55 protein-coding genes and 1 tRNA gene are annotated in these 57,671 nt (G+C 35.3%); 37 read left to right on the plus strand and 19 right to left on the minus strand.

Annotated elements, in window-relative coordinates; genetic code table 11:
- Positions 1-89 precede the first annotated feature (89 nt).
- The 6 genes from ACFFU9_RS03355 to rsfS form a co-directional block, all read right to left on the minus strand.
- Positions 90-344: an acyl-CoA-binding protein gene (locus ACFFU9_RS03355; RefSeq protein WP_379859959.1), complete on the minus strand. Its 255-nt coding sequence runs from the start codon at positions 342-344 to the stop codon at positions 90-92.
- The gene (locus ACFFU9_RS03360) at positions 337-993 is read right to left on the minus strand and encodes a phosphatidylserine decarboxylase family protein (RefSeq protein ID WP_379859960.1); all 657 of its coding nucleotides are present in this window, start codon (positions 991-993) and stop codon (positions 337-339) included. The genes ACFFU9_RS03355 and ACFFU9_RS03360 overlap by 8 nt, the downstream gene beginning before the upstream one ends.
- Positions 983-1,804, minus strand: coding sequence for a phosphatidate cytidylyltransferase (locus tag ACFFU9_RS03365; RefSeq protein WP_379859961.1), 822 nt, complete (start codon positions 1,802-1,804; stop codon positions 983-985). The genes ACFFU9_RS03360 and ACFFU9_RS03365 overlap by 11 nt, the downstream gene beginning before the upstream one ends.
- A 69-nt stretch (positions 1,805-1,873) precedes the next feature.
- Positions 1,874-2,482 (minus strand): LUD domain-containing protein, encoded by a 609-nt coding sequence (locus tag ACFFU9_RS03370; RefSeq protein WP_379859962.1) that lies wholly within the window; start codon positions 2,480-2,482, stop codon positions 1,874-1,876.
- A gap of 117 nt (positions 2,483-2,599) precedes the next feature.
- Positions 2,600-4,549: an ATP-dependent zinc metalloprotease FtsH gene (ftsH, locus tag ACFFU9_RS03375; RefSeq protein WP_379859963.1), complete on the minus strand. Its 1,950-nt coding sequence runs from the start codon at positions 4,547-4,549 to the stop codon at positions 2,600-2,602.
- A 9-nt stretch (positions 4,550-4,558) separates the two neighbouring features.
- Positions 4,559-4,930 (minus strand): ribosome silencing factor, encoded by a 372-nt coding sequence (rsfS, locus tag ACFFU9_RS03380; protein WP_379859964.1) that lies wholly within the window; start codon positions 4,928-4,930, stop codon positions 4,559-4,561.
- Positions 4,931-5,024: 94 nt separating this feature from the next.
- Between rsfS and ACFFU9_RS03385 the strand changes: the two genes are divergently transcribed.
- Positions 5,025-5,756: a biotin--[acetyl-CoA-carboxylase] ligase gene (locus ACFFU9_RS03385; RefSeq protein ID WP_379859965.1), complete on the plus strand. Its 732-nt coding sequence runs from the start codon at positions 5,025-5,027 to the stop codon at positions 5,754-5,756.
- Here the strand turns inward: ACFFU9_RS03385 and ACFFU9_RS03390 are convergent.
- Both ACFFU9_RS03390 and pyrE read right to left on the minus strand, forming a co-directional pair.
- Complete coding sequence (locus ACFFU9_RS03390; protein ID WP_379860110.1) at positions 5,753-6,148, minus strand: SRPBCC family protein; 396 nt, start codon at positions 6,146-6,148, stop codon at positions 5,753-5,755. The two genes, ACFFU9_RS03385 and ACFFU9_RS03390, sit on opposite strands and share 4 nt — an antisense overlap.
- A gap of 84 nt (positions 6,149-6,232) precedes the next feature.
- The gene (gene pyrE, locus ACFFU9_RS03395; protein WP_379859966.1) at positions 6,233-6,877 is read right to left on the minus strand and encodes an orotate phosphoribosyltransferase; all 645 of its coding nucleotides are present in this window, start codon (positions 6,875-6,877) and stop codon (positions 6,233-6,235) included.
- A gap of 129 nt (positions 6,878-7,006) precedes the next feature.
- Here pyrE and ACFFU9_RS03400 point away from each other — a divergent pair, with 129 nt between their 5' ends.
- The 3 genes from ACFFU9_RS03400 (at position 7,007) to folD (ending at position 10,099) form a co-directional block, all read left to right on the plus strand.
- Positions 7,007-7,588: an NUDIX hydrolase gene (locus tag ACFFU9_RS03400; protein WP_379859967.1), complete on the plus strand. Its 582-nt coding sequence runs from the start codon at positions 7,007-7,009 to the stop codon at positions 7,586-7,588.
- Positions 7,589-7,780: 192 nt separating this feature from the next.
- Positions 7,781-9,109: a signal recognition particle protein gene (gene ffh / locus ACFFU9_RS03405; RefSeq protein WP_379859968.1), complete on the plus strand. Its 1,329-nt coding sequence runs from the start codon at positions 7,781-7,783 to the stop codon at positions 9,107-9,109.
- Between the two features lie 111 nt (positions 9,110-9,220).
- Entirely contained in the window at positions 9,221-10,099 is an 879-nt protein-coding gene (gene folD, locus ACFFU9_RS03410) for a bifunctional methylenetetrahydrofolate dehydrogenase/methenyltetrahydrofolate cyclohydrolase FolD (RefSeq protein WP_379859969.1), read from the plus strand.
- A 115-nt stretch (positions 10,100-10,214) separates the two neighbouring features.
- Here the strand turns inward: folD and rluF are convergent, their stop codons facing one another.
- The 6 genes from rluF to ACFFU9_RS03440 form a co-directional block, all read right to left on the minus strand.
- A complete protein-coding gene (gene rluF / locus ACFFU9_RS03415; protein ID WP_379859970.1) occupies positions 10,215-10,979 on the minus strand; it encodes a 23S rRNA pseudouridine(2604) synthase RluF in 765 nt (254 codons plus the stop codon).
- An 18-nt stretch (positions 10,980-10,997) separates the two neighbouring features.
- The gene (locus ACFFU9_RS03420; protein ID WP_379859971.1) at positions 10,998-11,816 is read right to left on the minus strand and encodes an alpha/beta fold hydrolase; all 819 of its coding nucleotides are present in this window, start codon (positions 11,814-11,816) and stop codon (positions 10,998-11,000) included.
- Positions 11,817-11,849: 33 nt separating this feature from the next.
- Positions 11,850-12,821, minus strand: coding sequence for a YitT family protein (locus tag ACFFU9_RS03425; RefSeq protein ID WP_379859972.1), 972 nt, complete (start codon positions 12,819-12,821; stop codon positions 11,850-11,852).
- 13 nt (positions 12,822-12,834) lie between these two features.
- A complete protein-coding gene (locus ACFFU9_RS03430) occupies positions 12,835-13,389 on the minus strand; it encodes a hypothetical protein (RefSeq protein ID WP_379859973.1) in 555 nt (184 codons plus the stop codon).
- 43 nt (positions 13,390-13,432) lie between these two features.
- Positions 13,433-14,965 carry a helicase HerA-like domain-containing protein gene (locus tag ACFFU9_RS03435; protein WP_379859974.1) on the minus strand — a complete coding sequence of 511 codons (1,533 nt, stop codon included), beginning with the start codon at positions 14,963-14,965 and terminating at the stop codon, positions 13,433-13,435.
- Positions 14,966-15,079: 114 nt separating this feature from the next.
- Positions 15,080-15,853 carry a phage tail-like protein gene (locus ACFFU9_RS03440; RefSeq protein ID WP_379859975.1) on the minus strand — a complete coding sequence of 258 codons (774 nt, stop codon included), beginning with the start codon at positions 15,851-15,853 and terminating at the stop codon, positions 15,080-15,082.
- A 123-nt stretch (positions 15,854-15,976) separates the two neighbouring features.
- Here ACFFU9_RS03440 and ACFFU9_RS03445 point away from each other — a divergent pair, with 123 nt between their 5' ends.
- The 4 genes from ACFFU9_RS03445 to ACFFU9_RS03460 all read left to right on the plus strand — a co-directional run bounded on the left by ACFFU9_RS03445 (position 15,977) and on the right by ACFFU9_RS03460 (position 20,817).
- Entirely contained in the window at positions 15,977-16,606 is a 630-nt protein-coding gene (locus ACFFU9_RS03445; RefSeq protein ID WP_379859976.1) for a 7-carboxy-7-deazaguanine synthase QueE, read from the plus strand.
- Positions 16,607-16,990: 384 nt separating this feature from the next.
- Positions 16,991-19,585 carry a chondroitinase-B domain-containing protein gene (locus ACFFU9_RS03450; protein ID WP_379859977.1) on the plus strand — a complete coding sequence of 865 codons (2,595 nt, stop codon included), beginning with the start codon at positions 16,991-16,993 and terminating at the stop codon, positions 19,583-19,585.
- Positions 19,586-20,011: 426 nt separating this feature from the next.
- Positions 20,012-20,539: a menaquinone-dependent protoporphyrinogen IX dehydrogenase gene (hemG, locus tag ACFFU9_RS03455; protein WP_379859978.1), complete on the plus strand. Its 528-nt coding sequence runs from the start codon at positions 20,012-20,014 to the stop codon at positions 20,537-20,539.
- Positions 20,540-20,673: 134 nt separating this feature from the next.
- The gene (locus tag ACFFU9_RS03460; protein ID WP_379859979.1) at positions 20,674-20,817 is read left to right on the plus strand and encodes a hypothetical protein; all 144 of its coding nucleotides are present in this window, start codon (positions 20,674-20,676) and stop codon (positions 20,815-20,817) included.
- A gap of 46 nt (positions 20,818-20,863) precedes the next feature.
- Here the strand turns inward: ACFFU9_RS03460 and ACFFU9_RS03465 are convergent, their stop codons facing one another.
- Both ACFFU9_RS03465 and ACFFU9_RS03470 read right to left on the minus strand, forming a co-directional pair.
- On the minus strand, positions 20,864-21,742 hold the full coding sequence (locus ACFFU9_RS03465; RefSeq protein ID WP_379859980.1) for a universal stress protein: 879 nt from the start codon (positions 21,740-21,742) through the stop codon (positions 20,864-20,866).
- 30 nt (positions 21,743-21,772) lie between these two features.
- Positions 21,773-23,446 (minus strand): BCCT family transporter, encoded by a 1,674-nt coding sequence (locus ACFFU9_RS03470; RefSeq protein ID WP_379859981.1) that lies wholly within the window; start codon positions 23,444-23,446, stop codon positions 21,773-21,775.
- Positions 23,447-23,946: 500 nt separating this feature from the next.
- Here ACFFU9_RS03470 and ACFFU9_RS03475 point away from each other — a divergent pair, with 500 nt between their 5' ends.
- From ACFFU9_RS03475 to ACFFU9_RS03510, 8 genes are all read left to right on the plus strand, one after another.
- Positions 23,947-25,194, plus strand: a complete 1,248-nt coding sequence (locus ACFFU9_RS03475) for an alginate lyase family protein (RefSeq protein WP_379859982.1) — start codon at positions 23,947-23,949, stop codon at positions 25,192-25,194.
- 91 nt (positions 25,195-25,285) lie between these two features.
- Positions 25,286-25,996 (plus strand): DUF4488 domain-containing protein, encoded by a 711-nt coding sequence (locus ACFFU9_RS03480; RefSeq protein WP_379859983.1) that lies wholly within the window; start codon positions 25,286-25,288, stop codon positions 25,994-25,996.
- 235 nt (positions 25,997-26,231) lie between these two features.
- On the plus strand, positions 26,232-26,597 hold the full coding sequence (locus ACFFU9_RS03485; RefSeq protein WP_379859984.1) for a hypothetical protein: 366 nt from the start codon (positions 26,232-26,234) through the stop codon (positions 26,595-26,597).
- 315 nt (positions 26,598-26,912) lie between these two features.
- Positions 26,913-27,836 (plus strand): hypothetical protein, encoded by a 924-nt coding sequence (locus tag ACFFU9_RS03490; RefSeq protein ID WP_379859985.1) that lies wholly within the window; start codon positions 26,913-26,915, stop codon positions 27,834-27,836.
- A gap of 5 nt (positions 27,837-27,841) precedes the next feature.
- Entirely contained in the window at positions 27,842-29,824 is a 1,983-nt protein-coding gene (locus ACFFU9_RS03495; RefSeq protein WP_379860111.1) for a TonB-dependent receptor plug domain-containing protein, read from the plus strand.
- Position 29,825: 1 nt separating this feature from the next.
- Positions 29,826-30,203: a hypothetical protein gene (locus ACFFU9_RS03500; RefSeq protein ID WP_379859986.1), complete on the plus strand. Its 378-nt coding sequence runs from the start codon at positions 29,826-29,828 to the stop codon at positions 30,201-30,203.
- 49 nt (positions 30,204-30,252) lie between these two features.
- The gene (locus ACFFU9_RS03505) at positions 30,253-31,113 is read left to right on the plus strand and encodes an MbnP family protein (RefSeq protein WP_379859987.1); all 861 of its coding nucleotides are present in this window, start codon (positions 30,253-30,255) and stop codon (positions 31,111-31,113) included.
- Between the two features lie 79 nt (positions 31,114-31,192).
- The gene (locus tag ACFFU9_RS03510; protein WP_379859988.1) at positions 31,193-32,212 is read left to right on the plus strand and encodes a cytochrome-c peroxidase; all 1,020 of its coding nucleotides are present in this window, start codon (positions 31,193-31,195) and stop codon (positions 32,210-32,212) included.
- A gap of 92 nt (positions 32,213-32,304) precedes the next feature.
- Here the strand turns inward: ACFFU9_RS03510 and ACFFU9_RS03515 are convergent, their stop codons facing one another.
- The gene (locus tag ACFFU9_RS03515) at positions 32,305-34,176 is read right to left on the minus strand and encodes a S9 family peptidase (RefSeq protein WP_379859989.1); all 1,872 of its coding nucleotides are present in this window, start codon (positions 34,174-34,176) and stop codon (positions 32,305-32,307) included.
- Positions 34,177-34,373: 197 nt separating this feature from the next.
- Positions 34,374-34,448, minus strand: a tRNA-Pro gene (locus ACFFU9_RS03520).
- A 188-nt stretch (positions 34,449-34,636) separates the two neighbouring features.
- On the opposite strand from ACFFU9_RS03520, the gene ACFFU9_RS03525 reads away from it, so the two are divergent.
- From ACFFU9_RS03525 to ACFFU9_RS03585, 13 genes are all read left to right on the plus strand, one after another.
- Entirely contained in the window at positions 34,637-36,913 is a 2,277-nt protein-coding gene (locus tag ACFFU9_RS03525; RefSeq protein WP_379859990.1) for a TonB-dependent receptor, read from the plus strand.
- Positions 36,914-36,933: 20 nt separating this feature from the next.
- A complete protein-coding gene (locus ACFFU9_RS03530) occupies positions 36,934-38,052 on the plus strand; it encodes a PQQ-dependent sugar dehydrogenase (RefSeq protein WP_379859991.1) in 1,119 nt (372 codons plus the stop codon).
- 15 nt (positions 38,053-38,067) lie between these two features.
- Entirely contained in the window at positions 38,068-38,469 is a 402-nt protein-coding gene (locus tag ACFFU9_RS03535) for a c-type cytochrome (RefSeq protein ID WP_379859992.1), read from the plus strand.
- A 69-nt stretch (positions 38,470-38,538) separates the two neighbouring features.
- Positions 38,539-39,144: a uridine kinase gene (gene udk / locus ACFFU9_RS03540; RefSeq protein WP_379859993.1), complete on the plus strand. Its 606-nt coding sequence runs from the start codon at positions 38,539-38,541 to the stop codon at positions 39,142-39,144.
- A 60-nt stretch (positions 39,145-39,204) separates the two neighbouring features.
- Complete coding sequence (locus tag ACFFU9_RS03545) at positions 39,205-39,468, plus strand: FtsB family cell division protein (protein ID WP_379859994.1); 264 nt, start codon at positions 39,205-39,207, stop codon at positions 39,466-39,468.
- Positions 39,468-40,865, plus strand: coding sequence for a methylmalonyl-CoA mutase subunit beta (locus tag ACFFU9_RS03550; protein WP_379859995.1), 1,398 nt, complete (start codon positions 39,468-39,470; stop codon positions 40,863-40,865). Before ACFFU9_RS03545 ends, ACFFU9_RS03550 begins: the two co-directional genes overlap by 1 nt.
- Before the next feature lie 13 nt (positions 40,866-40,878).
- Positions 40,879-43,071 carry a methylmalonyl-CoA mutase gene (gene scpA, locus ACFFU9_RS03555; RefSeq protein WP_379859996.1) on the plus strand — a complete coding sequence of 731 codons (2,193 nt, stop codon included), beginning with the start codon at positions 40,879-40,881 and terminating at the stop codon, positions 43,069-43,071.
- Between the two features lie 100 nt (positions 43,072-43,171).
- Positions 43,172-43,606, plus strand: coding sequence for an RrF2 family transcriptional regulator (locus tag ACFFU9_RS03560; protein ID WP_379859997.1), 435 nt, complete (start codon positions 43,172-43,174; stop codon positions 43,604-43,606).
- A gap of 50 nt (positions 43,607-43,656) precedes the next feature.
- Positions 43,657-44,388 (plus strand): iron-sulfur cluster repair di-iron protein, encoded by a 732-nt coding sequence (gene ric, locus ACFFU9_RS03565; RefSeq protein ID WP_379859998.1) that lies wholly within the window; start codon positions 43,657-43,659, stop codon positions 44,386-44,388.
- 130 nt (positions 44,389-44,518) lie between these two features.
- On the plus strand, positions 44,519-45,712 hold the full coding sequence (locus tag ACFFU9_RS03570) for a hypothetical protein (RefSeq protein ID WP_379859999.1): 1,194 nt from the start codon (positions 44,519-44,521) through the stop codon (positions 45,710-45,712).
- Complete coding sequence (locus ACFFU9_RS03575; RefSeq protein ID WP_379860000.1) at positions 45,702-46,166, plus strand: hemerythrin domain-containing protein; 465 nt, start codon at positions 45,702-45,704, stop codon at positions 46,164-46,166. The genes ACFFU9_RS03570 and ACFFU9_RS03575 overlap by 11 nt, the downstream gene beginning before the upstream one ends.
- A 149-nt stretch (positions 46,167-46,315) precedes the next feature.
- A complete protein-coding gene (locus ACFFU9_RS03580; RefSeq protein WP_379860001.1) occupies positions 46,316-47,674 on the plus strand; it encodes a dihydrolipoyl dehydrogenase family protein in 1,359 nt (452 codons plus the stop codon).
- Positions 47,671-48,582 carry a YihY/virulence factor BrkB family protein gene (locus ACFFU9_RS03585; protein ID WP_379860002.1) on the plus strand — a complete coding sequence of 304 codons (912 nt, stop codon included), beginning with the start codon at positions 47,671-47,673 and terminating at the stop codon, positions 48,580-48,582. Before ACFFU9_RS03580 ends, ACFFU9_RS03585 begins: the two co-directional genes overlap by 4 nt.
- Before the next feature lie 120 nt (positions 48,583-48,702).
- On the opposite strand, the gene ACFFU9_RS03590 is transcribed toward ACFFU9_RS03585, so the two are convergent.
- Complete coding sequence (locus ACFFU9_RS03590; RefSeq protein WP_379860003.1) at positions 48,703-48,888, minus strand: CsbD family protein; 186 nt, start codon at positions 48,886-48,888, stop codon at positions 48,703-48,705.
- 281 nt (positions 48,889-49,169) lie between these two features.
- Here ACFFU9_RS03590 and ACFFU9_RS03595 point away from each other — a divergent pair, with 281 nt between their 5' ends.
- The 8 genes from ACFFU9_RS03595 (at position 49,170) to ACFFU9_RS03630 (ending at position 57,601) form a co-directional block, all read left to right on the plus strand.
- The gene (locus tag ACFFU9_RS03595) at positions 49,170-49,409 is read left to right on the plus strand and encodes a DUF7218 family protein (protein ID WP_379860004.1); all 240 of its coding nucleotides are present in this window, start codon (positions 49,170-49,172) and stop codon (positions 49,407-49,409) included.
- A 174-nt stretch (positions 49,410-49,583) separates the two neighbouring features.
- Complete coding sequence (locus ACFFU9_RS03600; protein ID WP_379860005.1) at positions 49,584-50,204, plus strand: nitroreductase family protein; 621 nt, start codon at positions 49,584-49,586, stop codon at positions 50,202-50,204.
- A 10-nt stretch (positions 50,205-50,214) separates the two neighbouring features.
- Entirely contained in the window at positions 50,215-50,862 is a 648-nt protein-coding gene (locus tag ACFFU9_RS03605; protein WP_379860006.1) for an NADPH-dependent F420 reductase, read from the plus strand.
- A gap of 109 nt (positions 50,863-50,971) precedes the next feature.
- The gene (locus tag ACFFU9_RS03610; RefSeq protein WP_379860007.1) at positions 50,972-52,819 is read left to right on the plus strand and encodes an SLC13 family permease; all 1,848 of its coding nucleotides are present in this window, start codon (positions 50,972-50,974) and stop codon (positions 52,817-52,819) included.
- A 9-nt stretch (positions 52,820-52,828) separates the two neighbouring features.
- On the plus strand, positions 52,829-53,737 hold the full coding sequence (locus tag ACFFU9_RS03615) for a mechanosensitive ion channel family protein (RefSeq protein ID WP_379860008.1): 909 nt from the start codon (positions 52,829-52,831) through the stop codon (positions 53,735-53,737).
- Positions 53,738-53,913: 176 nt separating this feature from the next.
- Complete coding sequence (locus ACFFU9_RS03620) at positions 53,914-54,249, plus strand: hypothetical protein (protein WP_379860009.1); 336 nt, start codon at positions 53,914-53,916, stop codon at positions 54,247-54,249.
- Positions 54,250-54,550: 301 nt separating this feature from the next.
- Positions 54,551-54,997 (plus strand): response regulator, encoded by a 447-nt coding sequence (locus tag ACFFU9_RS03625; RefSeq protein WP_379860010.1) that lies wholly within the window; start codon positions 54,551-54,553, stop codon positions 54,995-54,997.
- 6 nt (positions 54,998-55,003) lie between these two features.
- A complete protein-coding gene (locus ACFFU9_RS03630) occupies positions 55,004-57,601 on the plus strand; it encodes an ATP-binding protein (protein ID WP_379860011.1) in 2,598 nt (865 codons plus the stop codon).
- Positions 57,602-57,671 lie beyond the last annotated feature (70 nt).

Raw genomic sequence — 57,671 nt, forward strand, 5'->3', positions numbered from 1 at the left:
GAATTATACTAAACCAATTTTTAGCTATATTTGAAAACAGGATTAAACTATAAATAATTTAACCCTGAAATTTTGAACTTACACAGATTTTAGGATAGTGTCTTAACGAGTTCTATATAGGCTCTTTTAGCGTCTTCTTCACTGATGCTTTTTATCTGAAATAGGGCATTAGTTTTGAAAGCATTTATAATAGGCGTTTTACTACTGGGTCTTCCGTAATTATTGGTTGCTTTTTTATAATACGCATACAGTCTTAATAAAAAGTCTGCTGGGAAAGACTCTTCATATGCGTTGATGCGATCTACAGCATCTTGAAACTCTTTTTCTAAGGCGTCTTTATTCATTGATTTCTGCAATAATACTTTCTCCACCGCGTACCTTCTGGTTAAGCTGTACTTTTATATTTGAATTTAATGGTAAAAATAAATCTACTCGTGATCCAAATTTTATAAATCCAGATTCACCACCTTGTAGAGCAACATCATCAACTTTTGCATAATTAACAATACGCTTGGCTAAAGCCCCAGCAATTTGCCTGTGCAATACTTTTCCATAGCGTTCATTTTCTACCACTACAGTGGTACGCTCATTTTCTTCACTAGCTTTGGGATGCCATGCCACTAAAAATTTTCCTGGATGATATTTACTAAAAACAACCTTCCCTCCAATAGGGTATCGTGTTACATGTACGTTAACAGGCGACATAAATACGCTTACTTGGATACGTTTATCCTTGAAATATTCATTTTCTTCAACCTCTTCTATTACCACAACTTTGCCATCTACAGGAGAAATCACCTGGAGCTCATTTAGGGCTGTACGTCGTTTAGGGTTTCTAAAAAACTGTAGAATTAGAATTAAGAATAGTAATAGAACCACCATAATTGTAGTTCGAACCCATTGTACAGCAACAAAGCTGTCTATTAATAAAAAGGCAGCCACCACAATGCCAAATGTTACCAATATAATTTTATGGCCTTCTTTATGAAACATAATGTATAATTCTTAAAAATAAATATATAAAAGGTGCAGCAAAAATAATGCTGTCCAATCGATCTAATAAACCTCCATGACCTGGCATAATAATACCACTGTCCTTTACATCTGCTTGGCGTTTAAATTTAGACTCTATCAGATCGCCCAAAGTGCCAAATACACTAACAACGATAGCTAAAATAAGCCAACTTGTAAAATTTAAAGTTTCGGTAAAGGTAGCAATAAAATAACTGGCAATACAGGAAAAGAACAAACCGCCCAAGAAACCTTCAACTGTTTTTTTAGGAGATATTTTTTCAAAAAGTTTTTGTTTGCCAAGATTTTTTCCAACTAAAAAAGCAAAGGTATCATTAACCCAGACCAAAATAAACGAGCCCAATAAAATATTAGAATTGTACGGTTGTTGATAATTGGCTATTAAAATTAAAAAGATAAATGCACTCGAAATATAAAAAGTAGTAATGATAAACTGTTTGGAACTAAAAAGAGCAGTTTTTTTTCTTGAAAACAGGTCTTTTATTAAAAAGAGTTCTACAAATATGGTAATTACTAAAAGGATTTGAATGGCTTCTTGTAAACCTTGATGCTCTTCCATCACAAACTTCCAATACCCAAAAGCCAAATATAAAACGATGAAAATAACATAAGGAATATAGCTTTTAAGCTGAATAAGCTTAATAAATTCTCCCATGCAAATGAGGCCAAATACAAAAAACAGAACGATTAAAGCGTGCTCAAACTGAAGTGAAATCAGCAATAGTAGGATATAGACCAATCCAGAACATGAGCGTATCAAGATTTCTTTCATGAGGTAATAAGGCTTTGGTTGTATGAAGTCACAATTATAATGCTGTTATTTTTAAATTTGGATCTGTTTTTAATAATCTTCTAATAACAGCAAATATAAGTTTTTTGAGCTACTACCGTAACTTAAAAAGTCTTTATCGTCTCCCGATTTAAAATGCTTAATTGTTGTAATATTTGTAGGAATGGTTTTCTTGTTTTTTGATTTGATAGCTCTTAATCCTTCACCAATATTTTCTACAATCTGGCTTGTGGTAGCGAAAACAATAAAATGATCGGGAAGTTCTAATAATTTTTTTTCAAGTATTTGATTGGAACAAATTAGCAGAGAGCCATCATTTGCAATTAGGTTTTCACAGGTAGTAAGAATAAATGTAGAGTCTCCTATTTTTTTTGTAATATTTAAATTGGAATCTTTGAATTTGTCTTTTAGGTTGTCATCAAAAACAAGTGTTTGCTTATCGGCCCAGTTGTTCTCATTTATAATATTATGCAAAGACTGAAAGGTTTCGTTCAAATCTTCACAATATAAAAATTTTCCTCCGTTGGCTTTAAAGTTAATAGTGAATCTTTCGTCAATAGGCAACTTGACCTCGGGCATGTATTTACCTCTATCCTCAGATTTTACTTCTTTTTTTCCTGGTTCTGAAATGGACCCAAATAATTTTCTAAAAAGACTCATTTAATTAATTGCTATTAACTCCGTTTATTAGGCAATTATCAAAGATAAAAAATCTTAAATTAACCATGCGATTAATTTAAGATTTTTACTAAAAGCTTAACAAAGTATCAATAGAATCTATTCTTTTGGTACTTTAATGTCTTCTTGTTCTTCTTTGTCGAAAGCACGCTTACCAAATATTTTTTCTAGATTATCCTTAAAGATAACTTCCTTTTCAAGTAGTACTGTAGCTAGCTCTGTAAGTTTGTCTTTATTCTCTTCAAGTAACTTAATAGCTCTTTGGTACTGTGTTTCAATAATATGCGATATTTCGTTATCAATTAACTCTGCGGTTTTTTCGCTATAGGGTTTTGTAAAGCCATATTCGTTTTGTCCTGAAGAATCATAATAGGTAAGATTTCCAACTTTATCACTTAGCCCATATATCGTAACCATTGCTCTTGCCTGTTTCGTGACTTTCTCTAAATCACTAAGGGCCCCTGTAGAAATTTTATTGAAAATTACTTTTTCTGCAGCACGGCCGCCCAATGCAGCACACATTTCATCAAGCATTTGCTCTGGATGCACAATAAGACGTTCTTCTGGTAGATACCAAGCAGCGCCAAGAGAACGACCTCTAGGTACAATAGTGACTTTTACCAAAGGTGCTGCGTGTTCCAATACCCAGCTTATAGTGGCGTGGCCAGCTTCGTGGAAAGCCACTGCTTTTTTCTCGTTAGGAGTAATAATTTTATTTTTCTTTTCTAAACCACCAATAATTCTATCTACTGCATCAAGAAAATCTTGTCTGTCGACCTCTTTTTTACCATTTCTGGCAGCAATTAATGCTGCTTCATTACAAACATTCGCTATATCTGCACCAGAGAAACCTGGTGTTTGTTTAGAAAGAAAATCAAGATCTAAGTCCTTTGCTTTTTTTAGTGGTCTTAAATGAACCTCAAAAATCTCTTTACGCTCCCGAATATCTGGTAAATCTACATAAATCTGTCTATCAAAACGTCCCGCTCGCATTAAAGCTTTATCTAAGATATCGGCTCTATTAGTGGCTGCTAATACGATAACGTTGGCGTTTGTGCCAAATCCATCCATTTCTGTTAACAACTGGTTAAGCGTGTTTTCACGTTCGTCGTTGCTTCCAGACATGGCGTTTTTACCTCTGGCACGGCCAATAGCGTCAATTTCATCTATAAATATGATGGATGGTGATTTTTCTTTAGCTTGTTTAAATAAGTCACGTACTCTTGAAGCTCCAACACCTACAAACATCTCTACGAAATCTGAACCTGATAAAGAGAAGAAAGGCACTTTAGCTTCGCCAGCGACTGCTCTTGCCAATAGTGTTTTTCCTGTTCCAGGAGGGCCAACCAGTAAGGCTCCCTTTGGTATTTTTCCACCTAGAGACGTGTATTTTTCAGGATATTTAAGAAAATCTACAATTTCTTGCACTTCTTCTTTAGCGCCTTCAAGACCAGCAACATCTTTAAAAGATGTTTTAACATCAGTGTTTTGATCAAAAAGTTTTGCTTTAGATTTTCCAATATTAAATATTTGACCACCGGCACCGCCACCAGCACCACCAGACATACGTCTCATGATAAAAATCCAGACCCCTATCAATAATATAAAAGGTAATATACCTAGTAAGAAGTCTCCTAAATGGTTTTCTTCGGTAGTATAAATAGGCTCTAATACAAGGTTTTCTTCTTTGATAGTTTGATCTAATTGATTTTCAAAATTTTGTAAATCTCCAAATTCAAACTTATAATTAGGTAACTTGGTAGAAGAGGGGATAAAAGTAGAAGGCTTCGATTTTTTATGAACCTCCTTTTCCATAGCTTCTCGGGTAAGATATACCTTTGCTACACGCTTATTTACAATTTCAACTTTTTCTACATCACCATCTTTTACAAATTGAAAAAATTGTGTAGGATTGGTAAGATTGTCTTCTTCGTATCCACTATTGCCAAAAACGGACATTGCGATTAAAAGCGCTATTATAATTCCGTAAATCCAATAAGGACTAAATTTTGGTTTGTTCTCTTTTATGTTTTTTTTATCTTTTGCCATGCTTATTTTTTAGTAGCTTGTTTCAATTGTAGTTGTTTTCGCATCGCCCCAAAGGCCTTCAATATCATAATAGTCTCTAATATGCTTTTGAAATACGTGAACCACTACGTTTACATAATCAACCAAAACCCATTCTGCATTGTCTTCGCCTTCAACATGCCAAGGGTGGTCTTTAAGCTCTTTGCTGACTTTTTTTTGTATTGAACTAACAATAGCGTTTACTTGTGTGTTGGAAGATCCTTCACAAATTATGAAGTAATCACAAACCGTGTTTTCAATAGTTCGTAAATCTAGGATGTTTATCTTTTTACCTTTAACATCTTCTATACCACTTAAAATTGATGTTATTAATTGGTCTGCGTTTATATTTTCTTTCGCCATTAATTTGATTTAATTTGTGCAAAGTTATTATTTTTTTAGTTCTTTATAGTTTAAAAAAATCATAAGATTTTACACTAAAAAAAACAACTTGAATATGCGTATAATCAAACTTAGTGCCATCGATTCTACTAATAGCTATTTAAGACGGCTAGGCAGTGAATTTGTTCTGGACGATTATACTATAGTGAGTGCAGAAAAGCAAACGGAAGGTCGTGGTCAAATGGGGGCCGTTTGGGATGCTGAAGGCTCTAAAAACCTTACCTTTAGTGTCTTTAAAGATATGTCGATGTTAGAATTAGACTATCCTTTCTTGATTAGTATAGTGGCTTCCTTATCGGTTTTTAAAGCTTTAGAAGATTTAAATATTCCGAAATTAAGCGTTAAATGGCCTAACGACATTTTGTCAGCTAACAAAAAAATATGTGGAATATTGATAGAAAGTGTCATAAAACGAAATCGTTTAAAGTCTTCGATAGTTGGTATTGGTTTGAATGTTAACCAAACCGTTTTTAATAATTTCACTCATGCATCATCTTTAACGCTTATCACGGGACAAGTTTTTGATTTAGAGATTCTTTTGTTGGCTGTGATTGAAAAATTAAAAGCATATTTTTGTGTTCTAGAAAATGGTGAGCATGCGATTTTGACGGCAGAATATGAGAAATACTTGTTTAGAAAAGACAAGCCCTCAAGTTTTAAGGATGCTAAGGGGCAAATTTTTACAGGTATTATAAAACGCGTATCACCATCGGGCCATCTCCAGGTTTTAGTGGAAAATCGGCGTATCAAGGAATTTGATATTAAGGAAATTACACTGCTTTATTAAACAGCTTTAGGGATATTGGTAGCCAAAGTTTCTATTAATTTTGAGATGGGGCCTTTTATCATCATGGCCATCATGCTATTAATATTGCCGCTAAAGGCTAATTGGACTTCGCTTGATTCTGGTCCTGTTTCTTGAATATGACTTGTGAGAGAAAAATCTATTTTCCCGCCAGCAGCTCCTAATATGATTTTGTTAGGAGGCACAGTTTCTTTTTTTTCAAGAACGATTTCTGGCATACCCTTAAGAGCAAATAGAAACTTATCTTTTTCTAAAAGTTCAAATTTACTAATGTTTTCAGGCATTAGCGATTCAAAGTTTTTTACATCCGATAAAAATTCAAAAACGTCTTGAGGCGATTTTGGTACACTTACCTTAGGGGATTCTAAATTCATCATCACTGTTTTTTTTTGTTAAGCGGCCCTACTTGTTTTTTAAATTTAAAAATGAAACAAGTAGGGCAACATACTATAATTTAATTAAAGCGCAGACCATTCACTAGGATTGGTGTTCCATTCGCTTAATGTCTTTAGTTCTTTTTCAGAAATGTATTTTGTTTCCAAAGCTTGTTCTAGTAAACTGTCATAATTGCCCAAGGTTTGTAAAAACACATTTTCTTTTTCGAAATTTTTAGCAGCAATATCAAAACCATAAGTAAAAATAGCAATCATGCCTTTTACGTTTAGATTAGCTTCTCTTAAGGCACGTACAGCGTTCAGGCTGCTTTTTCCTGTACTAATTAGGTCTTCTACCACAACTACATTTTGTCCGTCTTGAACAAAGCCTTCAATTTGGTTTTGTCTTCCATGCCCTTTTGGCTCAGGTCTTACATATATAAAAGGTAGGCCCATATATTCGGCAACTAAGATGCCAATACCAATAGCTCCTGTGGCCACTCCAGCGATTACATCGGGTTTGCCGTATTCTTTTTCAATTTGTTTGGCCATCGTTTCCCGAATGTAATTTCGTATCATAGGAAAGGATAGGGTAATTCTATTGTCACAATAAATAGGCGACTTCCAGCCAGAGGCCCAAGTAAAAGGTTCTTGAGGACTTAGTTTTATAGCGTTAATTTGCAATAAAACCTCGGCGGTCTTTTTAGCAGTATCTTTATTAAAAATCATAAGGCAAAATTAAACATTAATTTAGTTTTTTTGAGTTCTTTTTATAATATGAATTGAAATAATTTTTTAACAATGCTTGGTTTCTCTCTAAAAATGATATTTTTACCAAACTAAAATGTTGTAATATATATGTATAAAGTTTTTGTAAACGACAAACCTATCGTTTTAACAACTGAAGTTGAGGAAGAAACTTATTTTAAGAATTATGATCTTAAGAAAGTAGATTTAGGCAAAGTCATTAGAAAACTTAATAACACGAAGCTTAAAGAAGCCCGGCTCATTCATCATAAAAAAGAAAAACTAATAAAAAAGTTTTTAAAAAAGCTTCCAAACGTTGTTGCTGGAGGAGGTAAGGTGTATAATGATGAGGGCGATATTTTATTTATCTACAGAAATGATAAATGGGATCTGCCCAAAGGAAAAACGGAGGGTATTGAATCTATAGAAAAAACGGCTATTCGAGAGGTTATGGAAGAGACTGGGGTAGCGGGCTTGGAAATAACCAAACCCTTAAATACTACTTACCATATTTTTAAACGTAACGGTCGCTATAAAATAAAGGTGACCTATTGGTTTGAGATGAAAACTTCTTTTAAAGGGGTGCTTTACCCTCAAGAAGAGGAAGGGATTACCGAGGTGGCGTGGCTTAATAAAAAGAAAGCTAAAAAAGCCCTTAAAAATTCTTATGCCAACATAAAAGAGTTGATGTGAGGATGTTTTTAAAGTACTTGTCTTTGTTTTTTTTACATATAAGAGTTCCGTTTACTGCTTTAAATGCATTTATTTACAAACGGTAAGGCATTAAAGTTCCATCCGTTTTTTATTCTCGTTATTTTATAAAATGCAACTTTAATAATACGCTACAAATGATTAACTTTGTATTCTCAAAATTAAAAACGAATTATGTTTAATAATTTAAGCGATAAATTAGATAAAGCGTTACATGTTCTTAAAGGTCATGGAAGCATCACAGAAGTAAACGTAGCAGAGACTTTAAAGGAAGTGCGCCGTGCTTTATTGGATGCCGATGTTAACTTTAAAATAGCAAAGGAGTTTACCAATAAGGTCAAGGAAAAAGCACTAGGTCAAAATGTTTTGACAACACTGCAGCCCGGACAATTAATGGTTAAGATTGTTAAGGACGAGCTAACAGAATTGATGGGGGGCGATGCCGAAGGTATCAATTTGTCTGGAACCCCTAGTGTTATTTTAATGTCTGGTTTACAAGGGTCTGGTAAAACGACTTTTTCTGGAAAACTCGCTAATTTTCTAAAAAATAAAAAATCCAAGAAACCACTTTTGGTAGCTTGTGATGTGTATCGTCCTGCAGCAATTGATCAACTACATGTGGTTGGGGATCAAATAGGTGTTGAAGTTTTTAGTGATAAGGGGAATAATGACCCGGTAGCTATTTCTAAAGCAGCAATAGCCCATGCGAAAGCGAATGGGTTTAATGTGGTTATTATTGATACCGCGGGGCGTTTAGCTGTGGATCAAGCGATGATGACAGAGATATCAAACATCCATACAGCAATCCAACCGCAGGAAACTTTATTTGTGGTAGATGCTATGACCGGACAAGATGCCGTGAATACAGCAAAAGCCTTTAATGATATTTTAAATTTTGACGGGGTTATCCTTACTAAATTAGATGGGGATACTCGTGGTGGTGCAGCCATTTCTATTAAATCTGTGGTTAATAAGCCTATTAAATTTATAGGTACAGGTGAGAAAATGGAGGCGATTGATGTGTTTTACCCATCACGTATGGCAGACCGTATTCTTGGAATGGGCGACGTGGTGTCTTTGGTTGAACGAGCACAAGAGCAGTTTGATGAGGAAGAGGCGCGTAACCTTCAAAAGAAAATCGCCAAAAATCAATTTGGTTTTGACGATTTCTTGAAACAAATCCAGCAAATTAAAAAAATGGGAAACATGAAAGACCTTATGGGTATGATTCCTGGTGCTGGAAAAATGATGAAAGATATTGATATTGATGATGATGCTTTTAAAGGCATAGAAGCAATTATCCATTCTATGACGCCACAAGAAAGAGCTAATCCAGCGGTGATAAACGGTAGTAGAAAAAAACGTATAGGAAAGGGTTCGGGTACTTCAGTGCAAGAAGTAAATCAATTGCTTAAACAATTCAACCAGATGAGTAAGATGATGAAGATGATGCAAGGTGGTGGCGGTAAAAAAATGATGCAGATGATGCAAAATATGCGTTAGCATTTTAGACTTTTAAAGTTTGAAATAAACAATAAAAAAAGACTGATAAAAAAAGAAACTTAGCGATTTTACGAGAAACAATCGTGCATTCGTGGCGAGAATTTAATTAATATGATAATTTTAGACGGTAAAAAAGTAAGCAACGATATCAAGAATGAAATCGCTGAACATGTAAAATCAATGGTTTCTAAAGGTGAGAAAGTGCCACATTTAGCTGCTATTCTTGTAGGGACTGATGGCGCAAGTATGACCTATGTTAACGCTAAGGTAAAAGCATGCGAGCGTATTGGGTTTCATTCTACACTTATAGATTTACCTGCCGATACTTCAGAAAAAGAATTGCTTGAGAATATCAAGAATTTGAATGCAGACGATAACATAGATGGCTTTATCGTACAACTGCCATTGCCCAATCATATTGATGAGCAAAACGTTTTAATGGCCGTGCATCCAGATAAAGATGTAGATGGTTTTCATCCTACAAACGTTGGTAAAATGGCTTTGGATTTGCCTACTTTTTTACCGGCAACTCCTTACGGAATTCTAGAATTATTAGAACGATATCAGGTAGAAACCTCTGGAAAACATGTTGTGGTTATGGGAAGAAGCCATATTGTTGGCCGCCCTATGAGTATATTGATGAGTCAAAAAAGAAAAGCCGGAGACGCTACTGTTACGGTGGTGCACAGCAGGACCAAGAACTTACAGGAGATTACTAAAACGGCAGATATTATTGTGGCAGCTATTGGTATTTCTGAGTTTTTAAAGGGAGACATGGTTAAAGATGGGGTGGTTATTATTGATGTAGGTATTACACGTGTGCCAGATCCAAGCAAAGCTAATGGCTATAGATTGGCCGGCGATGTTGATTTTGAAAGTGTTAGTAAAAAAGCAAGTTATATCACACCTGTGCCTGGAGGTGTGGGACCTATGACTATTGCGATGTTGCTTAAAAACACCTTATTGGCACGCGAACGTCGGTTGTTATAACCGTAAATTGTTATAGAGCATTTGTTTTAAAATCAATAGGCTTTACGTTTTTTAAGCACAAACGGTAAGCGCTTTAAACGAACAATCTAAATAGGAGGAAGGCAGCAGACTATACTTAAGGCTTTCTGCGAGATGTTTCTGCCTTCTTGTTATGGGTTTTTGCAGAATCCTCTAAAAGGATGTTCAATTGAGTAAATTCTTGCTCGGTCAATTCGCGATACTCGCCTAAAGGCATGTCCATTTTGATATTCATAATCCGGATACGCTGTAAAGCTTCAACTTCATAATTTAAATATTCGCACATCCGGCGTATCTGTCTGTTTAATCCTTGCGTTAGAATGATACGGAACTCATACGTGCTTAGTTTTTCGACAACACATTTTTTAGTAGTTTTATTTAAGTCGGCAAGAGGAATACCGCCTCCCATGCGTTCTATAAACGTTTGCGAGATAGGTTTGTCTACCTTTACGATATATTCTTTTTCATGATCATTATTTCCTCTCAGGATTTTATTTACGATATCGCCATCGTCGGTTAAGAGTATTAAGCCTTCACTGGGTTTATCAAGTCTGCCAATTGGAAAAATACGCTTGGGATAATTGATGTAATCTATAATATTATCTTTTTCTACAGAAGTATCTGTGGTGCAAACAATGCCAACAGGTTTATTAAAAGCTAAGTAAACAAAAGCTTCTTTTGTGTTTTTAATTTCATTCCCATCTACATGTACCACGTCATTTGGAGCTATTTTAGTTCCCATTTCAGGTACTGTACCATTAATGGTAACACGTCCTGCTTCAATGAGCTTGTCTGCTTCCCGACGCGAACAGTACCCTACTTCACTTAAAAATTTATTAATGCGCTTAAGATTGTTTTCCATGCTGCAAAGATATAAAGTTTAATGGTTAATAAACTCTTGAATTTGTAAAGAAACCGATTCATCCTGTAAAGAATGTCCTAAACCTCTGGTGACGATAAGGGTGCTGTTTTTTAAGCTTTTTTTAATAAGTAATGCATCGGGAAAGGGAATGCTATCATCGTTTTTATCGTGAATGACCAATCCTTGTGTCCTATTGTTTTTTAGGTTTTTTGATGTAGAAAATGCTTCTGGTGGAAAGCCTAGGCATTTGGTAATTGTCTTGTCCAGTTCGGTAGCAATTCGTTTGTTGTAGCCCATCATTTTAATATAACGTGCCACAACATCTGTATAGTGGCAAGGTGCCCCTAATAGTACTAGTTTTTTAATGTTTTTAATATGGTGTTGCCAAATTGAAAAAACGCTTGCCATTCCTCCCATAGAATGGGCTATTATAATGTGAGGATTAAAGTGCTGGGACACCACTTTAATATACGTTGCATACAAAGCCACATTAAAAATTTTGCTACCCGACTTTCCGTGCGCTGGAGCGTCTAACGCAATAATATTAAAGCCTTTTTTTTGTAATCCTAAAATAATATCCATCCATCTTCCGGCATTACTTTCCCAGCCATGCACTAAGAGAACAGTGCTTTTGTGCCCTGCCCACCTATAAGTCATAATGGAATTGTTTTTGTAAAACAAAACTTCAGTAGATCCGGATTTTAAAAACAGAGACTGCTCTGGTGTAATCTGTCCTTTTCTAGGAACAGAGAATAATTTTAAAGCAATTTTAGCAGCTTTTTCAGAAGAAAAAACACTTAGAATATTTAAAAAGAATCCAATAATTTTGGGGAGCATATTTTAATAAAAAAACTTAGAGTTTACTAATCATTATTTCATAGGCTTCTTCTTTATCATTCCGCCTTTTAAATCTTTTACAGTGCCCATAATGATAAAGGCTTTTGCATCAATTTTATCAATTTCGGTTTGTAACTTCGTGAGTTCTAAACGGGTTACAACGGTATAGACGATATCTTTATCATAACTTTCTCCATTTGCACCATAACCACCTTTACCTGAGTAAATGGTACAGGCACGTCTCAAGTTTTTGGTAATCATAAGCCTTATTTCTTCATGTTTTTCTGAAATAACCGTTACCCCAACATATTCTTCAACGCCATCTACAACAAAGTCAACAGTTTTAGCTGCGGCTAAATATGTTAAAATTGCATATAGAGCCGTTTCAACAGAAAGAATATAAGCACCAACAGAAAAAATTATGATGTTAATGAGGAAAAGTACATCTCCAATGGTTAAAGCTAGTTTCCGACTTAAATAGATGGCTAATACTTCGGTGCCATCCAAAACACTTCCACCACGCATGGCCATGCCAATACCCAAACCTAAAAAGAAGCCTCCAAAAACAGCAATAAGTAATTTGTCGTCTGTAATAAGGGGGTAATCTATAAAATGCACTACCAGTGCTAAAATTGCAATAGATATAAAACTACGAATTGCGAATTTCAGGTTGAATGTACGGGAGGCTAAGATTAAAAATGGCAAATTCACTAATACCAATAAATAACTTAAATCGAATTTAGTAACATATTCCAATAAAAGCGATATGCCCGTTGCACCACCATCAATAAAATTATTGGGCAATAAAAAACCTCTTAAACCGAATCCTGCAGAGAAGACACCAATAATAATAAATACATACTCTTTTAGGGCATGTCTTAATTCGACATGCAGTTTTCTTACTAAAGGCACTATTTGTTTTTTGCTTACAGGCGTTTTAGAGTCTTTCGACTTGAGCCTGTTCTGTGCAATGTCAACTAATATTTTTAATAAGAGAGGATTCATTTAGTGTGTTGGATTAATTCCAGTTTATAAAAAAGTATTTGATTTTGGCGTGTTCTGGTATATGTATGGCTTCAATTTTTAAATCCATATCAAAACGTAGGTTTGAAGGCAACTCTTTTTTATCGATGGTAAATGCCGCATTGATTTCATTTACAGAAACAACCACCGAGTTAATTAAATTATCGATTCCAGAGATTTTATAGTTATTCGAAATGTCCTTAAAGGTACTTAGCGACGAAACGTTTTTTTTCGTTACAAAGCGGGGATCCAAAATACGAACGCTATTAATTACTGCGATAGAATCGGGAGCATGGCTTGATGTTAAACTTAATAAAGGCTTGCCTCCTTTTTCGAAAATTTCAATATGGTTGGTATTGCCCATAAACCGGTTGTCGTTACCTGTCCTTACAATAGAATCTTTGCTGTAAATAGTTTTAAGGTTTTGGACTAAGGTGGAATCGGTAAGTAATCCTACATGGTGTTTGCCTACTTCAAAAGGATTTTGTTCTTTCTGACAGCTAGATAAAAAAAGACATAAAAGAATGAAGCTTAAAAATGATTTTTGCATTATTTACGATTGATTTTAAGTTTAAAAATGATATGTTTTTGTCTTATTTTTTTAAGACTTTGCTAAGTATCCCGAAAACACTGCGAACAAAAGTAGCGCTGGTAAGTACTTTTACAATTGGGTTCATCCTAGTGCTGCTACGAGTACTTCGCTTTTTGGTTTCTGCTTTTTTTAGTTTTTCTTGTTCCTGCCGAACTTTCTCTTGGGCTTCTTCGGCTTCAGCTTCTGCTATTTTTTTATTTAGCATCTCGTAAGCGCTTTCCCTATCCACGGTGGTATTGTATTTTTTTACCAGTCTGGAATTTAAGAACAATGCCTTTAATTCGCTATCTGTTAATATGTCCATCCTGCTCATAGGGGCCCGCATCATTGTAGCGGCAAGTGGTGTAGGGCGGCCTTTTTCATCTAAAGCAGACACTAAAGCTTCTCCAGTGCCCAAGGATGTTAATATTTCTGTAGTATTATAGTATTCAGAATCTGGGTAGTTCTGCGCAGTTAGTTTTATGGCCTTTCGGTCTTTTGCTGTAAAAGCTCTTAAAGCATGTTGGATTTTTAAGCCTAACTGACCTAATACCGCTTCGGGAACATCGGTAGGATTTTGGGTAACAAAATATAGGCCAACCCCTTTACTGCGTATTAATTTTACAATGCTTTCTATTTGGTTTAAAAGTGCTTTAGAGGCTTCATTAAAAATTAAATGGGCCTCGTCTATAAATATAACAAGCTCCGGACGGTCGCTATCACCTTGTTCTGGAAACGTGGAATAGATTTCTGCCAGTAAACTAAGCATAAAAGTAGAAAAGAGCTTTGGTCTATCTTGAATATCTGTTAGTCTAAGGATATTGATATAACCTCTACCATCTTCATCAATTCTTAACAAATCTTGTGTATCAAAGGACGTTTCGCCAAAAAACAAATCGGCTCCTTGTTGTTCCAGTGCTACCACTTTACGTAAAATGGCACCAGTAGAGGCTGTGGATATTCTACCATAAGCCTCATCAAACTCTTTTTTACCTTCTTGAGTAGCGTATTGTAATATTTTTTTAAAATCCTTTAAATCGAGAATAGGGTAATGGTTATGGTCGCAATATTGAAAAATAACAGCCACAACACCAGATTGCGTTTCAGATAAATCTAAAATTCTGGATAGTAAAACGGGGCCGAATTCGCTAACGGTTGCTCTTAACCGTACGCCATCTTGCTCAGAAAGCGTTAATATTTCAACGGGAAACGCTTTGGCTTCAAAAGGAATTCCTATTTTATCATGTCGTTCTTCAATTTTTAAATGGCCCTCACTAGGCTGTGCCAACCCACTTAAGTCGCCCTTAATATCCATAAGCAACACAGGGACTCCTTTGTCGCTTAAGTTTTCTGCCAAAACCTGTAACGTTTTTGTTTTCCCCGTTCCGGTAGCACCGGCAATCAGACCATGACGATTCATGGTTTTTAAAGGAATTTTTACATGCGCTCCCGGAATGGTTTCACCGTTTAACATAGCAGCACCCATAGAGATAAAATCTCCTTTCATGGTATTGCCTTCGTTAATGTGTTTTAAAAAAGTATCCTTTTTACCCATAGGTTATATTTGGCATAAAAATACAGGAAAAATAATAAACGAATAAGGTTTTATAAAAGAAACAAATTTTATTAAAAAGTATCTGCAGCTCACTTTAAAAACAAGACATGGTTCTTACCTGTGGGCTTCGTATATAACAACAATGTTTTCGATATATTCTTTAACCTCTAAAGTAAACCCATCACTATTAAAACTTGTAAGAGCTGCTGCCGTGACGCCTAAACGTTCGCCATTTTGATTAGCGTATCTAATCCCTATGCATTGCTTGTCGTTGGCGTATCGTGATATGTCGTTAATGGAGTTACCACTTCCACCGTTAAAGATAACTTGCTGGGATATATTGTTATCGTATTGTGTCGCGTAACCATTCATAGAGCCAAAAGTATTGTGGTATGTATTGTTATTGTTGTTTTTTCCATTATCTGCATCTATGACATAATCTTCAACATTGGCATAGGCCACAAATTTAATTTGCGAAGGCTTAAACGGCAGGCCAGATATAGTGATAGTCTCAAAATCTGTCACTAAAAACTTCCCCATGTGAACGGTTGATTGTAAGTAGGCTCCTTGATCTGTTCCTGTGGATAGTAAGTTGTTTGGGTTTGCGCTTATTAAAGGGTCGGGATTTAAATAAGACCATATGGGGCTTTCTGAAGTTCCCGAATTGTATTCAAAACGCTTGTTTGTAGTATTAAATAAGAGCAAACTCGTAGCAGGGTTGCTTATGTTATCTCTATCTTCTGTAGTTAAACGTGGAACTAAAATACCTTTATCATTGGCTGTAATATCTAAAATAGAAGTGGGATCGGGACTTGTTGTACCAATGCCAACCTGCGAAAAACTATTAAAAGCATTGAAAAGTAAAATAATAAGATAGATTTTTTTCATTTTTAAAATGGGGTTATAAATAATTTAGGCGTAACTATTTGTACGACAAGCAAACATAAAGATTTACAATTGAATATGAAAACATCAATAAATAAAATAAGGAATATGTATCTTTGCAGGCTTATGAAGAAATCAATACAGGATTTGGTGGATAAAGGCGTTATGTTGCCTTTAATGGAAGAGTTTTATACCATTCAAGGTGAAGGCTTCCATAAAGGTACCGCTGCTTATTTTATCCGAATAGGAGGCTGTGATGTGGGCTGCCATTGGTGTGATGTAAAGGAAAGCTGGAATGCAAATTTACACCCGCCTACAGACATTTCTAAAATAGTTGAAAATGCCAAAACATACAGTAATACGATTGTAATAACGGGAGGAGAACCATTAACTTGGGATATGGGCCCCTTAACAACACAGCTTAAAGCAGAAGGATTACAGATTCATATCGAGACCTCGGGCGCTTATAAGCTAACAGGCATTTGGGATTGGATATGTTTATCACCTAAAAAAATGAAATTGCCAACTCCAGAAGTTTATGAAAAAGCCCATGAGCTTAAAGTGATAATTTTTAATAGAGACGATTTTCGCTTCGCGGAAGCACAAGCGGAACAAGTTAACGGAGATTGTATTTTATATATGCAACCCGAATGGAGCAAACGGGATAAGATGATTCCGGAAATTGTGGATTATGTTATGAAAAATCCAAAATGGAAAGTTTCTCTACAAACACATAAATATTTAAACATTCCTTAAAGGGATACAGCCAAAGCTTTTTTAAGGGCTTAAGTTTTATAAAAATCAATGGTTTTAATCATTGATTTTTTTTTTGCGCTCTTAAAATGTTTTCAATTTATAGCGACTATATCAAGTGTTATCTTTTTAGTCAAATCGATTAGTAATTATTAAAAATTTTGTCAACCCCATCAAAATAATCGATGATATGCGTTTTTTATATGTATATTATTTCTTCTTTTCGCCTGTTTTTCAGGGTGTTATAGCAAAATATTATCACTTCATCTAAAGCGGTATTGTATTTTCATATAGTATGTTAATTCATTTTTTTTTTTTTTGTAATTGAGAGTTATTAGCTTATATTTGGAAAACCAATTTGGTTTACCAATTTAAAACAATATTAAAATGACTAAAAAAACTACTCTTTTCTCAACGTCCTGTTCAAGGATTTTTAAAATCCCCCTTTATGCTATATGCTTTTTTTTAAGCTTAGCGTCCTTAAGTGCCCAAACCACCTACACTTCTTGGTCTAGTTTAAAAGACGCTGTTAATGCCACAACTACAGGAGGTACATTTATACTTAAAAATGGAACTTATAATGATATTTCTGGAACTTTTGAAAACATGGCAACAGAAGCTAACCCAATCATCATCAAAGCAGAAACCATTGGCGGGGTTATATTTACTGGAAAGTCAAATGTTCCTTTTAAAAAATCATCTTATATTACTTTAGAAGGCTTTGTTTTTAATTGCTCAGGGTCTGTAAGTACTCTCGTGAAATTAGAAGGGTGTAATAACATGCGTATTACACGAAATGTGTTTGAACTCGCTCAAACTTCATCTTCAAAATGGGTATATATTGGAGGTGTTTGGGATGATAGAACGGTTCCTTATCAATTTTTAAGCCATCATAACCGTATTGATCATAATGTTTTTCAAAATAAAACAATGCCTGGGCATTACATTACTGTAGATGGTACCGATCAAAAGGTGCAATCTCAGTTCGATAGAATAGATCATAATTATTTTAAAAATAACAGTCCTAGAGCCACCAACGAGCAAGAATCTATACGAATTGGCTGGAGTGATATGTCTTTATCTAGTGGGTATACCACTGTGGAGTTCAATTTGTTTGAAGATTGTGATGGCGATCCAGAAATTGTATCTGTTAAATCTTGTGATAATACTATTAGGCACAATACGTTCTTAAAAAGCTATGGCACATTATCATTACGTCATGGGAATAGAAACCGCGTAGAGGGTAATTACTTTTTTGGTGGGAATAAGCCCGTTGGGATATCTCCAGATGGCGCTTCTCTTTACACAGGTGGTATTCGCATTTATGGTAAAGATCATGTGATTATTAACAACTATATGGAAGGTTTGAATGGTACGCGTTGGGATGCCCCTATAACGTTAACATTAGGGGATGCGATAGATGGAGAAAGTTCTTCTTTAACCAAGCATTTTAGAGCAGAAAATGTGCTTATTGCCTATAATACCTTGGTAAACAACAGCCATGGTATCGAAATTGGCTATGATAATAATAATAGCTATTCTAAAAATTTAGCCAACATCACCATCGCTAATAATTTGATTACAGGTTCTGAAAATGGCTTAGTAGAAATTGTAGATGCCGATAATGATCAAGGTAATAAAATTACTTGGATTAATAATTTAATGCACGCCACGGGTACAGCACAAGTATTATTGGGGGCTACCACAACCTCTTTTGATGCTACGAAAGTAATAAATGAGAATCCTAATTTAGTTTTTGATGCTACTGAAGGAATTTGGAAAACTTCAATAACCACACCGCTTTATCCTAATGCAGTTACACTTGAACCGATTGATTATGATATTGAGGGCCAATTAAGACCGCTTATTAGTAACCCAGGAGCAGATCATTTTAGCACCGAAAGTGTACGGTTTAAACCTTTAACATCTACCGATGTTGGTCCTAATGCTTATGAAGTTGATGAGGAGTTTGAATCGTTATACCTGTCGACACTAACCGAATTTAGTGCTATTGGTGAATCACAAACGGTAACAGTAACCTCAAATGTTGCGTGGACTGTGACTAATGATAGTGATTGGATATCCATTGCCCCCATTGATGGAGCTGATAATGGGACGTTTAATGTGATTACCACTGCAAATACAGCTTTTACTTCGCGTACAGGGGTGGTGACTGTAGTAGGAGGTGCTTTAACGAGAACTCTTACTATAACACAGGCGGCAGCCGATCCAAAAGCTGGTTTAAGCCTGATTAACGATGGTGGTGTAAATGATAAGGTTTCTATAAGCTATGTCTTTGATGAAGAAATAGATGCAACTAAAGGCAAAAATAATATAGCGCCTAATACTTTAGATAAGGATCATGGTACGCAATGGTCGGGCATGAGTCCTGCGGTTGGTTTGCCTGGAGAAATTATATTCGATTTAGGTGGCGCTTTCGATTTACAACTTGTAGATTATGCTACCACAAATGGTAAAACATATTATTTGCAAATCTGGACCTCATCTACAGGAACAGATGTTGCCGACTTTACAAATGCTTTTCCTGGTAGTGGCAATTTAGTTAGTAATGCTGATGCATCCTTTAAGAGTTTTATGTTGCCTTCGGTGGCATCAGGTACTAAGTATGTGAAAATTATAGGTTTTGGGCAAGCGTCTAGTGCGTGGAACACGATTACAGAAATTGAATTTTATGGTACACCAAGCTTATCTGTACCGGATATGGATATTAGGGGTAAAAACGATGTTGTAATACATCCTAACCCAGCACAACAGGTATTATATGTGAGTTCGAAAACCGCAGCTGTTAAAACAGTTATAGTGTATAGTTTTGATGGAAGAAAGGTTTTAGAGCAGTCATTAGCCAATCCATTAAAAGCGGTTGATTTAGATATTTCGTTTTTAGCACAAGGCACATATCTTATAAAGATTATAGATGAATCGCAAGTAAGTCAATCCAAAGTATTTATAGTGGAAAACTAAAATCATTTATCAGTATAAAGAAAGTCGTCTAGAATGTGAATTTTAGACGATTTTTTTTTATTCTAGTGTATGGGGTAGATTTTTTTTGAAATTTGAAAACCATAATAATTGAAGATAGGTGGCGTGACGCCGATACAGAAGCACGAGAAGATGGATTTGGTAGAAATAAATTTTAACCAGACAGATAACATGGTATGCGAGGGAATGGGGTCCATGAAGCATTCAAGATTATGTCGGACTTTACAGAACATATTGATAACACAAAACTTTAAAATCGATTGATAAAAGCACGAACAGACGAAAGCCTTTTCGGAATTTTACAAGGGAAATCGATAACTCGGGTAATTATCGTTAGGAATGGTTTAACTTTAAAAAATTGTGTTATCTTGAGTATGTGAAGCGACAAATGGAACTAATAGATTGAAAATGACCAAGAGAGTAGCTATACTATATTCTACAGTAGACGGACATACCTTTAAGATATGCCAACGAATTGCTCAGCATTTAGAAAACTCGGGATTTAAGGTAGACCTTATGGAAATTTCGTCTTTTACAGATGCTATATCTAAATATTCAAGGGTAATTATTGGGGCTAGTGTTAGATACGGAAAACATAGAAAAGAAGTTACAACGTTTATTGAAAAACACCAGATGGAATTAAATCAAATTAAAACAGGGTTTTTTTCCGTTAATTTAGTGGCAAGAAAACAAGATAAAAATACTTTTTACAGCAATCCTTATGTTGTAAAGTACTTTAAACGGCTAGCCTGGAAACCTAAAGTAATAGATGTTTTTGCGGGACGGTTGGATTATGATGCTTATTCCTTTATAGATAGGTTAATGATTAAGCTGATTATGAAAATGACCAACGGCCCCACAAAATCTAAAAAACCGATTGACTATACAGACTGGCAAAGAGTGAAAGATTTCTCTGATAAAATGAATTTCCATTAAGAAGACACTCAACATAATAAACTGAAGGTAAAGTGTTATTAATCCTGCAAAAATGATATATGTGGCTGTTTGGAAGAATTTCGAGTAATCCATTGAATAAAACTGTACCTGAGACTAAAACTTATATATGATTTATGAGAAACGGTTTCAAAACTATAAATTGGAATGAGAATTTAACGGAAAAAGAAAGCGCTACCATATTAACCAGTGGTTTTGTAGTATTTTTAAAAGTATTAAATAAAGAGGCATTGGTTTACAAAAGAGAAAAGCCTCTCTAAAAACATATTTTAGAGGGCTTTTAAATATAAAAATGAATGATATCGTTTATTTTATAACGAGTAAGGGCATTTTTCTATTTCTTATTAATAAATCGTTAGTAATACCTCCCACAAATAGAGAGGTTATAGTACTTCCGCCTCGAGCCGAAACTACAATAATATCAAAATCGCCCTTTTCAGCATGAAGTTCAATGGCTTCTACCACAGACAGGTCTCTTCTGTCGGTATACTTAAAAGGAACCTGTTCAGATAGTTTGAATTTTTTTCGAAATAGCTTTACTTTTTCCTTTAAATGCAGCTTGGTTTTGTCAATTGCTTTTTCTGTATTAATGTAAGGAAAGAAAAAAGAAGGGATGTTATAGACGTGTAAGGCTTCGGTTTTACCGCCCGACCGCTCTACCAAACTGTTGGCTACTTTAAAGCATTTGGCTGAAGCAGAGCTAAAGTCGGTTGGAACCAAAACGTTTTCCATAATGTGTTTAGCTTCTTCAGGAACTAATAGCACATGGGCATCAAGCATACGAACCAATTTTTGACTTAATGCTCCTGTGCCTTGTAATTCATCCTTATTTCCTGTAATCATTATATCGATCTTGTAGTTTTCAGCAAGATGTGTTAAAATACTTTCGGTATAATCATCGGAAGTAATAAGTACCGTATGTGGAACAGAGGCTGTGTAGTGCTTAGCAACTGTTTTCTCTAAGCTTCGATCCACGATGTCTTCCAAGGTGATACCTTCTTCTAAAAAATCATCATATAAATCATATAATTTATATTTTTTAATATTATGGGTAAAGTATAGGTGCTCAATATTCCACACCTTACAAAGAAAGCTCACATATCCTAAAAGAATGGGATCCATTTCTGTAAGATCCAAAGCAACCATCAGTTTTAAATCATTTTCTAAATTTATTTTCTTTGTCATTTTTTTAACTTAAATATTTTTAAGAATAGGTTATAGGTCGGTTGTATTTCGTTTGTTTTTAGTCTGTTCTTCGGGTTCAATTTTCTTTAGATTTTTCTTTTCCCGTTCTTCATTTACTAGATGGAGAATGTTTTTTCGATAGCTTTCTCTCTCTAAAAGTTTTTCTTTACGCTCCGATTTTTGATAGTCTTCCTTAACGCCCCTAAGCAAAGAAAAACACATCATAATCAATAAAACAGCAAAAGGTAGGCCAGAGATGGTAACGACGGTCTGTAAAGCGTTTAGCCCGCCACCATACATCAAAACAGCTGCAATAAGACCTGTGGCAACGGCCCATATGACTCTTTGGAAGCGTGGGGTTTTTAGTTTTCCGCCAGAAGTAATACTATCAATAACCAAAGCTCCCGAATCGGCAGATGTAATAATAAAACTGCATATAAGAATAACTCCTAATGATTTTAATACTATCGCCAGTGGGAATTTATCAAAAAACACATAAAGCGCTGTTGAAATATTATCATTTACGGCGGCAATCATAGCGGTATCACCTAAAAGAATATCGCGCATGGTGGTGCCTCCAAACGCACTAAACCACAAGAAAGTAACCAACGCGGGTAATATTAACACACAAAGAATAAATTCTTTAATAGTCCTTCCTTTTGAAATACGGGCTATAAAGGTGCCAACAAATGGCGACCAAGAGATCCACCATCCCCAGTACATGATGGTTCGCGTTTTTTGCCAATTGGTACCACGTAAAGATTCCGTCCAGGTAGACATATCTATAAAGTTAACCAGATAGCTCCCGAGATTCTGTATATAAGATTTAAAAATAAAAGTTGTTGGCCCCAAGATTAATACCAGTAAAAATATAGCTGCTGCCACCCTTACGTTAAGCTTGCTTAACATTTGGACCCCTTTATTTACTCCACTAAACGCTGATATTGTGGCTGCTAGTGTTACGCATATTATAATGATAACTTGATAGAACAAAGCGCTGGGAACCCCGAAAACATGAGTAAGTCCCGAGTTAATCTGTCCAACACCAAATCCAATCGTCGTTGCCAAACCGAAAAGTGTGGTTATTACTGCCATGATATCGATTATATCGCCCATCCATCCATAAATTCTATTTCCTAATAAAGGGTAGAATGCTGAACGTAGGGTAAGCGGCATTTTTCTATTAAATGTAAAATAGGCTAAAGAAAGCCCTACTACAGAATAGATTGCCCAGCCATGAATGCCGTGGTGTAAAAATGAAAAGTTAATAGCTTCCTGTGCAATAAGTGCGGGATCTTCTCCTGCAAGGCGTGGCGGATTTAAAAAATCGCGCACAGGATCGGCAATACTAAAAAGCACGAGTCCATTGCCTATTCCAGCACTAAAGAGCATCGCAAACCAAGCCCACAAGCTAAACTCTGGTTTTGCTTTTTCGCCTCCAATACGAATGCCTCCAAACTTTCCAAATGCCATGTATAGGCAAAATATGATAAACAGATTAGCGGCTAAAGTGTAAATCCAACCACCATGTGCAGATACAAAATCTTGAGCAATTGCAAAATAGCGCTCAGCCTCTTTTTCAAATATGAGTGTAAACCCAATGCTAAAAATAACTACCGCAATAGCGGAAAAAAAAACCGTTTTGTTAATTACTAGGCCTAGAAATGTAGAGGTGCTTTCTTTCCGAGTGACTTTAATCGACATATAAAAATTGATTTTTAATAAATGAAAATGACCTTATTTTTCTGTTTAGGAAGATCAAGACAGCTTTAAAAGGTGCTTATAGATATTCGTTTGAAACAGGTTAAATAGAGTAATGGTAATAAAATTTAGAATAAAAAAAAGAACGTTACGAAATATGAATACTGCTACAGGTATGCCAGTTTGGAATTGTAATAAAACGGAACTTTAGAATTTTCATAGTGATATTTAAAAATGTTATAGAGGGATATAATACGATAATTTAATGTGATTTACAAATGTTTTTATTGCCACTAGACGCCAGAACGGGCTCATTGATAAGATCGCCGATGCTAAAGAGTGCGCTCCTAGTATAATATACCTTACTATGGTGAAAAATTATAAACAACATTACTGGCTAAGTAAGCGAGGTAATGCTTTGTATTTTTTATGGGATGAAAACTGTAGGGTTATAAAAACAGAAATTTATTAAAATAGTAATATATTAGATAAAAATTATCAAAATGGCATCCTTTAAAATACATAGATATGTTTTAATCTTGTTTTTTCTATTAAGCAACACATGTTTTGCTGTATCGCCTATTGCGATAGATACTACAGGTTTAGCAAGAGTTAAACAAAAAATCCATGATGGCACAGCTTCAGAACGAACACATGCTGCATATAGGGCACTGCTTTTAAAAGCAGATACGTTTCTTGATATAAAAAATCCAACGGTAATGGCTAAAACCATTGAGCCACCTACCGGGAACAAACACGATTATTTAAGTATTAGTCGGTATTGGTGGCCAAATCCAGAAACGCCTAATGGATTGCCTTGGGTTCGTAAAGACGGTGAGACTAACCCTGAAACACAAACAGACGCAGTAGATAGGAAGCGGTTGGGAACCATGGCTAAAGGAGTTGAAAATTTAAGTCTGGCTTACTATTTTTCAAATGATGAGCGTTATGCAAAAAAGGCATCCAGCATGTTAAAAACATGGTTTCTCGATGAGGATACCCATATGAAACCGCATTTAGAATTTGCACAAAGTGTACCAGGCTATTCAAAAGGAAGGCCTTCTGGTATATTAGATGGAAAATCTATAGCAGAAATAGTACCGAATGCTTTAGTTTTACTTTCAAAATCACCACATTGGACCAAAAACGATACCCTAAAACTAAACAAATGGCTTTCTGATTATATAACTTGGTTAACGGAAAGTACATTAGGTAAAAAAGAAAACAATCAACAAAACAACCATGGTTCTTGGTATAAATTCCAAGTCGCTACTTTAGGGTTTTATTTAGGAAACGAACCCTTGGTTAAAGAGATGGTTACTTTGGCGCAGCAAAGCCTTGAAGAACAGCTGGATTTTGAAGGAAAGCAAACTCATGAACTACAGCGTACCAGGTCTTTTTTTTATAGTTGCTATAACTTAGATGCGTTAACCGGTATTGCTGTGATAGGAGGTCAGGTGGGGATGGATATGTGGCACTACAAAACGGAAGAAGGTAAGAGCTTGGCACTTGCTGTAAAATATCTAACACCTTTTATTAATGGCCAAGCGTGGCCGTACACCGATATTCATGGTGTTGATTTCTCTGGTTTAATCCCTACACTTGTTAGGTTGTCTAAGCATTCAGAATCCAATGAGTTTTTTGGCCTATTGTCTCAAACGATTGCCATACTTGTTGAAGAAGAGAAAAAAACCGGAAATAAAAATGATGTGCTTGAAACCTTAATTTTAAAAGGTGCTATAAATATCTGATTACAAAACAGTGGCATTAAGTACTTGGTGTAAACTATAAAATGTGTTATGGATTTATAAAAAATATGCTATCTAACATAAACGATATATCATGAAAAAAACAATTGTATGGCTTGCTTGTATTTTATTATCATTTGGAATTAAAGCACAAACCGTTATTGGTGCTTGGGAAACATATCACACCTCTAAAGATGGTGAGAAACACAAAAGTGTCATTATTTTTTCTGATGGATATCAAGTTCTCACCACCTATAATGCAATCACGGGTCAGTTCATTCATTCAAAAGGAGGAACATGGATGTTAAAAGGAGGCTCTATAACCGAAACGATAGAGTTTGATACCGATAATTCAGGTCTTGTTGGAAAAGAACTTAGTTTTAAAGTGGCAGTTTCAGATTCAATTTTTGAAAAGGTTGATGAAAAAAAACAGTTTAAAAAGATTGATAATGGCGCCCCTGGGCTATTGCAAGGCGCATGGTTAATGTCTGGCCGAGTTAAGGATGGTGAAACACAATTAAGAGATACCGGTGGGCCAAGAAAAACTATGAAAATTCTGTCTGGAACACGCTTTCAATGGATAGCATATCATACGGGTACCAAACAATTTATGGGTACAGGCGGAGGGACTTATACAACTGTTAATGGCGTATATACCGAAAATATTGAGTTCTTTTCTAAGGACGACTCTAGGGTAGGGGCTCGTTTAAAGTTTAAGTTTGATCTAATTGATGGGCATTGGCACCATTCAGGATTGTCTAGTAAAGGAGATCCTATCCATGAAATATGGCGCATAAGAGAATAGTGTTTTATTTGAAAACAGTATTGAGTAAGCACATTTGCCATTAGGATAATATCTTTTAACACGTGTTTGGTGCGACTCTTTCTTGTTTAACGCTTTTTGGGAGGCGCCTATGCTTTACGAGCTTTAGCCAGTACGCTTCCCTTTGTGTTTTATGCTGAGATAGGTTAATGATATCCTACATAATTCTGGCGGTTACATGTTTGGTTGTTTACAAAAAAGCCATTACTTTTATCCTGTGAAAACCGCAACACTATTTTTGTCTTTATTCATGCTTTTAAAGCCCATAATTCCATTAGTGGAATATGCTGCTTTTTATGATTATATCAAAAATGAACTTTGTATAAATAAAGATGCTCCTAAGTTAGCGTGTAATGGAAAATGCTATTTAAAAAAAGAATTGGCTAAAGCTTCCCATTCTGAAAATGGTAATGAAAAAAAACAGGCATCTTCAGCAGAACATGATATTGTTTTTTTTCAAGACCTCTGTTTTGATACTTTGGTTGCATTTTCACCAGATCGAAACCTGAGCATAAACACATCTTATAATAAAATTTATAAATTCGATTTTATGGATTTTATTTTTCACCCTCCTTTATCTTAAATTTCTTACTAGAATAGTAGCTTCACAGATTGTAGAATTTGGGTTTAATTAAATCGTGTATGATTTGGTTATACTGTGTTGTATGTTTTTTTTAATTGATAAATTTTTTAAAAAAAACAAGAACAGCGCCAGCTAACCTTGTATTGGTCAACTAAAATAAAGGCTTATACTTAATCTTAAAGTTTTCTATTTGTTTTCTTTTAGCAATTGTACCGTTGCTTAATTTGACGCCTTCTTTTGGTTAAAAAAAGAATCGGTCAATTTATACCGTATTGCTAAAGTGTCTATCTTTTTTAACATAATATACCATTAATAATGAACCAAAATATTTTTTTTATAATTGCAATTCTTTTTGCAGTGACGTCTTGTACCGTGGACAAAACCGACTATGAAGCTGAAATAAGTACAGAAGTAACCGAACATTTTGAATTTACCGAAGTACTCTCTATTGATAAAGGGGAGTTTGAGATACGTATCGAAGCCTTGAACGGAACTTTTTATAAAGGTTATAACGACATCCGTTTGAAGATTATAAATACCCAAACAAATGCCATTATAAATGCTTCAGAAGTTACTTTCCTTCCCATAATGACTACTACGACAGGCAATACGGTCTCGTGCCCGCATTCATATAATTTAGAGTATCGTTCAGAAAACTCATATTATTCGGGATATGCTGTATTTGTTAGCGAAAGCAATTCCTCAAGCCATTGGGAACTGTACCTTTCTTTTACTGTAAATAACCAAAAGCATACGGTTACCCAACATGTATCTGTTGCAGAACAGGCTAACAAAAACTTGGGTATGACTATGTTTACAGGACATGATAATGAACAGTATATTATCGCCTTAATAGCACCTCAAAAACCTAAAATTGCAGAAAACGAATTGGTCGCAGGTATTTATAAGTACAACCAAGCTCAAAATGAAAGCGAAACCTTTCCGGATCCTTCACAGTTTTCATATTCCGAAGCAGATGGGTATACCTTACTTTTGGATCCAAGAATGCCGGAACCTTCTATGGGTAATCATTCTTCACTCCATAATCAAGATCTAACACAGCAGAGCGATGGTTTATATTATGGTGTTGTTAATTACACCATGACAGGGAATTGGACCTTGAATTTTATGTTGCAGGACCAAAACGCACAACTTGTTAAAGGGACAGCGGTTTCTACAGATTTCACCCCAGGAATTGAAGGAGAAAAAAGTGAACTTTATATTGATATATTATTTTAATTATGATGAGACCTGTAATATGCATATTTCTTTTTTTAGGACTATTGCTTCAAGCACAAAACATCCCCATTGAAAAAGATAGCATCGAGATTTTAGACGAAGTAAAGCTTACCTTTTATGTGAAAAAGAAAATTGAAACAGACATGAAAATGGCTGTTACCGTAGATGAATTTTTAGCATCTTCAGATAATATAAGTTTTATTAAGAGGGGGGCTTATGCATGGGAACCTCTACTTAACAATATGAGTACAGAGCGCTCTACAGTTACTATTGACGGGATGCATGTTTTTGGGGCATGTACCGATAAAATGGATCCTATTACGTCTTATGTAGAGAGCAATACACTTTCTTCTATTGAAATAAAATCTGGACAGGAGGGCAGTTTACATGGCGCTACAGTAGCAGGAAGCATTGATTTAAAAAGAAAGAGCACGGCATTTGGTTTTTATAAGAAATGGAGTGGCGCGTATCAAACAGGTTTTGAATTTAATAATAATCAATTTTTTAATCTGGGAAACATCTCCTATTCTAGCGATAAATTTGTTGCAGATGCAAGTATGTCTTACCGAAAAGCAACAGATTATAAAGATGGCAATAATGATGAAATAAACCATTCGCAATTTAATAAGTTTAATACCTCTTTAGGTTTGGCTTACAAAACAAGCGACTTGTCTTCTGTAAAAGTAGAAGCCATCTTCGATGAAGCTAGAGATGTGGGATATCCTGCGTTACCTATGGACCTATGGCTTTCACGAGCACTTATTACTTCAGTTTCCTATAAACAATTGTTTGAAAAAGGATTGGTAAGGGCTTGGGATACAAAATTATATTTTAATGCTATAGAACATTATATGGATGATACTACGCGGCCTGAAAATCTGGTTCATATGGATATGCCGGGGTGGAGCACTACCTATGGTTTGGTATCTAAATTAAATTTAAAGAATGAGCGGTTTTCTTCAGAAATACAATGGAATGCTTACAATAATCTATCTCTAGCAGAAATGCGAATGTATCCACAAGACCGCAGCCAAAGAACCATGTTTGCATATAGTTGGCCTTCTGTTACCACAGCTTTTGCTGGACTTTCTGTAAATAATGCTTGGGATGTTTCAAAGCGAAGTCGACTAAATTTTGGTGGCGCTTTAGGAGTGAACTATAACCATTCCAAATATGTGGAATTCAACTGGATTTTTCATCCAGGAGCCACTCAAGAAAAAACCAGGATTTTGCCAAGTTTGCATATGGGATATGAACTGAATAGTAATACTTTTAATTTTTCCTTAGGAACTGGCTACGGCCACAGAGCGCCTTCAGTTTCCGAAGGTTATGGCTATTATATCTATAATAGTTTTGATCGCTACGATTATATAGGCAATCCAAATTTAAAGAATGAAGTGTCTTATGAAGGCAATGCTAGTGCAGGATTTAAAAACAAAAAAGCAAGCATTCAGGCCAAAGTAAATTACTTTTATATTGAACATTATAGTATTGGGAGAATATTAAGTATGGGAAGTCCGATGAATTATCAATCGGTTGGGGTGAAGGGCTATACCTCATTAGATTATGCGACGTTATTTAATTTTTCACTAAACAGCAGTTATACCCTTATGAAGGATCTGCACTGGAAAGGAACGTTAACGTATGCACGAGGAAAAGATGATAATGGAAAAAATTTACCGTTTATTCGTCCGTTTAGCTATCAGACATCTTTGCATTTTGGACTTCAGAAATTTGGTTTTCAAACGTCCTTGCATGGCGATTTAGAACAGCTAGATTATAGTCCAGAGTACGGAGAAAATCAAACGCCTTCTTATACCATTTGGAATCTTTCTGCAGATTATAGATTTCACATAAAAAACAAAAAAACGGTTTTACAAATTGGTACAGAAAACGTGCTAAACGAATATTACAGCACCTATGCCGATTGGGGAAATATCCCGAGAATGGGGCGTAATATATTTACGTCTTTAAAAGTTAATTTCTAACATGGTAAAAAAAGTTTTTAGTGTATGGATGGCGCTTTTGTTCTTATTGACGACGTCTCAACAAGCATTGGTTATGGTGCACTTTAAACTCAATCAGCAATCTATAACGCAAAAATTTTGTGTTAATAAAGAGAATCCAGAACTGCAATGCCACGGAAATTGCCATTTAAAAAAGGAACTTGAAAGCACGAGCCAAAACAATTCCCAAAAAAATATTACCTATAAAATATGCGATTTGGATTTGGTTTCTAGTTTTGAATTTGTACTAGAAATCCCAAAATTTGTAAGGTTCCGAAATGGGATAGCTTATCAAGATCATCAACATTCGGAACCGTATTTGGAGATTTTTGTGCCACCTCCTCTAATACGCCTTATTTAGAAGCCTATTTAATATTAAACATATGTACAATCCGTTTAAAAAAATAAAAATGAAAAATATCAAAAAATATCTTGTATTATCTACTGTTTTATTCGCCGTTATGGCTTGTAGTAGTGATGACGATAACCCTGTTGCTAATAATGTGACTCTAAAATTTAATAATACTTTTAAAAATACAACCATTGTTCTTGGTGATGTCACGTCTAGCTTGGCAACTGTAAATACTTCGGAAGCTGGACAAATACATCATTTTTCTGAACTTAAATATGTAATAAGCCATATTCGTCTTGTAAAAACAGATGGAGTTGAGGTTCCATATAATGTGAACGACCTAGATAAGGGCGCAACGGTAATTGATCAATCAAAACCAGAAACACTCAGTTATCTTATGAGCAATATTCCTGTTGGAGACTATACTCAGATAAAATTTGGTTTGGGGGTTAGGCAAGAGCTAAACACTTTAGATGAGGTTCGTTTTCCGAATTTCTATAGTACAGCGGGTGCAAACGACACAGCAATGCATTGGGAGTGGGGTTCTGGTTATCGTTTTACGAAAATAGAAGGATTTTACGGGGCTGATAATAAAGTGCTCTCTATCCATACAGGTAGTACTGTAGAAGGTGATATAGATGACGAAAGCAGTTACACACAAGGGGTTGATGCCTATAGAAATGTAGTTTTAGACCTTACTACGGCTGCAATGGTTAGTGATAAAGCGCCAATAATTAATATTAAAGCCGATTTTAACAAGCTATTAAGCGGCCAAAGCACCACCATTGAGTTGGGGGAGGGGAATGCTGTTCCTAGTGTTCACACCGCTGCGAATATGGTGATATTTGTGGATAATATAGGTGGAAATGGTTCAACAGATACTTCTGGGATGTTCTCGATTAGCAGTGTAGAAAATTAAATGCGGTATAGAGCCGTTTTAAATTTAAAATTAGGACGGCTCTTTATTAAGGTTTTCTTATAAACAAACACATTTAAATATGGCAAAAACAGCAAGTGTTTTAGCGATTATCTTAGTATTGATGTCTTGTAATAACGACGATTACGAGCCGATGTATCATGATAATCCAGAAGTAATATTAAGCGTTCCTTTGGGGTTTCCAGAACTAAATCCTGCGGTAAATCAAAATAAACCTACTAAGTACGGTATTGAATTGGGTGAAAAGCTGTTTTCCGAAACAAGGTTGAGTGCTAACAATACCATTTCGTGTGCAAGTTGCCATATGCAATCTAGTGCTTTTGCAGATCATAATAAACAAGCTATAGGTATTGAGGGGAGGGTTGGATTGCGAAACGTACCCCCCATACAAAACCTAGCATTCATGTTTTTTTATAATTGGGAAGGCAGTAAACTTCAGTTAGAACAGCAAACATTAGTGCCTATTATTACACATGAAGAAATGGATTCTTCTATTTTAGATGTTATTGGGAAAATTCAAAAGGATCCTTCGTATAAAGAATTATTTATAAAAACCTTCGGAGATGATAAAATGACGCCTGAAAGAATTTTTAAAAGTATTTCACAATATGAATACAGCTTAATTTCTGCTAACAGTAAATACGACAGAGTCATTCGAGGTGAGGGCGAAACTTTTACAGAAAGTGAAGCGCAAGGATATCAAATTTTTAAACAAAAGTGTGCAAGTTGTCACAGTACAGAATTGTTTACCGATCAAAGTTTTAGATCGATTGGTTTTCCTTTAAATCTAGACTCGAATGAAGCTGGACGCGCTAGAGTAACAGGTAATATGACCGATTTTATGAGTTTTCGAGTGCCGTCTTTAAGAAACGTTGAGTACACAGCGCCTTATGGAAGTTTCGGGCAGTTCGCTACTTTAAGGGATCTTTTAGACTATTTAGACAATGGTGTTTTAGAATCTGATAATCTAGACCCGATTTTTAAAGATAATGATAATAGGATAGCGCTTGATATACAGGAGAAAATAGCCCTTATATCTTTTATGAAAACATTGAGTGATAGTGAGTTTATTAAAAAGTAGAACAGACGTTTATGGCAGCTTTATAATGTGTGTTTCGTAAAGACCTTAGGTTTTAAGTGCTCTCTAATTTATAAATCAGTATCCTATAAAAACTAAAGCGTTTCCTTTAACCATTTAAAGAATTCATTTTGCCATACCAAAGCATTTTGGGGCTTAAGTATCCAGTGATTTTCATCAGGAAAATATAATAATTTACTTTTTATGCCTAGCAATTGCGCTGCTTGAAAAGCGCTTAAACCTTGTTCTATAGGAACACGATAATCTTTTCCGCCTTGAATGATTAAAATGGGAGTATCCCAATCTGAAACTTTAGTAATAGGGTTAAACGTGTTATATGTTTTTTGGGCTATTTTATTATTTTTATCCCAATATGGGCCACCAAAATCGTGATTTACAAAGAATAATTCTTCTGTGGTACCATACATACTACGCGTATCGAAAACGCCATCATGGGCGATAAAGGATTTAAAACGCTTATTATGGATGCCCGCTAAATAAAACACAGAATAACCTCCGTAACTAGCGCCAATAGCACCCATGCGATTTTTGTCTACATAGGGTTCTTTGGAAATATCATCAATGGCAGCCAGGTAGTCGTCCATTACTTGTCCGCCCCAATCCTTACTAATAGCTTGGTTCCATGCCGCCCCATGGCCAGGCATCCCCCGGCGGTTAGGCGCCACGACAATATAGCCTTGAGAAGCCATCAATTGGAAATTCCAACGATACGAATAAAACTGGGTTAATGCCGATTGCGGACCGCCTTGAGCATACAATAAAGTTGGGTATGTTTTGGAAGCATCAAAATTAGGAGGTAAAATAACCCAAACCAGCATATCCTTTCCATCTGTAGTCGTTACATAACGTTTTTCAACTTTTGGTAAATCGACACTTTTATATAAATCCTGATTAATATGGGTTAGGGCTTTAAAACGCTTGTTTTTTAAGTTATAACTAAAAATTTCCGCAGCATGGTTTATATCTGTTCGGGTAATGAATAAGGTGTTTTCTTTTTCTGCAATAAGACTAGTGATATCAAATTCACCCTTAGAAAGTTGTTCGACTACGGGAGCGATACGCGTTTTATCTGGATAATTCACTTTAAAAATCTGAATAGTACCATCAACAGGCGCAGTAAAATAAATCTCATGTCCATTTTCGGCCCATAAAAAAGTGTTTACTGTACCATCCCAATTTTCGGTTAGATTCTGCTTAACCCCCTGGTTTAAAACAACAATATCATTTTTGTCGCTTTCATAGCCATCGGTTTTCATTTGTAACCATGCCATGGCGCCTTTAGATGAAAACGCTGGATGGGTATCGTAACCAGCATTGTTCGCCGTTATGTTTTCTGTGGTTTTGGTCTCCAGGCTATATTTGTAAATATCAGTATTGGTACTGGTTGCGTATGCTTTGCCTTTCCGTTTTTTGCTTACGTAGTAAATGCTTTTACTATCTGGCGACCAAACATAATCTTCATCGCCACCAAAGGGACGCTGAGGTGTATGGTAAGGAGCATTTGGCATAACATCTATACCTAACTCATCCTTTGTTCCCACTTCTTTATAGCATAAGTGATTGTAGCTTCCATCATGCCAAGTATCCCAATGGCGATAGTCTAAATCTGAAAAAATATACACCTCACTTTTTTCTAAGTCTTTATATACATCTTTCCCTTTAATATCTTCAATATGAACCGTTTTGTGAAACAATTTATATTTCCCATCGGGGGAAATGTTCTTATCGGGAATGATAACCGCATCTTTTTCAACTTCTACGAGTGTACCACCTTCAATAGGTGTTTTGTAATATTTGGAGTCGAAATTATTGGCTACCATATTAGGTGTTTTTACTTCAAAAAACAGATAAGAACCATCTTTGTCTAGCCCCATTACGCTTAAACGTTGTACTTTCCAAAGGAGTTCGGGGGTTATTAATTGTTGTGCGAACATGAGATTACTCATTAATATTACATTTATAATTAGGAGTGCCTTTTTCATAAGAGGTGTATTTGATGTTTGGAATCATGTATTGTGAAGTCTTTTTTGATGTATGGGTTGCTGTTTTATATGAAAATCCATGTTTTTTAAAAGAGATTTTAAATGGCGGATAGTTTATAAAAAAAAAGCCTAAAAATCATAGATTTTTAGGCTTTTAATAGTCGGGGTGGCAGGATTCGAACCTGCGACCTCCGCGTCCCAAACGCGGCGCGATAACCGGGCTACGCTACACCCCGAAGTGGTTATCTGTTTTGGGAAATAAAAGACCTCCAAAACTGTGTGCAAATATAATTTTTTTTATACGATACCCCAACTTATATTTTGATTAATTTTTAAAAAATCTATATTTAAGCTTTATTAGATTTTAAAACGATTAAAAAGAGTGCGATTTTATTAATTAACAGCATAACATAACTACTTCATTTTGAAAACCATATTTTTTATCATCTATTTTTTTATAGGTCTATTGTATTCTCAGGCTCAACCATTTGTCTCCGGGAAAGTTATAGATAGCGAGAACGGTGCGTCAATTGCTAACGTGTCCATTAAAAAGATACAGGACAGTACGTTTCTAATTTCAGATAGCAATGGGAAGTTTAAAGCATATGGATTCGGGATTTATCGATTTTCAAAAATGGGATATAAAGAAAAGGAAGTCCGAATTTCAGATTCTAGCTTTATAAGGGTTCAGCTTCATTTAAATCCTTCGCAGTTAAATGAAGTTATTGTGAGTACAAACCATCTGCCGCAACAGCTAAAATATGCAAATACGACTATTGATATTGTTTCTTCAAAAGACATAGAACGTGGTAACAGTATTAATGTCGTTGATATTATAAATAGAGTGCCCAGTGTTTTTATGCAATCTGGGGCGTTAAACACCAATAAAATAGCCATTAGAGGGATTGGTTCCCGAAACTTATATGGAACGTCAAAAATTAGAGCGTATTTTCAAGATATTCCACTAACCTCGGGTAATGGGGAAACCACTATTGAAGATTTTGAGTTGGCTTCTATCTCGCGGTTCGAAATAATTAAAGGCGCCGGGTCTAGTATTTACGGTGCGGGTTTAGGAGGCACCATACATATAAGGCCTCAACGTGCATATGTAAATCAAACGGCCATACAAAGTGATTTGTCTATGGGGTCTTTCGGGTTAATGAAGGGGGTTTTAAATGTAAATCACGGCTCTGTAAAGCATAGTTTTAGAGCCGTTTATAGTAATACACATAGCGATGGCTACAGAGATAATAATACATACGACCGACAAAGTTTTACGATAAATACCAATCATTTTCTGAATGATAAAAATGAGATTACCGTGTTGGCCAGTTATGTAGGTTTAAAGGGGTTTATACCCAGTTCTATTAATGAAAACGCTTATCTAAACACGCCTAAGTCGGCTGCATTTACCTGGGCGCAGTCTAAAGGCTATGAGGACGCACAACGTGGTGTTTTAGGTTTTTCCTGGAACCATGAATTCAATAACAGTCTTAAGCAAGCAACCAGTGTTTTCACATCGTTTAAAGATGCTTATGAACCCAGACCTTTTGATATCCTTACCGAAAACACAGTAGCAGCTGGGATTAGAAGCCGTCTGTTAGGCGTTAAGGATAAGCTACATTGGACACTTGGTGGCGAGTTTTTTAAAGATGTTTACAAATCGAGGAATTTTGAGAACCTGTACCAAAACTATCCTTTAGGTACGGGTAGTGTTGAAGGGGATAAATTTTCAGACTTAAAAGAAAACCGAAGCTATTACAACTTGTTTTTTGAAGTAAATTATCAGTCTTCAGAAAAAACCACATGGTCTTTGGGGTTGAATTTTAATAAAACGTCTTATGATTTGTATGACAGGGTTTTAATAGATGCTAAGCCAGACCAGTCTGGGGCTTATGATTTTAAAGCCATGCTATCACCAAAATTCGGAATATCTCACGTGTTTACCAAAAACATAAGTATTTACTCTAATATAAGCCATGGGTTTTCACCTCCAACAACTGCCGAAACCTTGTTGCCCGATGGTTTAATTAATACGGATATAAAACCAGAAACAGGTTGGAACTTTGAAGTGGGTACCCGAGCAACCTTTATTGATAATCGCCTACAACTTAACGTAGCTTTGTATAAGTTGGCCATTCGAAATCTTTTGGTGGCACGAAGAGTGGGCAACGATCAATTTATTGGAGTTAATGCAGGAAAAACTGCGCATAACGGTTTAGAACTTGTTTTAAAGCACCAATGGTTACAAAAAGAGGCGGTGGTATTAAACCATTATATGGCTTACACACTCAACGATTTTAAGTTTAAAGACTTTATCGACGATGGAACTAATTTTTCTGGTAATAAACTAACGGGGGTTCCTGCAAGTGTATTGCATACAGGGCTGGATTTGGATACAGCTCTAGGGGTTTATGCAACCATTAACTATCAATATGTTGGGCGTATGCCTATAACAGACAGCAATTCGCTTTTTACTAGTGCCTATAATTTAACAAATTTAAAGTTAGGATATAAACAGAGCATTAACAAAAATCTAAAATTAAATGCTTATTTTGGTTTGGATAATTTGTTTAACGAGCAGTATGCGTCTCAAATTCTTATTAATGCAACAGGTTTTGGAGGAACTGCTCCTAGGTATTATTATCCTGGAAACCCAACAAATTATTACACAGGAATTAATATAAGTTATATGTTTTAACTAATTTTATAAAAAAAACCATGAAACATCTTCATTTTGTATTGATTTTAATATCGTGTTATGCCTGCGCACAACAGGCAGAATCTGAAATAAAAGCAGAAACGCCACAAGTGGAAACGTATACCACGGAACTTGTTATTTCAGAATTAAATATTCCATGGGGTATGGCATTTCTTCCAGACGGGAGCATGTTGGTTACCGAAAAAGCAGGCGAGCTGATTCATTTTAAGAATGGAGAAAAAAAACGAATTGAAGGGCTTCCTGAAATTTATGTACGGGGTCAAGGAGGTTTAATGGACATTCATTTGCATCCAGACTACGAAACAAATGGATGGATCTATATGTCTTACGCTGCTGCGGAAGGGGAAGGTGATGGGGGCAATACGACCCTCATGCGAGCCAAGCTAAAAGATAATAAATTGGTAGAAAAGCAACAGTTGTATAAAGCCAGCCCAAATTCTAAAAAGGGACAGCATTTCGGTTCGCGTATAGCGTTTGATAATGATGGTTACCTATATTTTTCTATTGGCGATCGCGGCGATCGAGACTTAAACCCCCAAGATATTACCCGAGATTGTGGTAAGATTTACAGGTTGCATGACGACGGAACAATCCCAGTGGATAATCCTTTTGTACATTCAGAGCATGCTAAAAAGGCTATTTATAGTTACGGACACCGAAATCCGCAAGGTTTAGTGAAAAATCCCGAAACAGGAGCGATTTGGTCTCACGAACACGGCCCACAAGGGGGAGACGAAATTAATATCATCCAGAAAGGAAAAAACTACGGATGGCCTGTTATATCTTACGGTATAAATTATAGCGGAACCTCTTTTACAGATATTACAGAAAAAAAAGGCATGGAGCAACCTGTTTTCTATTGGGTACCTTCTATAGCTCCAAGTGGCATGGCATTTGTAAGTTCCGATAAATACCCCGAATGGAGTGGTAGCTTATTAGTGGGGGCACTTAAATTTCAATATTTAGAACGTCTTGTTTTAGAAAAAGGAAAAGTTGTTAAACGGGAAAAACTAATGGAAAAAGCAGGTCGTATAAGGAATGTGGTTCAGGCTCCAGATGGTTATATTTATGTAGCGGTTGAGGGTAAGGGCATCGTTAAAATTATACCTAAAAATTAAAAAAAAACAGTAAACATGAAATTACTTTTGCTAACACTTGTTGTTTCCTTTTCATTTATAAATGCAAGCTATTCTCAAGAAAATGCTTTAGCATCAAGTCTTGCAAGGGGAGAGGAGATTTATGTCGATTTTTGTGTAACATGCCACTTGCCAAATGGAAAAGGGGTCGCAGAAATATACCCGCCATTAGCACAATCAGATTATCTTATCAAAAACAGAAAGGCTAGTATTAAGGCTATTAAGTATGGTTTAAGTGGAGACATTATTGTTAACGGCAAACCATACAATGGCACTATGGCACCTTTGGGGTTAAGCGATGATGAAGTGGCAGATGTTATGAATTATATCACTAACAGTTGGGGCAATAAAAATACAAAAATGATTACAGAAAACGAGGTTTCGGAAATTGAAAAATAAGAAGTATCGCAAGCTTAAAGCCTGACATTTTGATTAACTTTGCAAGCTGTTGATCAATAAACAATAATCATGCTTATTATAGGGATTGCTGGAGGCACGGGGTGTGGTAAAACCACCGTTGTAAATCACATTATGGACGAATTGCCCAATGGAGAAGTAGGACTTATTTCTCAAGATTCTTATTATAATGATTTGTCTTATTTAAGTTTAGACGCACGATCTGAAATGAATTTCGATCATCCCGATGCCATTGATTTTAAATTACTGGTCAAGCATTTAAAAGATTTAAAGAAAGGCAAATCGATAGGGCAACCGATGTATGATTTTGTTGCACACAATAGAACAGATAAAACCCTTTTAACGCATCCTAAAAAAGTAATGCTTGTTGAAGGAATTTTAATATTGACCCATCCCGAATTAAGGGATATGTTTGATATCAAATTATTTGTAGATACTGATAGCGACGAGCGTTTAATCCGCCGCTTAAAACGCGATATATCCGATCGGGGTAGAAACTTAGACGATGTGTTAACCCGTTATCAAAGCACTTTAAAGCCTATGCACGATCAATTTATTGCGCCTACTAAAGTATTTGCAGATATGATTGTCCCTAATAATAAATATAATATGGTGGCGATAGACATTATTCGGAATATTATAACTCAAAAACTATAAATGGCTCCAGTTTTTAATAAAAAAAAGATTTTTAAACCCTTTAAAAATGTGTTTGTCCTTATGCTGACATTGTTTGTGATTTGGATGTTGTTTTTCGATGCTAATTCCTGGCTTATCCATCACGAGCTGAACAACAATATAGAGGCCCTGAACAATGAGAAGACTTATTATGAAAAAGAAATAGAAAAGGATAAGAAAGCACTTAAAAAATTAACGACAGAAGAAGGCTTGGAAAAATTTGCCCGAGAGTATTATTATATGAAACGGGAAAATGAAGAAATTTTTATTATTGAATACGAAGACAGTATTAATCTAAACAAATAATGGATAATTCCCTTTTTGATGCTTTTGATGCGGTTTCTGGAAAACAATGGAAACAAAAAATACAGTTCGACTTAAAGGGGGCCGACTATAACAGCACGCTCATTTGGGAAAGTCATGAGGGAATTGCTGTAAAACCATTTTATACTGCGGAGGACCTTAATGCGCAATCAAGTACGTGCTACTCTAAAAGAACGGGATGGAACGTTTGTCAACCCATATATGTGGCCGATGCTGCTAGATCTAATAAAAAAGCCTTAATTAGCATAGAAAAAGGGGCCGATAGCATTTTATTTATACTGCCTTCCGAAAGTATTTCAATAGAAGACCTTTTGATAGGGATAGATTTAAACACGAGTTCTGTATATTTCGAACTGCAATTTTTATCTTATGAATATGTTCAAAAGATAATGACTTATCAACACGGGCACGGGGTGAAAACGGGCTCTCATAACATCCATATTTCAACAGATATTATTGGGCATCTTTCAAAAAATGGTAATTGGTTCAATACTTTAAATGATGACTTTCAGGTGTTTGTAGCTATTGTTCAAGCTACCAAGAGTTTTAATGTTAATATGGCGCTTTATCAAAATGCGGGAGCTAATATGGTGCAACAATTGGCCTATGCTCTGGCGCATGCCAATGAGTATTTGAATGTTCTTGATAAAAAGCTTAGTGCACAAGATTCAAAACACCAGATATCTTGCACATTTCATGTGGCCGTAGGAACAAACTATTTTTTTGAAATTGCTAAATTAAGAGCATTGCGTTTGCTTTGGAATACCTTAGCCTCAGAATACCATATAGATACGGTTTGTCATATGATAGCGACTCCAACCAAACGAAACAAAACACTGTATGACTATAATACCAATTTGCTTCGCACGACAACCGAGTGTATGAGCGCTGTGGTTGGAGGGGCAGATACGATTATTAACTTAGCTTTTGATAGTGTGTATCATAAAACCAATGAGTTTTCAGAGCGTATTGCACGAAACCAATTGCTTATTTTAAAACATGAAAGCCATTTTGATAAAGTGGATAATCCTGCAGATGGGGCTTATTATATAGAAACCTTAACCCAGCAATTGGCAGAGAAAGCACTTTTGTTATTTAAAGAAATAGAATTAAGTGGAGGGTTTCTAAAGCAATTGAAAGTAGGGACCATTCAAAGAAAGATAAAAGAAAGTGCAGCTAAAGAGCAAAAACAGTTTGATGAAGGAGAAGAGGTTTTAGTGGGAAGCAATAAATACATAAACCCAACAGATGTTATGAAAGCTAAAATAGAACTGTATCCATTTGTGAAAATAAAATCAAGGAAAACCTTAATAGAGCCTATTATAGAAAACCGGTTGTCGGAAACTTTAGAGCAAAAACGATTAAAAAAGGAAGCTTAAAATAAGTAGGGTAATGGCAAGAAAAAATCTTCAACATATAAAATTGAAATCAGAAATTGAAATCCAGGACAAAAATGATTCTGGTTTTCAGGTTGTTGATAATATGATGCTGAAGAAAAGCTATTCAAAGCATGATATTGAAAATTTAAATCATCTTAATTTTGTTGCAGGTATCGCGCCTTATTTACGTGGGCCTTACAGCACCATGTATGTGCAGAGGCCTTGGACAATTCGTCAGTATGCCGGGTTTTCTACAGCAGAAGAGAGTAATGCCTTTTATAAACGCAATTTAAAAGCAGGCCAAAAAGGCCTTTCTGTTGCTTTTGATTTGGCAACCCACCGCGGCTACGATAGCGATCATGAGCGTGTGGTTGGCGATGTAGGGAAAGCTGGTGTCGCTATAGATTCTGTTGAAGATATGAAACTGCTTTTTGATCAGATTCCACTGGATCAAATAAGTGTGTCCATGACCATGAATGGGGCAGTACTTCCTATTATGGCATTTTATATTGTGGCAGCAGAAGAGCAAGGCATAAAGCCAGAACACTTGGAAGGCACGATTCAAAATGATATTTTAAAGGAGTTTATGGTGCGTAACACTTATATTTACCCACCTTCGCCTTCAATGAAAATCGTTTCGGATATTTTCGTTTATACCAGTAAGCTTATGCCTAAATTTAATAGTATAAGTGTTTCTGGATACCATATGCAAGAAGCAGGTGCCACAGCGGATATTGAATTAGCTTACACGCTGGCAGATGGTTTAGAATATATACGGAAAGGACTGGAGTCTGGATTAGATATCGATGTCTTTGCGCCTAGACTATCGTTTTTCTGGGGCATTGGCATGAATCATTTTACGGAAATAGCCAAATTGCGTGCGGCAAGGATGTTGTGGGCAAAAATGATAAAACCCTTCAAACCCAAAAACGAAAAAACGTTAATGTTGCGAACCCATTCCCAAACTTCTGGTTGGAGTTTAACGGAACAAGACCCTTTTAATAACATTGCAAGAACTTGTATTGAGGCATCCGCAGCAGTATTTGGCGGGACACAATCTTTGCATACCAATGCGCTGGATGAAGCTATTGCTTTGCCTACAAATTTCTCTGCACGTATAGCACGAAACACACAGCTTGTTCTTATAGAAGAAACTAAAATCTCCAAAACGATAGACCCTTGGGCAGGAAGTTTTTATGTGGAGCGCCTAACCCATGATTTAGCACAAAAAGCATGGAAGCTAATTAAAGAAATTGAAGAATTGGGAGGAATGACCAAAGCTATTGAAGCGGGTATACCGAAAATGAGAATTGAAGAAGCTTCAGCTAAAAAACAAGCACGGATCGATTCTAATGTGGATGGTATCGTGGGGCTTAATAAGTATGTGTTGGACGAAGAGCGGCACATGGCAACACTAGAGGTTGATCATGAAAGGGTTTTAAAAACACAGCTAGAAAGATTAACGAGGTTAAAAGCAACCCGTAACCATGAAAAAGTAGAAAAAGCACTTTTTAATTTAACGGAAGCTGCAAAAATGGCATTAAACACTAATTCTTCTAATTCTAAAACACCCCCAAAAACAGATTTAAAAGACTTATGTTTGACGCGTAATAGAAATTTATTAGCTTTAGCAGTAGAGGCCGCTCGTGAACGGGCTACCTTAGGTGAAATAAGTAGGGCATTAGAAATGGTTTTCGGGCGTTATAAAGCAGATATAAAATCATGCTCGGGTGTGTATAGTAAAGAAATTAAAAACGACCGCACATTTATAAAAGCTCAAGAGCTAGCAGATGTTATCGCTGAACAAGAAGGAAGACGCCCTCGTATTATGATTGCCAAACTAGGACAAGATGGGCATGATAGGGGAGCCAAAGTAGTGGCAACTGGTTTTGCAGATGTAGGCTTTGATGTGGACATTGCACCACTGTTTCAAACCCCAAAAGAGGTTGCAAAACAAGCGGTGGAAAATGATGTGCATGTTTTGGGAATATCATCTTTAGCAGCGGGGCATAAAACGTTAGTGCCAGATGTTATAAAGGAACTAAAAAAATATAATCGTGAGGACATCTTGGTAATTGTGGGAGGTGTAATCCCTAAACAAGATTATCTGTTTTTATTCAATGCTGGAGTAACGGCTGTGTTTGGTCCAGGAACAAAAGTAAGTCAAACCGCTATTACTGTTTTAGAGATATTGAGAGCTAATTAATTTCTTAATATTTGAATGTTTAATTAACTAATATTTAATTCGGATAAATTTGTCTGTTTTAAAATATTGTGATATTTTTGTATTAAATTAAAAATAAGATATGTTTTCAAAAGCTTGCGAATACGGAATTAAGGCAACGATATTTATCGCAACCAAATCTTATGAAGGGATACGGGTTAGCCCGAAAGAAATTGCCCAAGAAATAAATTCGCCACAAGCGTTTACAGCTAAAATATTACAAGCCTTGGTAAAGCACAACGTTGTTAATTCTGTAAAAGGGGCGTATGGTGGTTTCGAAATCGATGTTAAAGATATTAGCCATATTAAATTATCACAAATCGTGAATGCTATTGATGGCGACAGTATTTATAAAGGCTGTGGCCTTGGATTGGAAAAATGTGATGAAAACCATCCATGCCCCGTACATTATAAATTTAAAGGTGTTCGAGATGAACTTAAATATATGCTTGAAAATACAAATCTAGAAGAATTGGCAAAAAACATTACATCTGGCACATCTTTTTTGAAAATTTAAAAAAAAATTTGACTATAAATAGGATAAAAACATCCGAAATAAACAACACTATGGAAACATTAAATAAAGGCGCTCAAAAACAAATAGGGCATTTCGTAGCAGACGATTTTAGAACTGCAGCAGTATTTAGTAACTACGGTATCGATTTTTGCTGTAAAGGACACAGAACTATCGAAGAAGTTTGTGATAAAAAGGGAATAGATACAAATGAATTGCTGAATAAATTAGAGGCAGCCGTAAATTCGAATGCAAACCAGTCGATAGACTATAAATCATGGCCTTTAGATTTATTGGCAGATTATGTCGAGAAAAAACATCACCGCTATGTAGAGGAAAAAACGCCGGTATTACGCCAGTTTTTAGATAAGTTGTGCAAAGTACATGGCGAAAGACATCCAGAGTTATTTGAAATCAATGAGTTGTTTACCGGTTGTGCCGGAGAACTGGCGGCTCACATGAAAAAGGAAGAGCTTATTTTATTTCCGTTTGTTAAAAAAATGGTTGCTGCCAACTTAAATAGAAGCGCTATAGAAGCTCCTCATTTTGGAACTGTTGGAAACCCTATAGCGATGATGATGGAAGAACATGAAAATGAAGGCGAACGTTTTAGAAAAATTGCAGAGTTAACAAATAACTATAATCCGCCTGCAGATGCTTGTAATACTTACAGAGTTACATTTGCTATGTTAGAGGAGTTTGAAAAAGATTTACACTTGCACATTCATCTGGAAAATAATATTTTATTCCCAGAAGCTATTAAGCTAGAACAACAGTTCAGTTAAACTTATTTAGAAAATAAGAAATGCTTAGCATCTATTTTTGTATTTTTAAATTCCAGAAGACGTAGCGCTTCTGGAATTTTTTATTCAGGAAATAAGCTTTAACATCTCTATCTTTTGAAAAGACCTATACATGCAGAAAAAACTTGTTTTAACGTGCTTATTTAATTTTTTAATTGCAGCCTTAATGGGTTTGGTGTTGCGTTATTCGTTTATTGGTACCATTCAGTTCAATTATCGGTTTTTAATACATGCACATTCGCATATTGCCATGTTGGGGTGGTTATACTTAATGCTTTATGCGCTTATTGTACACCATTTTGTTCCAGAAAAAAAACCTGTTTATAATCGCTTATTTTGGGTTACAGAATTTGCAGTAATCGGGATGATGCTTAGCTTTCCTTTTCAAGGTTATGCAGCAATTTCTATATCATTTTCAACCTTGCATATTTTATGTAGCTACTACTTTGTGTACCTTATATGGAACGACTGTAAAACAGAATCGGTAGTTACCGAATATTTATTAAAAACGGCACTGTTGTTTATGGTGCTGTCTACTTTTGGGGTTTGGTGTTTGGGGCCTGCGGTATCGATGCTGGGGCAAGCATCGGCATTTTATCAAACAGCGATTCAGTTTTTTTTACATTTTCAATTTAATGGTTGGTTTTTAATCGCAGTAATCGCTATTTTTTTCCATGTTTTAAGACTTAAAGATTCAAAACAGTTTAGGCTTTTCTTTAAACTTTTAATTGTTTCTACCGTATTGACTATGGCATTGCCTGTGTATTGGTTCTCTCCGCACATATTGTTACTATGGATCAATGGTATTGGAACCTTGATTCAATTATATGCCTTGTTGCTTTTTTTAAAGCTTATAAAACCTTATCCCCTTCAACTCTATAAAAAAAACTCAAAGCTCACTATTTACATATATAGTTTTGCTGTTTTTTGTTTTATTTTAAAAACGGTGTTACAGTCTTTTTCTTTAATACCAGAGATAGCAGCTATTGCTTATCAGCACCGAAACTTAGTAATCGGTTTTATCCATTTAATCATGTTGGGGGTTATTACAGGTTTTCTATTTGGTTTTCTGTTGCAAAGCAGATTGGTTACCTTTAACCTCTTATTGTCCCTCGGGATTTTTATTTTTATTCTAGGTTTTATAGCAACAGAGTTGCTCTTAATCGTTCAAGGCGCTATGTTTTACTTTGGAATGGGGATTGTGCCGAGCTATTATTTGTTGTTATTCCTATTTAGCATATTATTACCTTTAGGAATAGCGTTCATTATTATTAATATTTTAAAAACAAAAACACATGTCCGATAAAAAACCTCAAAAACGTCATAAAGCATTACAGCCTTTAAGTCGAGAACATCACCATGGTTTGCTCTTGTCCTGGAAAATTCGTTCTGGATTTAGCAAAAACATAGCGCCCGAGCGTATAAAGCGTTATGCAGATTGGTTTTATGAAAATCATTTAATACCACATTTTAAAATTGAAGAAGCACATATTTTTACTATTTTAAACGATGACCATGAGCTGGTTAAACGGGCTTTGGCAGACCATAGGCGCTTAAAACGTTTGTTTACAGAAGAAAGTGACGATATTAAAAGATTAAGTAAAATAGAAGAAGAACTAGATAAACATATTCGTTTTGAAGAGCGCGTGCTATTTCCAGAAATACAAAAAATAGCTACAGAAAATCAGTTGGCTCTAATTGAAGAGGTACATCAAGAGCATGATTTCGTAGATAATATTGAGGATGAATTTTGGAAATAAAGGTATTTTAGTATAGGCAGCCCTACCATGAACGTTTTGCAATTATAATTAACATCGATTTGTTTTTTATATGAGTTTTTTGTTTTTTACAGTTAAAATTAACATGATTCAGAACATGCTTCTACTCTTTAAAATTCTAATTTTAGAGCATGGAAGGAATAAAGAATTTTGATGTATTTGTTATAGGCACGGGTACTGCCGGACAATTAGTGGCTAAGGCCTGTGTAGAAGCAGGGTTAACAGTAGCAATAGCCGATAACCGTGAGTATGGTGGTACTTGCGCCAATAGGGGCTGCGACCCTAAGAAGTTGCTTTTAGGACCTACGGAAGTTTTTCAGATGAGCCATAATCTTGGAGGTAAAGGCATAGCTAAAAACCCAAAGTTAGATTGGAAAAAACTTCAAAAATTTAAAAAAACTTTTACTAAAAAAATACCAGCATCAACAGAGGCTAAATTAAAGGGTTTGGGTATTGAAATGTATCATCAATCGCCTAAATTTTTAGGTTCCAATACACTTTCTGTAGAAGGCAAAACCATTCAGGCCAAAAAAATTGTAATAGCAACTGGTCAGGTTTCTAGAACTTTAAATATAAAAGGTGAAGAGTTTTTAAAAACGAGTGATGATTTTCTTGAATTAAAAAAACGGCCTAAAAGTATCTTGTTTTTAGGTGCGGGATATATTGGTTTGGAGTTTGCTCATATAGCGGCGCGATTTGGATGTAAAGTCACGATTCTAGAACAAGGTGCCCATGCCCTTAATGCATTCGATCAAGATTTGGTTTCAGAATTGGTAAAAGCATCTAAAGCTTTAGGTATTGAATTTATTTATAATGCTGAGGTTTTGGAATTGGAAAAATTGAATAAAAATTATAAAGTACACTACAAAAGTGGAGCGCGAAATAAAACAATTAAAGCCCGTATGGTTTTTAATACCACAGGAAGGGTTCCTGCTATAGAGGATTTAGCTTTGGAAAAAGGGCTAGTTGCTTTTACAGAAGCGGGTGTAAAAGTGAATGCCTATATGCAAAATACGGAAAATCCAGATGTTTATGCTTGTGGCGACGTTGCAGACCATAGTTTGCCGCTTACACCGTTGTCCGTTTCAGAGTCTATTATTGTTGCAGACAATATTATTTATGGAAATAAAACAAAAATAGAAACACCAGAGGTGCCTTCTGTAGTATTTACGCTTCCCAACCTTGCTACGGTGGGGCTTTCAGAATTTGAAGCCAAAAAACGCTATAAAAATGTAATCGTAAATTATCAATCAGTACCGCATTGGTATAATGCAAAGCGTATAGGAGAGCGTCATTATGCTTATAAAGTGTTGTTAAACGAACGTACAAATCAAATAGTAGGTGCGCATCTTTTAGGGCCGCATGCTGGAGAAACAATTAATTTATTTGCTATGGCAATACACATGAAATTAACCGCAAATGATCTTAAAAAAATGATTTTCACATACCCTTCGTGGACTAATGATATAAAAAGCATGCTTGCAGTATGACGGATCACGACTCTTCAGAAAAATTTAAAATACGGCATTTGCCTGCTCTTATAAAAGATACGTATGTCGCTTGGGATGCCAATCAACCTTTTAGGCTTAGTGCAGTAATAGCGTACTATGCTGTGCTTTCTTTACCGGGTTTACTGGTTATTATCATTAATGTTGTAGGATCGGTATGGGGGGTGGATATCGTTCAAGGTAAATTAACCAATGAAATTTCGGGTGCTTTAGGAAGTGATGCTGCAGAATCCATCAAAACCATGATGATTGAAACCCAAAATAATGATAAAAGTACACTGGCTACCATATTGGGTATCGGCACCTTAATTTTTGGCGCAACAGGGGTGTTTTATCATTTACAACTTTCTCTTAATGAGATTTGGGAAATCTCACCAGACACATCCAAAGGTTTTTTAAAGATGATGTTAGATCGGGCCAGAAGTTTTGCCTTTATTTTAGCCATTGGTTTTCTTTTACTTGTAAGTTTTATTATCACAACCGTTATATCCACATTGAACGATTATATAAGAACCTTCCTACCTGAGGTTATCATTTATATTGCTTTTATTATCGATATAGTTGTCTCTATAAGTATTATAACGGTATTATTTGCCCTATTGTTTAAATATTTACCTGATGTAAAAATTAGATGGAAAACGGTTTGGATCGGTGCCTTTATTACTTCTATCTTATTTGTGCTAGGTAAGTTTTTACTTGGTATTTATTTTGGTAAGGCGAGTCCAGGAACAACATATGGCGCAGCAGGTACCATTGTGCTTATATTATTATGGGTGTCTTATTCATGTTTAATTTTGTTTTTTGGAGCAGAATTCACTTGGGTCTATTCAAAAAGATATGGCTTGGGTATAAAATCCAGTTACAAAACGGATAAGAAAGAAGAAGCCTAATCTTTAATTTTCCCCTTTTAAGTCTTGTGCAACAAACTCTTTTTATTATAAAAAAAAACACCTCAATTTTAAAAATTGAGGTGCGAATATAAATTGAATTATAAAATAATAAAATGGATTCTACCATTCTTTAATTTCTCTTTCCAAGTCTTCTTTTGTCTTTCCTGTTTTTTCTTGGAGTCTTCCTAACATTTCATCAAATTTACCTTCTGCAAAAGTGGTGTCGTCATCAGTAAGACTTCCATATTTTTGTTTAAACTTTCCTTTTACTTGGTTCCATTTGCCTTCTAACTGTTCTTTGTTCATAATTTTTAGATTTATACCTATCATAAAAAGATAGATGATTAAACGTCTTTTTTTTCTTTGTACTATTTCAAAACTAAGATATATCCGCTCTTGTTCTTAGTCTTATTAAATCAGATATTAACCCATTTAGGGAGGTCTTGTTTTTGTGTAAATTAATTGTAAAGGAGTTTTTTAAGCAGTAAAGGACGGTTCTTTAATGGTACCAATACCATTAATTTTATCATGGAATGGATTAAGAACTCATATGATCGTATTGTATTTTTATTTCAAAATAAAACCTTATGCCTGATAATAGAATAAAAAACGAAGCACAATACGAGGCCTTGCGTAATCAGGGCTATAGTAAAGAAAAATCTGCTCGAATAGCAAATACGCCAGATGCAGGAAAAAAAGGAGGAAAAGCAAAGCCTTATGAAGATTGGACAAAAAAAGAGCTTTACGCACAAGCTAAAAATGTGGGTATAGAAGGCCGCTCTAAAATGGATAAAGCGACACTTATTAAAGCTTTAAGAAGCAACTAAAGGTTTTGTAATCATAAAAACGACTATAATAGCAGGGTATTATTGCATCTGAACTAATAATTTATTTGTTAGCATTAATAACATGGCTATAGATGAAGTAGTTTTATATAAAATTTTCTTAAGGGTTAGAAGCTGTATTTATTCTAATCTAGACAATAAAAATAGGTGTAAAAAATGACAGAAGGAGAGCAACTTAGATTAGATAATATAGCGAATACAGAACATGATATTTTTGCGCTTTTAAGACAGCGCTATAGTCCTAGGGTGTTTAAAAGTGAAACTATAGATAAAAACCATTTAAATCAGCTTTTTGAGGCTATAAGATGGTCTGCTAGTTCAAATAATTTACAACCTTGGCGCTTTATTTACGCAGAAAAAGGAACAGATGCTTACCAAGCTATTTTTGATTGTTTAAGCGATTTCAATAAAACATGGGCTAAAAATGCACCACTTTTAATGTTAACGGCTTATAAGGAGAAAACAGATGATGGAAAAGAAAACTTTCACGCCCTTCACGATTTAGGACTTGCTTTGGGTAGTATGGCTGTGCAGGCGCAATATATGGAAATTGCTTTGCACCATATGGCAGGGGTAGATTGGAAAAAAGCACAAGCTGTTTTTAGTGTTCCAGAAGGCTACCATATTGCCACTGCTGTGGCGATGGGGTATTATGGAGGAGAGCTTAAAGACTTACCAGAAGCCTTAAGGGATCAAGAAACTGAACAACGTAAAAGGATGCCTTTAAAGGAATTTGCTTTTAAAGAAAGCTGGAATGGTAGAAGTGCATCATATTAATAAAAAGATTATGAAAATTGGAATTATAGGAAGTGGAAATATAGGGGGAAATCTTGGAAAGCATTGGGCAAAAGCAGGACATCAAGTGCTTTTTTCGTCACGACATCCAAAAAGTCTAAATAGTTTGGTGAAAGAAGCAGGAGAGAATGCCACAGCCGTAAGTGTTACAGATGCTTTCGAATCGGAAGCAGATGTGTATGTGCTGGCGGTACCCTTTAAGGCTCTAGATGAGATTGCCGAACAATTTGCGGGCGAATACGGTAATAAAGTTATAATTGATGCCACAAACCCTTACCCCGAACGAGACGGGGAAGTAGCTGAAAAGGTAAGAAAAGCAAACTATAATGCTTCTGAATATACAGCTATGAAATTTTCTACAGCAAGTACGGCTAAGGCCTTTAATACCATTTATGCAGAGCATTTGCGGGATGGTGCCTTTCGGGAGTCCAATAAGATAAGCATCCCTTTTGCTGCTCAGGATCAAGCAAGCAAGGCCTTAACGAAGCGGCTTATAGAAGATATTGGTTTTGATGCACTGTATGTAGGAAACCTGTCAGACTCAAATATTATGGATCCTAATCAAGCTATTTATGGCAAATCTCTCAAACAAAAAGAACTGAAAGCTTTGGTAGATGCCACAAAACCATACGGATTATAAACTGTTTTTTTAGATTGAAAGTGTATAACGTGAGTCATTAGCCTAGATGGCGTCTTGTTTTTATTTTTCATTACCATAGGTGCACTGTATATCTATAACAATACGTTTTATGAGTTGGGAAATTATTTTGATGTTTATAATCCTACTAAGCACAGTAGTGTGTTTTATTTTTGAAATTTTTCCTGTCGATAAAGTCGCTTTCCTTATTGTCGTCTCCCTTATCTTATTAGGTTTGGTTTCACCAGAAGAAGGCATTAGTGGTTTTTCAAATAATGCGACTATTACGGTGTTGGCGCTCATGATATTAGCTGTAGCTATGGAGGAGAATGGCGTAATACATTGGCTTACCTCTGGTATGGGCAAGATTAAGGCTTTGCCGCTATTAGTTATGGCTCCTATTTTTATGTTTGTTACTGCAAGTATTTCTGCTTTTATTAGCACTACAGCAGTGGTGATTGTTTTTATCAAAATGATAAATCAGCTTTCGGAGAAATACAACATACCACAGTCTAAACTACTACTGCCTATTTCTTTTGCTGGTATTTTAGGAGGATCTTGTACCTTAATGGGGACTTCCACAAATTTGATAGTCAATTCCGTGTCTACAAATTTAGGGGCAGAAAAATTGGGGTTTTTCGAGTTTTCAATTTTAGGGTTAATCTTTCTTGGAATTTCTATAGTCTATCTTACCATTGCTTTGCATTGGTTGCCTTGGGGAACAGATAAGACCTTGAACCAAGACTATAAAATAGAAAACTATATTACTAAAGTTCGCGTAAGTGAAGATTCCGATTTAATAGGGAAAAAAATTGAAGATAGTTTTTTATATAACAATCCAGAAGTATCTATTTTGAAATTAACCCGGAGTGGGCATACTCATAACTCACCGGGAAAATACATTGCTTTAAAAGTGGACGATGAGTTGCTGCTTATGTGTAATTTGGAAGCTTTAGCCCGTATCAATAAATCCGAAAGCTTAACCATTCAGGATAGTGGCGCTACCTCAGATGAGATAGAAAATGATGAAAATAGTGATACTGAAAATGAAAACAAAGCAGATAACGATAAGCCCCAAGGCTTTGATCAACGTGTTTTTGTAGAGCTGCTTATGCTCCCGGGCGCTTCTTTATTAGGAAAAACCCTAGGGAACTTAAGAGGGTTTATGTTACAGGATGTTATCCCTATTGCTATTAAAAAAAGAAAAACGCTGGTTAACAATCATGAAAGAATGGTGCGCAGTAGTAAAAACCGTTTAAAGTTAAAAGCTGGCGACCGTTTGTTGGTAGAAATTTCAAAAGAAAAATTATATGCATTAGATTCTATGGAGAACGTCGTGGTGCTTCAGGAGTTTAACGAACTTAATCACAATTCTAAATTAAAACGATATTTTTCTTTGTTCATATTATTGCTTGTAATTGCTCTAGCGGCTTCAGGTTTATTATCTATTATGGTAAGTGCCTTAACGGGAATATGTCTATTGTTAGTTACCAAAAACCTAGATTTAAATACCGTTTATAAAAAAGTTAACTGGCAGATTTTTTTCTTATTGGCGGGTATGATTCCTTTAGGTGTGGCCATGCATAATACGGGTGCAGATGTTTGGATATCCGAAAAACTACTAGGTTTTTTAAACGGGCAGCCACATTATGTGATTATTGGAACTCTTTTTTTAGTCACCATGCTTATGAGTGGTGTGGTTAGTAACAACGCAACAGCTATAATTATGACGCCTATAGCTATTTCTGTAGCACAGGGTATGGGTTTGGATTTTAAGCCTTTTATCCTGGCCATTATGTTTGCTTCAAATTTCAGTTTCTTTACACCTGTAGGGTATCAAACCAATACTCTAGTGTATGCTATAGGCAATTACCGCTTTAAGCATTTCTTATGGATAGGAGGTTTCCTGAGTCTCATATTATGGTTAACGGCCACTTTTTTGCTAACCAGAATGTTATAAATCTTAAATATGGATACTAAGTTTTCGATAGAAGATGCTATAGATAAATTATGGTATAAATTGGACGGCTGGATGGATGCTATCATCTTAAGACTGCCTAATATTGCCCTGGCTATATTAATTATGGTCCTGTTTTACTTTATTGCTCGTGGCATTAGAAGTGTTTTGCGAAAGGTCTTACTGTTGCATATCACTCAGAAATCCATACAGGACATCCTTTCAAAAATAATATTTGTGATGGTTATTTTGATAGGTTTTTTTGTGTCACTTGGGGTGTTAGATCTTAATAAAGTGTTAACAAGTGTACTGGCTGGAGCAGGAGTAATTGGTCTAGCGGTAGGTTTGGCGCTTCAAGGCACCTTAAGTAATACGGTTGGAGGCGTAGTATTGTCTTTTATGCCCAAAATTCGTATTGATGATTATATCGAAATTAATGATATAAAAGGATTTGTATCAGAAATAAGCTTGCGTAACATAACGTTACTAAGAACCGATAATAACTATGTGATCATTCCCAATTCAAAATTTGTAGAAAGTTCGTTTATAAATTATTCTTTAAGTAAGCGGAGTAGGATTGTGGTAAGTTGTCGTGTAAGTTATAAGCATAATCTACAAGAAATAGAAGCTCTGGTAACACGAATCATTTCTGAACATTTTAAACAAGAAGAAGGGGAAATCGTAGAGTTTTTTTTTACTGAGTTTGGGGAAAGCTCTATTCATTTTATAACCCGTTTTTGGATTGATATGATAAAAAGTAGAGAAGAAAAGATAGCCAAACACAAGGCGATAAAACTTATTAAAAACCATTTTGATGCTGAAGGGATTCACATCCCTTTTCCAATACGCACTTTAGATTTCGAAAATGATAGTTTTAAAAAAAACAGTAATAAAGAGGATGATGCAGATGTTAAATACTAGAAAACATCATCTCATTACTCATCCTTTTAAAGTTATAGCGTTAAAAGGTGTTCGAATTGTGTTAACCTCATCGCTCGTTTTTTTGCACATTTGATATATTAAAAACACAGTACCTTACGAAGCGTTGTTTTATTTAATTTTCGTCTATGTGCTGTATAACCTTAAACATTAAAGCGATGGAAGATGAATTTGCAAAACACGAAAAAGATTATATAGAACGATATAAGGAGAAAGGCTATATCTCCAATTTTTATATTAAAAATGAATTGCTTATCAATAGTGTTACAAAAATAGAGTACACTCCAAAAGATATTTATATTGTAGCAGAACATCGGTATGAAGGGATGAGCAACCCTGATGATATGTCCATATTATATATTTTGGAAACCAATCAAGATGAAAAAGGAACTTTTTTAATGGCATATGGGCCTACTGCCGATTCAGAAACCTCGGCCTTTTTCAACAGCATACCCGAAGCTAATATTTCTGATGAAAAGAATATAAACAAATAAAAGATTTGTTTAAAAAGCACCATTTAAAATGGTAAGGGATTTAATGTCGTGATTGTTTTTAAAGAGGGTTTTCTTTTATAATATTATGAAAACTTATTCTATAATCTATGTAAAATAATAGGTTATAAAACGTTTCATTCTATAAAATAAATTTCATGTTTTTGAAATTAAACGTATATCTTTAGCCTTTATAAGAGCTAAGGAAATCCACTCTTAAACAAGGGTTTAAAAAACGCTGCTTATTTCAAGTTACTTAAGTTGAAATACCTCCGTTTAGCGACCAGTTTAATAAAGAAAGAACATGAACAAACCCTTATTGAATATTATTTTAACAGACGACGATGAAGATGATAGAATGTTTTTCTGTGAAGCTTTGGAAGAGGTTGAAATTCAAACAGCAGTTAAACTTTTTAACAACGGCGAAGAATTAATGGATTATCTTCTGTCGCCAGAAATAGAGTTTCCTAATTTGATTTTTCTTGACCTTAATATGCCTAAAAAGAGCGGTATGCAATGTTTATGCGAAATACGAAGCAATCCTAAATTAAAAAATTTATTTATAGCCATTTATTCTACATCCTCTTCAGAAAAGGATATTGAAGATGCTTTCTTGAAAGGGGCAAATATTTATGTAAATAAGCCCAATAGTTTTGGTAAATTACGGGATATGGTAAAGAAGGTCTTGCATCTAGATTTGGAAACTCATAATTCAAATTTAAAGAAAGAGACTTTTATATTCCGTAACTAGTTTATTATGGATTTCAAACGTGTTTATACCTCCTCAAAAACCTATATAATTTTATTGGTTGTTGGTCTTGCCTTACTTTTATTTATGGCAAGCATGTCTTATAGACAAATTATGCGCATGCAACAAGCTGCTGATATGGTGGCGCATACCCTAAAAGTTTACAATATATTAAGTGATTTATCTGCGCATTATACTCAGGCAGATTCTGAAGTGTTTAGAGAAAAACTAGTCGATAAGGATAGTTTTGAAACGGTTTTAAGAGCCTATAAATCGGAAGGGGCAAATATAATTGAGAGTTTAAGGGTGTCTACCCAAGAAAGTGTTTCGCAACAAAGCCGTATAAATTCCTTAAAAGTTTTATTAAATACTTTATACGATCAACTTTACTTATTGCCCGCTTCAGGATTTGAAGGCAATACAGAGGATGCCCTGCAATATAGGCATGCACAAGCAGGTAAAATAAATGCGACATTATATCAAATTCGTAGCATTAATAAAAGCATGCTTTCTGAGGAGGAGTATTTAATGGAGCTTAGGCAAGCTAAATACTTATCTCATAAACATTTAGCGCCAGCCACCTCATTGGTTTTAGCCTTTTTCGCCTTATTTATTACGTTTGTTTCTTTTTTACGCATATATCGTAATAAACTCCGTATCCGACAATCAGAAGGCTTTTTGAAAAGTGTTTTAGCAACAACAGATAACATAGTAAATTACTATGAACCCATATACGATGCAGAGGGTTCCATAATCGATTTTAAAATCGTATTTGCCAATGCTTGTAACCGGGATTATTTAGGGCTTGATCCTGATGAGGTTATGGACAAGCCTTTGTCTGAAGTACACGCGTTGTATAAAATGAATGGCGAACTTGATGCATTGATAGCATGTTGCCAAGACCAAACTAAAACTAATTTTAGTCAACAGGTGGATGTAAATGATGAGGCTATGTGGTTTCATGTTTTTGTTACCCCTTTGGCTACTGGCGCTTTAGTAACATCGCGAAACACTACAGCAGATGAGAAATCTAAAAAAGAACAGTTCGCATTAAAGCAACGTTTGGAAGATCAGAATTTAAAGCTGCTGGATAATCGAGCACTTTTATCCAATATCTTTAAAAGTATTTCGCATGTGGTGATGCATTTTTTAAGTATTAGAGATGAAAATGGTGAAATTGTCGATTTTGAGATATTATTTGTTAATGATAGGATTTATCCTATTACAGGCGATAATCCAGATGATTTAAAAAATAAATTAGTATCTAAAGCGTTTCCCACAATAAGTGAGACAGTAATATTTAATCATCTGGTTAATGCCATAGAACGCAATAAAGCTGTAGAATACTTAGTACCTTATACTAAAAATGGTAGGGAACATTGGTTTCAATGTACTGCCATTAAATTAGGAGATGGGGTTACGGTAACTTCCAGAGAGGTTACTGAAGAAAAACAAAAGGAAGCCCAGTTATTAAGCTTGAATGATGAGCTTGCCGTTCAAAATTCTATTTTATCAGATGCTGAGCGTATTGCAAAAATTGGCTGTTTTTTATGGTATATCGAAAAAGGAAAAGTTGAAATTTCAGATAACTTTTATAGTATTCTAGGCTATGATGTTAAGGAGTTTAATATGACTCTGGAGAAATATCGTGAATTTATACATTATGAAGATCTGTCTCTTTATGATGATCGCCTTAAGGAAATAATGGAAACAAATGTTCATGAAGAACATATGTATCGTATTATAACTAAAACAGGTGAAATAAAACATTTAAGAACCAATAGTCAGGACGTTATAAAAAACGGAGAAAGAATAATGGTGGGCGTGGTGCAGGATGTAACCGAAAACATTGAAACAGAAGAAATTTTAAGAGTTAAAAATCGTGAATTGTTGCGCTCTAATGCCGAGTTAGAATCTTTTAACCGCGTGTCTAGCCATGATCTTCAAGAGCCCTTAAGGAAAATACGTTTGTTTATTTCTAGGATACAGGATAAAGAAGGCGATAATTTTTCTAGTACAGGTACCGAATATTTCAACAAAGTTAAAAACTCTGTAGAGCGTATGCAGGCTCTTATAGATAACTTATTGTCTTATTCCCAGATAGATAGCAGTCAAGAAGATTTCGAGCAGTTAGACCTTAATGAGGTGCTAGAGAAGGTAGAGGAAGACTTAACCGCACGTATTAACGAGGTAGATGCAAAAATAAATTCAGACAAGCTTCCTGTTATAGAGGGTTTGGTGTTTCAAATGGAACAATTATTTACAAATCTAATTTCTAATGCTATAAAATATAGAGATGCCGCAGAGACTCCTATAATACATATTACATATGAAAAAATAGAGGCTACTAAAATAGTTGAGCCCTTTATAAAAACGCATAAATATTATCATAAACTATCTTTTATAGATAATGGTATTGGTTTTGATCCCGAATATGCAGAAAAGATTTTCGAGGTATTCCAACGGCTGCATCAAAAAAACGAATATTCCGGTACAGGAATTGGTCTTGCCATTTGTAAGAAGATTATAGAAAACCATAATGGTTATATTTATGCTGTAGGCAGAGAAAGTAAAGGAGCTACCTTTGTCGTTTACTTACCAGACTAAGGTTTTTAAACTGTTTTTCAAATGTGTTTTGTAAGAAAGCAATATGTTTTAATGGAGTAAGTTATGGCTT

This window comes from Mariniflexile ostreae (assembly GCF_042427585.1).
Classification (GTDB): Bacteria; Bacteroidota; Bacteroidia; order Flavobacteriales; family Flavobacteriaceae; genus Pseudalgibacter; species Pseudalgibacter ostreae.

What these genes read in the sequence shown, in the direction of transcription:
- ACFFU9_RS03355 (WP_379859959.1), bottom strand. Translation starts at nt 344, where the DNA reads ATGAATAAAGACGCCTTAGAAAAAGAGTTTCAAGATGCTGTAGATCGC.
- ACFFU9_RS03360 (WP_379859960.1), bottom strand. Translation starts at nt 993, where the DNA reads ATGTTTCATAAAGAAGGCCATAAAATTATATTGGTAACATTTGGCATT.
- ACFFU9_RS03365 (WP_379859961.1), bottom strand. Translation starts at nt 1,804, where the DNA reads ATGAAAGAAATCTTGATACGCTCATGTTCTGGATTGGTCTATATCCTA.
- ACFFU9_RS03370 (WP_379859962.1), bottom strand. Translation starts at nt 2,482, where the DNA reads ATGAGTCTTTTTAGAAAATTATTTGGGTCCATTTCAGAACCAGGAAAA.
- ftsH (WP_379859963.1), bottom strand. Translation starts at nt 4,549, where the DNA reads ATGGCAAAAGATAAAAAAAACATAAAAGAGAACAAACCAAAATTTAGT.
- rsfS (WP_379859964.1), bottom strand. Translation starts at nt 4,930, where the DNA reads ATGGCGAAAGAAAATATAAACGCAGACCAATTAATAACATCAATTTTA.
- ACFFU9_RS03385 (WP_379859965.1), top strand. Translation starts at nt 5,025, where the DNA reads ATGCGTATAATCAAACTTAGTGCCATCGATTCTACTAATAGCTATTTA.
- ACFFU9_RS03390 (WP_379860110.1), bottom strand. Translation starts at nt 6,148, where the DNA reads ATGAATTTAGAATCCCCTAAGGTAAGTGTACCAAAATCGCCTCAAGAC.
- pyrE (WP_379859966.1), bottom strand. Translation starts at nt 6,877, where the DNA reads ATGATTTTTAATAAAGATACTGCTAAAAAGACCGCCGAGGTTTTATTG.
- ACFFU9_RS03400 (WP_379859967.1), top strand. Translation starts at nt 7,007, where the DNA reads ATGTATAAAGTTTTTGTAAACGACAAACCTATCGTTTTAACAACTGAA.
- ffh (WP_379859968.1), top strand. Translation starts at nt 7,781, where the DNA reads ATGTTTAATAATTTAAGCGATAAATTAGATAAAGCGTTACATGTTCTT.
- folD (WP_379859969.1), top strand. Translation starts at nt 9,221, where the DNA reads ATGATAATTTTAGACGGTAAAAAAGTAAGCAACGATATCAAGAATGAA.
- rluF (WP_379859970.1), bottom strand. Translation starts at nt 10,979, where the DNA reads ATGGAAAACAATCTTAAGCGCATTAATAAATTTTTAAGTGAAGTAGGG.
- ACFFU9_RS03420 (WP_379859971.1), bottom strand. Translation starts at nt 11,816, where the DNA reads ATGCTCCCCAAAATTATTGGATTCTTTTTAAATATTCTAAGTGTTTTT.
- ACFFU9_RS03425 (WP_379859972.1), bottom strand. Translation starts at nt 12,821, where the DNA reads ATGAATCCTCTCTTATTAAAAATATTAGTTGACATTGCACAGAACAGG.
- ACFFU9_RS03430 (WP_379859973.1), bottom strand. Translation starts at nt 13,389, where the DNA reads ATGCAAAAATCATTTTTAAGCTTCATTCTTTTATGTCTTTTTTTATCT.
- ACFFU9_RS03435 (WP_379859974.1), bottom strand. Translation starts at nt 14,965, where the DNA reads ATGGGTAAAAAGGATACTTTTTTAAAACACATTAACGAAGGCAATACC.
- ACFFU9_RS03440 (WP_379859975.1), bottom strand. Translation starts at nt 15,853, where the DNA reads ATGAAAAAAATCTATCTTATTATTTTACTTTTCAATGCTTTTAATAGT.
- ACFFU9_RS03445 (WP_379859976.1), top strand. Translation starts at nt 15,977, where the DNA reads ATGAAGAAATCAATACAGGATTTGGTGGATAAAGGCGTTATGTTGCCT.
- ACFFU9_RS03450 (WP_379859977.1), top strand. Translation starts at nt 16,991, where the DNA reads ATGACTAAAAAAACTACTCTTTTCTCAACGTCCTGTTCAAGGATTTTT.
- hemG (WP_379859978.1), top strand. Translation starts at nt 20,012, where the DNA reads ATGACCAAGAGAGTAGCTATACTATATTCTACAGTAGACGGACATACC.
- ACFFU9_RS03460 (WP_379859979.1), top strand. Translation starts at nt 20,674, where the DNA reads ATGAGAAACGGTTTCAAAACTATAAATTGGAATGAGAATTTAACGGAA.
- ACFFU9_RS03465 (WP_379859980.1), bottom strand. Translation starts at nt 21,742, where the DNA reads ATGACAAAGAAAATAAATTTAGAAAATGATTTAAAACTGATGGTTGCT.
- ACFFU9_RS03470 (WP_379859981.1), bottom strand. Translation starts at nt 23,446, where the DNA reads ATGTCGATTAAAGTCACTCGGAAAGAAAGCACCTCTACATTTCTAGGC.
- ACFFU9_RS03475 (WP_379859982.1), top strand. Translation starts at nt 23,947, where the DNA reads ATGGCATCCTTTAAAATACATAGATATGTTTTAATCTTGTTTTTTCTA.
- ACFFU9_RS03480 (WP_379859983.1), top strand. Translation starts at nt 25,286, where the DNA reads ATGAAAAAAACAATTGTATGGCTTGCTTGTATTTTATTATCATTTGGA.
- ACFFU9_RS03490 (WP_379859985.1), top strand. Translation starts at nt 26,913, where the DNA reads ATGAACCAAAATATTTTTTTTATAATTGCAATTCTTTTTGCAGTGACG.
- ACFFU9_RS03495 (WP_379860111.1), top strand. Translation starts at nt 27,842, where the DNA reads ATGAGACCTGTAATATGCATATTTCTTTTTTTAGGACTATTGCTTCAA.
- ACFFU9_RS03500 (WP_379859986.1), top strand. Translation starts at nt 29,826, where the DNA reads ATGGTAAAAAAAGTTTTTAGTGTATGGATGGCGCTTTTGTTCTTATTG.
- ACFFU9_RS03505 (WP_379859987.1), top strand. Translation starts at nt 30,253, where the DNA reads ATGAAAAATATCAAAAAATATCTTGTATTATCTACTGTTTTATTCGCC.
- ACFFU9_RS03510 (WP_379859988.1), top strand. Translation starts at nt 31,193, where the DNA reads ATGGCAAAAACAGCAAGTGTTTTAGCGATTATCTTAGTATTGATGTCT.
- ACFFU9_RS03515 (WP_379859989.1), bottom strand. Translation starts at nt 34,176, where the DNA reads ATGAGTAATCTCATGTTCGCACAACAATTAATAACCCCCGAACTCCTT.
- ACFFU9_RS03530 (WP_379859991.1), top strand. Translation starts at nt 36,934, where the DNA reads ATGAAACATCTTCATTTTGTATTGATTTTAATATCGTGTTATGCCTGC.
- ACFFU9_RS03535 (WP_379859992.1), top strand. Translation starts at nt 38,068, where the DNA reads ATGAAATTACTTTTGCTAACACTTGTTGTTTCCTTTTCATTTATAAAT.
- udk (WP_379859993.1), top strand. Translation starts at nt 38,539, where the DNA reads ATGCTTATTATAGGGATTGCTGGAGGCACGGGGTGTGGTAAAACCACC.
- ACFFU9_RS03545 (WP_379859994.1), top strand. Translation starts at nt 39,205, where the DNA reads ATGCTGACATTGTTTGTGATTTGGATGTTGTTTTTCGATGCTAATTCC.
- ACFFU9_RS03550 (WP_379859995.1), top strand. Translation starts at nt 39,468, where the DNA reads ATGGATAATTCCCTTTTTGATGCTTTTGATGCGGTTTCTGGAAAACAA.
- scpA (WP_379859996.1), top strand. Translation starts at nt 40,879, where the DNA reads ATGGCAAGAAAAAATCTTCAACATATAAAATTGAAATCAGAAATTGAA.
- ACFFU9_RS03560 (WP_379859997.1), top strand. Translation starts at nt 43,172, where the DNA reads ATGTTTTCAAAAGCTTGCGAATACGGAATTAAGGCAACGATATTTATC.
- ric (WP_379859998.1), top strand. Translation starts at nt 43,657, where the DNA reads ATGGAAACATTAAATAAAGGCGCTCAAAAACAAATAGGGCATTTCGTA.
- ACFFU9_RS03570 (WP_379859999.1), top strand. Translation starts at nt 44,519, where the DNA reads ATGCAGAAAAAACTTGTTTTAACGTGCTTATTTAATTTTTTAATTGCA.
- ACFFU9_RS03575 (WP_379860000.1), top strand. Translation starts at nt 45,702, where the DNA reads ATGTCCGATAAAAAACCTCAAAAACGTCATAAAGCATTACAGCCTTTA.
- ACFFU9_RS03580 (WP_379860001.1), top strand. Translation starts at nt 46,316, where the DNA reads ATGGAAGGAATAAAGAATTTTGATGTATTTGTTATAGGCACGGGTACT.
- ACFFU9_RS03585 (WP_379860002.1), top strand. Translation starts at nt 47,671, where the DNA reads ATGACGGATCACGACTCTTCAGAAAAATTTAAAATACGGCATTTGCCT.
- ACFFU9_RS03590 (WP_379860003.1), bottom strand. Translation starts at nt 48,888, where the DNA reads ATGAACAAAGAACAGTTAGAAGGCAAATGGAACCAAGTAAAAGGAAAG.
- ACFFU9_RS03595 (WP_379860004.1), top strand. Translation starts at nt 49,170, where the DNA reads ATGCCTGATAATAGAATAAAAAACGAAGCACAATACGAGGCCTTGCGT.
- ACFFU9_RS03600 (WP_379860005.1), top strand. Translation starts at nt 49,584, where the DNA reads ATGACAGAAGGAGAGCAACTTAGATTAGATAATATAGCGAATACAGAA.
- ACFFU9_RS03605 (WP_379860006.1), top strand. Translation starts at nt 50,215, where the DNA reads ATGAAAATTGGAATTATAGGAAGTGGAAATATAGGGGGAAATCTTGGA.
- ACFFU9_RS03610 (WP_379860007.1), top strand. Translation starts at nt 50,972, where the DNA reads ATGAGTTGGGAAATTATTTTGATGTTTATAATCCTACTAAGCACAGTA.
- ACFFU9_RS03615 (WP_379860008.1), top strand. Translation starts at nt 52,829, where the DNA reads ATGGATACTAAGTTTTCGATAGAAGATGCTATAGATAAATTATGGTAT.
- ACFFU9_RS03620 (WP_379860009.1), top strand. Translation starts at nt 53,914, where the DNA reads ATGGAAGATGAATTTGCAAAACACGAAAAAGATTATATAGAACGATAT.
- ACFFU9_RS03625 (WP_379860010.1), top strand. Translation starts at nt 54,551, where the DNA reads ATGAACAAACCCTTATTGAATATTATTTTAACAGACGACGATGAAGAT.
- ACFFU9_RS03630 (WP_379860011.1), top strand. Translation starts at nt 55,004, where the DNA reads ATGGATTTCAAACGTGTTTATACCTCCTCAAAAACCTATATAATTTTA.